This is a genomic window from Nocardioides sp. AX2bis (assembly GCF_902506435.1).
Lineage (GTDB): Bacteria > Actinomycetota > Actinomycetes > Propionibacteriales > Nocardioidaceae > Nocardioides.
Genome location: NZ_LR733215.1, coordinates 3,268,769 through 3,321,612 on the forward strand (window position 1 = coordinate 3,268,769; position 52,844 = coordinate 3,321,612).

The 52,844-nt window shown below is 70.8% G+C and carries 50 protein-coding genes; 22 read left to right on the forward strand and 28 right to left on the reverse strand.

What is annotated here, in order from left to right; translation table 11 throughout:
- Positions 1-73: 73 nt before the first annotated feature.
- The 4 genes from GV155_RS15710 to GV155_RS15725 all read left to right on the forward strand — a co-directional run bounded on the left by GV155_RS15710 (position 74) and on the right by GV155_RS15725 (position 4,479).
- Positions 74-1,003 (forward strand): dioxygenase family protein, encoded by a 930-nt coding sequence (locus GV155_RS15710; protein WP_160009464.1) that lies wholly within the window; start codon positions 74-76, stop codon positions 1,001-1,003.
- The gene (locus GV155_RS15715; RefSeq protein WP_236554359.1) at positions 1,000-2,823 is read left to right on the forward strand and encodes an FAD-dependent oxidoreductase; all 1,824 of its coding nucleotides are present in this window, start codon (positions 1,000-1,002) and stop codon (positions 2,821-2,823) included. Before GV155_RS15710 ends, GV155_RS15715 begins: the two co-directional genes overlap by 4 nt.
- 114 nt (positions 2,824-2,937) lie before the next feature.
- Positions 2,938-3,588, forward strand: a complete 651-nt coding sequence (locus GV155_RS15720) for an SDR family oxidoreductase (protein WP_160009466.1) — start codon at positions 2,938-2,940, stop codon at positions 3,586-3,588.
- A gap of 57 nt (positions 3,589-3,645) precedes the next feature.
- Positions 3,646-4,479, forward strand: coding sequence for a hypothetical protein (locus GV155_RS15725; RefSeq protein ID WP_160009468.1), 834 nt, complete (start codon positions 3,646-3,648; stop codon positions 4,477-4,479).
- On the opposite strand, the gene GV155_RS15730 is transcribed toward GV155_RS15725, so the two are convergent.
- The 4 genes from GV155_RS15730 to GV155_RS15745 all read right to left on the reverse strand — a co-directional run bounded on the left by GV155_RS15730 (position 4,464) and on the right by GV155_RS15745 (position 7,867).
- Positions 4,464-5,636, reverse strand: a complete 1,173-nt coding sequence (locus tag GV155_RS15730) for a serine hydrolase domain-containing protein (protein WP_160009470.1) — start codon at positions 5,634-5,636, stop codon at positions 4,464-4,466. The genes GV155_RS15725 and GV155_RS15730 overlap by 16 nt on opposite strands.
- Positions 5,637-6,290: 654 nt before the next feature.
- The gene (locus tag GV155_RS15735) at positions 6,291-6,866 is read right to left on the reverse strand and encodes a Swt1 family HEPN domain-containing protein (RefSeq protein WP_160009472.1); all 576 of its coding nucleotides are present in this window, start codon (positions 6,864-6,866) and stop codon (positions 6,291-6,293) included.
- Positions 6,866-7,495, reverse strand: a complete 630-nt coding sequence (locus GV155_RS15740; RefSeq protein WP_160009474.1) for a DUF5343 domain-containing protein — start codon at positions 7,493-7,495, stop codon at positions 6,866-6,868. Before GV155_RS15740 ends, GV155_RS15735 begins: the two co-directional genes overlap by 1 nt.
- A 201-nt stretch (positions 7,496-7,696) precedes the next feature.
- Complete coding sequence (locus GV155_RS15745; RefSeq protein ID WP_160009476.1) at positions 7,697-7,867, reverse strand: hypothetical protein; 171 nt, start codon at positions 7,865-7,867, stop codon at positions 7,697-7,699.
- Between the two features lie 315 nt (positions 7,868-8,182).
- On the opposite strand from GV155_RS15745, the gene GV155_RS15750 reads away from it, so the two are divergent.
- Positions 8,183-8,788: a hypothetical protein gene (locus GV155_RS15750; protein ID WP_160009478.1), complete on the forward strand. Its 606-nt coding sequence runs from the start codon at positions 8,183-8,185 to the stop codon at positions 8,786-8,788.
- 204 nt (positions 8,789-8,992) lie between these two features.
- On the opposite strand, the gene GV155_RS15755 is transcribed toward GV155_RS15750, so the two are convergent.
- Entirely contained in the window at positions 8,993-9,793 is an 801-nt protein-coding gene (locus tag GV155_RS15755) for a hypothetical protein (protein ID WP_160009480.1), read from the reverse strand.
- A gap of 1,057 nt (positions 9,794-10,850) precedes the next feature.
- The gene (locus GV155_RS15760; RefSeq protein WP_160009482.1) at positions 10,851-11,300 is read right to left on the reverse strand and encodes a hypothetical protein; all 450 of its coding nucleotides are present in this window, start codon (positions 11,298-11,300) and stop codon (positions 10,851-10,853) included.
- 404 nt (positions 11,301-11,704) lie between these two features.
- On the opposite strand from GV155_RS15760, the gene GV155_RS15765 reads away from it, so the two are divergent.
- The 4 genes from GV155_RS15765 (at position 11,705) to GV155_RS15780 (ending at position 15,672) form a co-directional block, all read left to right on the forward strand.
- Entirely contained in the window at positions 11,705-12,226 is a 522-nt protein-coding gene (locus GV155_RS15765; protein WP_160009484.1) for a DUF1643 domain-containing protein, read from the forward strand.
- A 410-nt stretch (positions 12,227-12,636) separates the two neighbouring features.
- Positions 12,637-13,896 carry a hypothetical protein gene (locus tag GV155_RS15770; protein WP_160009486.1) on the forward strand — a complete coding sequence of 420 codons (1,260 nt, stop codon included), beginning with the start codon at positions 12,637-12,639 and terminating at the stop codon, positions 13,894-13,896.
- Between the two features lie 191 nt (positions 13,897-14,087).
- Positions 14,088-14,999, forward strand: coding sequence for a restriction endonuclease (locus GV155_RS15775; RefSeq protein WP_160009488.1), 912 nt, complete (start codon positions 14,088-14,090; stop codon positions 14,997-14,999).
- 103 nt (positions 15,000-15,102) lie between these two features.
- The gene (locus tag GV155_RS15780) at positions 15,103-15,672 is read left to right on the forward strand and encodes a hypothetical protein (RefSeq protein ID WP_201300198.1); all 570 of its coding nucleotides are present in this window, start codon (positions 15,103-15,105) and stop codon (positions 15,670-15,672) included.
- A 130-nt stretch (positions 15,673-15,802) separates the two neighbouring features.
- Here the strand turns inward: GV155_RS15780 and GV155_RS15785 are convergent, their stop codons facing one another.
- Complete coding sequence (locus GV155_RS15785) at positions 15,803-18,715, reverse strand: vitamin B12-dependent ribonucleotide reductase (protein ID WP_160009490.1); 2,913 nt, start codon at positions 18,713-18,715, stop codon at positions 15,803-15,805.
- A 173-nt stretch (positions 18,716-18,888) separates the two neighbouring features.
- Entirely contained in the window at positions 18,889-19,398 is a 510-nt protein-coding gene (nrdR, locus tag GV155_RS15790) for a transcriptional regulator NrdR (RefSeq protein ID WP_160009492.1), read from the reverse strand.
- A gap of 369 nt (positions 19,399-19,767) precedes the next feature.
- Here nrdR and GV155_RS15795 point away from each other — a divergent pair, with 369 nt between their 5' ends.
- Together GV155_RS15795 and GV155_RS15800 are read left to right on the forward strand one after the other, a co-directional pair.
- Entirely contained in the window at positions 19,768-20,169 is a 402-nt protein-coding gene (locus GV155_RS15795; protein WP_160009494.1) for a hypothetical protein, read from the forward strand.
- Positions 20,170-20,237: 68 nt separating this feature from the next.
- Entirely contained in the window at positions 20,238-21,158 is a 921-nt protein-coding gene (locus GV155_RS15800; protein WP_160009496.1) for a PGN_0703 family putative restriction endonuclease, read from the forward strand.
- A 102-nt stretch (positions 21,159-21,260) separates the two neighbouring features.
- Here GV155_RS15800 and GV155_RS15805 read toward each other — a convergent pair whose 3' ends face one another.
- The 4 genes from GV155_RS15805 to GV155_RS15815 form a co-directional block, all read right to left on the reverse strand.
- Positions 21,261-21,812, reverse strand: coding sequence for a Dps family protein (locus GV155_RS15805; RefSeq protein ID WP_160009498.1), 552 nt, complete (start codon positions 21,810-21,812; stop codon positions 21,261-21,263).
- A 102-nt stretch (positions 21,813-21,914) separates the two neighbouring features.
- Positions 21,915-22,583 carry a hypothetical protein gene (locus tag GV155_RS15810; protein ID WP_160009500.1) on the reverse strand — a complete coding sequence of 223 codons (669 nt, stop codon included), beginning with the start codon at positions 22,581-22,583 and terminating at the stop codon, positions 21,915-21,917.
- Positions 22,584-22,698: 115 nt separating this feature from the next.
- Positions 22,699-22,869 (reverse strand): hypothetical protein, encoded by a 171-nt coding sequence (locus tag GV155_RS20510; RefSeq protein WP_201300199.1) that lies wholly within the window; start codon positions 22,867-22,869, stop codon positions 22,699-22,701.
- Positions 22,870-22,928: 59 nt separating this feature from the next.
- Positions 22,929-23,480 (reverse strand): mismatch-specific DNA-glycosylase, encoded by a 552-nt coding sequence (locus GV155_RS15815; RefSeq protein ID WP_160009502.1) that lies wholly within the window; start codon positions 23,478-23,480, stop codon positions 22,929-22,931.
- A gap of 33 nt (positions 23,481-23,513) precedes the next feature.
- On the opposite strand from GV155_RS15815, the gene GV155_RS15820 reads away from it, so the two are divergent.
- A complete protein-coding gene (locus tag GV155_RS15820; protein ID WP_160009504.1) occupies positions 23,514-23,870 on the forward strand; it encodes a hypothetical protein in 357 nt (118 codons plus the stop codon).
- 296 nt (positions 23,871-24,166) lie between these two features.
- On the opposite strand, the gene GV155_RS15825 is transcribed toward GV155_RS15820, so the two are convergent.
- Positions 24,167-24,499: a LysM peptidoglycan-binding domain-containing protein gene (locus GV155_RS15825; protein ID WP_160009506.1), complete on the reverse strand. Its 333-nt coding sequence runs from the start codon at positions 24,497-24,499 to the stop codon at positions 24,167-24,169.
- Positions 24,500-24,823: 324 nt separating this feature from the next.
- Between GV155_RS15825 and lexA the strand changes: the two genes are divergently transcribed.
- The 4 genes from lexA (at position 24,824) to GV155_RS15845 (ending at position 30,351) form a co-directional block, all read left to right on the forward strand.
- A complete protein-coding gene (gene lexA, locus GV155_RS15830) occupies positions 24,824-25,537 on the forward strand; it encodes a transcriptional repressor LexA (RefSeq protein WP_160009508.1) in 714 nt (237 codons plus the stop codon).
- Between the two features lie 97 nt (positions 25,538-25,634).
- Complete coding sequence (locus GV155_RS15835) at positions 25,635-27,293, forward strand: MXAN_6640 family putative metalloprotease (RefSeq protein WP_160009510.1); 1,659 nt, start codon at positions 25,635-25,637, stop codon at positions 27,291-27,293.
- Positions 27,294-27,379: 86 nt separating this feature from the next.
- The gene (locus GV155_RS15840; protein ID WP_201300200.1) at positions 27,380-29,050 is read left to right on the forward strand and encodes an alkaline phosphatase D family protein; all 1,671 of its coding nucleotides are present in this window, start codon (positions 27,380-27,382) and stop codon (positions 29,048-29,050) included.
- Positions 29,047-30,351: an alkaline phosphatase family protein gene (locus tag GV155_RS15845; RefSeq protein ID WP_160009516.1), complete on the forward strand. Its 1,305-nt coding sequence runs from the start codon at positions 29,047-29,049 to the stop codon at positions 30,349-30,351. The genes GV155_RS15840 and GV155_RS15845 overlap by 4 nt, the downstream gene beginning before the upstream one ends.
- 68 nt (positions 30,352-30,419) lie before the next feature.
- On the opposite strand, the gene GV155_RS15850 is transcribed toward GV155_RS15845, so the two are convergent.
- From GV155_RS15850 to GV155_RS15890, 9 genes are all read right to left on the reverse strand, one after another.
- A complete protein-coding gene (locus GV155_RS15850) occupies positions 30,420-32,444 on the reverse strand; it encodes an ATP-dependent DNA helicase (protein WP_236554360.1) in 2,025 nt (674 codons plus the stop codon).
- 356 nt (positions 32,445-32,800) lie between these two features.
- Positions 32,801-33,766 (reverse strand): sugar phosphate isomerase/epimerase family protein, encoded by a 966-nt coding sequence (locus GV155_RS15855; protein WP_160009518.1) that lies wholly within the window; start codon positions 33,764-33,766, stop codon positions 32,801-32,803.
- A gap of 72 nt (positions 33,767-33,838) precedes the next feature.
- Positions 33,839-34,846 (reverse strand): sugar phosphate isomerase/epimerase family protein, encoded by a 1,008-nt coding sequence (locus GV155_RS15860; protein ID WP_160009520.1) that lies wholly within the window; start codon positions 34,844-34,846, stop codon positions 33,839-33,841.
- Positions 34,843-36,018 (reverse strand): Gfo/Idh/MocA family protein, encoded by a 1,176-nt coding sequence (locus GV155_RS15865; RefSeq protein ID WP_160009522.1) that lies wholly within the window; start codon positions 36,016-36,018, stop codon positions 34,843-34,845. The genes GV155_RS15860 and GV155_RS15865 overlap by 4 nt, the downstream gene beginning before the upstream one ends.
- A 103-nt stretch (positions 36,019-36,121) precedes the next feature.
- Entirely contained in the window at positions 36,122-37,174 is a 1,053-nt protein-coding gene (locus GV155_RS15870; protein ID WP_160009524.1) for a substrate-binding domain-containing protein, read from the reverse strand.
- Between the two features lie 214 nt (positions 37,175-37,388).
- Positions 37,389-38,471 carry an ABC transporter permease gene (locus GV155_RS15875; protein ID WP_160009526.1) on the reverse strand — a complete coding sequence of 361 codons (1,083 nt, stop codon included), beginning with the start codon at positions 38,469-38,471 and terminating at the stop codon, positions 37,389-37,391.
- A complete protein-coding gene (locus GV155_RS15880) occupies positions 38,468-39,991 on the reverse strand; it encodes a sugar ABC transporter ATP-binding protein (protein WP_160009528.1) in 1,524 nt (507 codons plus the stop codon). Before GV155_RS15880 ends, GV155_RS15875 begins: the two co-directional genes overlap by 4 nt.
- Positions 39,992-40,286: 295 nt before the next feature.
- The gene (locus GV155_RS15885) at positions 40,287-41,519 is read right to left on the reverse strand and encodes an ROK family transcriptional regulator (RefSeq protein WP_236554361.1); all 1,233 of its coding nucleotides are present in this window, start codon (positions 41,517-41,519) and stop codon (positions 40,287-40,289) included.
- Positions 41,516-41,977, reverse strand: coding sequence for a VanZ family protein (locus GV155_RS15890; RefSeq protein WP_160009530.1), 462 nt, complete (start codon positions 41,975-41,977; stop codon positions 41,516-41,518). Before GV155_RS15890 ends, GV155_RS15885 begins: the two co-directional genes overlap by 4 nt.
- 62 nt (positions 41,978-42,039) lie before the next feature.
- Here GV155_RS15890 and GV155_RS15895 point away from each other — a divergent pair, with 62 nt between their 5' ends.
- Positions 42,040-42,927, forward strand: coding sequence for an alpha/beta fold hydrolase (locus GV155_RS15895; RefSeq protein ID WP_236554362.1), 888 nt, complete (start codon positions 42,040-42,042; stop codon positions 42,925-42,927).
- 86 nt (positions 42,928-43,013) lie between these two features.
- Here GV155_RS15895 and hflX read toward each other — a convergent pair whose 3' ends face one another.
- Positions 43,014-44,546, reverse strand: coding sequence for a GTPase HflX (hflX, locus tag GV155_RS15900; RefSeq protein WP_160009532.1), 1,533 nt, complete (start codon positions 44,544-44,546; stop codon positions 43,014-43,016).
- A gap of 140 nt (positions 44,547-44,686) precedes the next feature.
- Between hflX and GV155_RS15905 the strand changes: the two genes are divergently transcribed.
- From GV155_RS15905 to GV155_RS15920, 4 genes are all read left to right on the forward strand, one after another.
- Positions 44,687-45,214 carry a SigE family RNA polymerase sigma factor gene (locus GV155_RS15905; protein WP_160009534.1) on the forward strand — a complete coding sequence of 176 codons (528 nt, stop codon included), beginning with the start codon at positions 44,687-44,689 and terminating at the stop codon, positions 45,212-45,214.
- A complete protein-coding gene (locus tag GV155_RS15910; protein WP_160009536.1) occupies positions 45,211-46,392 on the forward strand; it encodes a hypothetical protein in 1,182 nt (393 codons plus the stop codon). Before GV155_RS15905 ends, GV155_RS15910 begins: the two co-directional genes overlap by 4 nt.
- 22 nt (positions 46,393-46,414) lie before the next feature.
- Entirely contained in the window at positions 46,415-47,089 is a 675-nt protein-coding gene (locus tag GV155_RS15915; protein ID WP_236554363.1) for a nucleoside/nucleotide kinase family protein, read from the forward strand.
- Positions 47,090-47,174: 85 nt separating this feature from the next.
- Positions 47,175-47,774 (forward strand): NfeD family protein, encoded by a 600-nt coding sequence (locus tag GV155_RS15920; protein WP_160009538.1) that lies wholly within the window; start codon positions 47,175-47,177, stop codon positions 47,772-47,774.
- Here the strand turns inward: GV155_RS15920 and GV155_RS15925 are convergent.
- A complete protein-coding gene (locus GV155_RS15925; RefSeq protein ID WP_236554364.1) occupies positions 47,771-48,178 on the reverse strand; it encodes a VOC family protein in 408 nt (135 codons plus the stop codon). The two genes, GV155_RS15920 and GV155_RS15925, sit on opposite strands and share 4 nt — an antisense overlap.
- Positions 48,175-48,975, reverse strand: coding sequence for a methyltransferase domain-containing protein (locus GV155_RS15930; RefSeq protein WP_160009540.1), 801 nt, complete (start codon positions 48,973-48,975; stop codon positions 48,175-48,177). The genes GV155_RS15925 and GV155_RS15930 overlap by 4 nt, the downstream gene beginning before the upstream one ends.
- Before the next feature lie 66 nt (positions 48,976-49,041).
- On the opposite strand from GV155_RS15930, the gene GV155_RS15935 reads away from it, so the two are divergent.
- The gene (locus GV155_RS15935) at positions 49,042-49,530 is read left to right on the forward strand and encodes a MarR family winged helix-turn-helix transcriptional regulator (RefSeq protein ID WP_160009542.1); all 489 of its coding nucleotides are present in this window, start codon (positions 49,042-49,044) and stop codon (positions 49,528-49,530) included.
- Between the two features lie 63 nt (positions 49,531-49,593).
- On the opposite strand, the gene GV155_RS15940 is transcribed toward GV155_RS15935, so the two are convergent.
- From GV155_RS15940 to GV155_RS15950, 3 genes are all read right to left on the reverse strand, one after another.
- Positions 49,594-50,073 carry a hypothetical protein gene (locus GV155_RS15940; protein WP_160009544.1) on the reverse strand — a complete coding sequence of 160 codons (480 nt, stop codon included), beginning with the start codon at positions 50,071-50,073 and terminating at the stop codon, positions 49,594-49,596.
- Positions 50,070-51,857 (reverse strand): ABC-F family ATP-binding cassette domain-containing protein, encoded by a 1,788-nt coding sequence (locus tag GV155_RS15945; RefSeq protein WP_201300201.1) that lies wholly within the window; start codon positions 51,855-51,857, stop codon positions 50,070-50,072. The genes GV155_RS15940 and GV155_RS15945 overlap by 4 nt, the downstream gene beginning before the upstream one ends.
- 13 nt (positions 51,858-51,870) lie before the next feature.
- Positions 51,871-52,844, reverse strand: a 974-nt coding sequence (locus GV155_RS15950) for a 4-(cytidine 5'-diphospho)-2-C-methyl-D-erythritol kinase (RefSeq protein WP_328820810.1), incomplete at its 5' end; no start/stop codon positions are given.

Sequence of the window (52,844 nt, forward strand, 5' to 3'; positions counted from 1 at the left end):
CCCCCGCGGCCGTGGGGCGCCTGCTCCGGCGCGCCTGGGCCGGCGAGCAGCCGCTGACCGAGAGGAACGACGCATGAGCGACGCCCCGACCCCCGACCCGACCCCTGACCAGGACGCCCGCGAGCAGCACGTCACCGACCAGGTGCTGGCCAGCTTCGCCGAGGCCGGTGACACCCGCTTCCGCGAGCTGATGGAGGCGCTGGTCCGCCACGCCCACGCCCTGGTCCGCGAGGTCCGCCTCACCGAGCCCGAGTGGGAGCAGGCCATCGGCTTCCTCAAGCGGGCCGGCGACCTCACCGACGACAAGCGCCAGGAGTTCATCCTGCTCTCCGACGTGCTCGGGCTCTCGATGCTCACCGTCGCGGTCAACCAGCCGCCCGACCCCCGCGCCACCGAGGCCACCGTCTTCGGGCCGTTCTTCGTCGACGGCGCGCCCCACGTCGAGATCGGCGGCGACATCTCCGGCGGCGCGGCCGGCCAGCCGTGCTGGGTCTCCGGCACCGTGCGCGGCACCGACGGCGAGGTCGTCCCGGGCGCCCGGCTCGACGTGTGGGAGGCCGACGACGACGGCATGTACGACGTCCAGCACGCCGGCGACCTCACCCAGGGCCGCGGCTGGCTGAGCACCGACGACGAGGGCCGGTACGGCTTCTGGGGCGTCACCCCGACGCCGTACCCGATCCCGCACGACGGCCCGGTCGGCGACCTGCTCAGCGCGGGCGGGCGCGGCCCGATGCGCGCCGCCCACCTGCACTTCATGGTCAGCGCGCCGGGCTACCACCGGCTGGTGACCCACATCTTCGTGCGCGGCGACACCTACCAGGACTCCGACGCGGTCTTCGGCGTCAAGCCGTCCCTCGTCGTCGACTTCGACGAGCAGCCGGCCGGCACGCCGCCGCCCGACGACGACCCCGGCGCCCGGGTCGTCGAGGGCACCTGGACCCGCGCCCACTTCGACGTCCACCTCATCCCCGCCAACAACACCGCCCAGGAGCAGTCATGACCGACGCCGGCCTCGAGCAGGAGACCACGCCCACCCACCCGGGCTCGATGACGCGCCTCGACGACGAGCACGAGGGCGACCTGCACACCGACGTCCTGGTGATCGGCAGCGGGCCGGCCGGCGCCTCGGCCGCGCTGTTCCTCGCGACGTACGGCGTCGACCACCTCGTGATCACCAAGTACCGGTGGACCGCGAACACCCCGCGCGCGCACATCACCAACCAGCGCACCGTCGAGATCATGCGCGACATGGGCATCGAGCAGGACGTCATCGACGAGGCGACGCCCCACGAGATGATGGGCGACACCGTCTTCTGTTCCAGCCTCGCCGGCGACGAGATCGGCCGGATCCGCACCTGGGGCACCCACCCGGTCCGCGAGGCGGAGTACCGGATGGCCAGCCCCTCGATGAACTGCGACCTCCCGCAGACCCTCTTCGAGCCGATCCTGATCGGGCACGCGGCCTCGCGCGGCAGCCGGATCCGCTTCGACACCGAGTACGTCTCGCTGGTCCAGGACGACGCCGGCGTCACCGTCACCGTCCGGGACCGGCTCTCCGGCCACGAGTTCCGGATCCGCGCGCGCTACGTGATCGCCGCCGACGGCGGCCGCAGCCAGGTCGTCGCCGACCTCGGCCTGCCGATGGCCGGGCAGATGGACCTCGCCGGCAGCATGAACATCGTCTTCCACGCCGACCTCACCGAGCTGGTCGGCCACCGCCCCAGCGTCCTGTACTGGGTGCTCCAGCCCGGCGCGACCATCGGCGGCATCGGCCTCGGCCTGATCCGGATGGTCCGCCCGTGGGACGAGTGGCTGATCACCTGGGGCTACGACATCAACCAGCCCCCGCCCGACCTCGACGACGCGATGGCCACCGAGATCGTGCACAACCTGATCGGCGACGACACCGTGCCGGTCACGATCCGCTCGCTGTCGCTGTGGGGCAACAACAAGATGTACGCCGAGCGCTACCGCGAGGGGCGCGTCTTCGGCGTCGGCGACGCCGTCCACCGGCACCCGCCGAGCAACGGGCTCGGCTCGAACACCTCGATCCAGGACTCCTACAACCTGGCCTGGAAGCTCTCGTACGTCCTGCGCGGCCTGGCCGGCGAGGGCCTGCTCGACAGCTTCGACGAGGAGCGGGCCCCGGTCGGGAAGCAGATCGTGCTGCGGGCCAACAAGAGCATCGAGGAGTTCGGCGCCATCCTCGAGGCGCTCGGCCTGGAGGACTCCGGGCAGTCGATCGAGGAGATGCAGCGCGGCATCGACGCGCTGGCCGACGGCACCGAGGAGGGCGTGGGCCGCCGCGAGTCGCTGCGCAAGGCCCTCGAGCTCAAGGACTACGAGTTCAACGCGCTGGGGGTCGAGCTCGGCCAGCGGTACGCCTCGCGGGCCGTGGTCGGCGACGGCACGCCCGAGCCGGCGTACGACCGGGACCCCGAGCTGCACCACCACCCCACGACCTGGCCGGGGGCGCGCCTGCCGCACTGCTGGCTCGGCGACGGCGGCCGGCGCGTGAGCACGCACGACCTCGCCGGCAAGGGCGTCTTCACGGTGCTGACCGGCGTCACCGGCGCCCCCTGGGTGAAGGCCGCGCGCGAGGCCGCCGCCGAGCTCGGGATCGAGGTGCGCGGCTTCGTCATCGGACCGAAGGCCGACTACAGCGACCTCTACGACGACTGGGCCCGGCTGCGTGAGGTCGCCGAGGACGGCTGCGTGCTGGTCCGCCCGGACGCCCACGTGGCCTGGCGCTCGGCCGGCCTCGTCGACGACCCCGCCGGCGCGCTCACCGACACGCTGCGCGCCGTCCTGGCGCGCTGAGTCACGCCCGTCCCACCCCCGCGGTGGGAATGGCTCGCAGCGTCAGCCGTTGGGACTAGACAGCCGCCGCCGGCACGGCAGCGGCCGATCACAGTCCCACCGCAAGGAGTCCCCATGTCGAAGGTCATCATCGTCGGAGCGCACGGCAAGGTCGCCCGTCTCGCCGCCCCCCGCCTCGTCGCCGCAGGTCACGAGGTCACCGGCGTGATCCGCAAGGAGGAGCAGGCCGACGCGATCCGCGAGACCGGCGCCGAGCCGCTGGTCGCCGACGTCGAGTCCGCCTCGACCGACGAGATCACCCGCGTGGTCACCGGCCACGACGTCGTCGTCTGGTCCGCCGGCGCCGGTGGCGGCAGCCCGGAGCGCACCTGGGCGCTCGACCGTGACGCCGCGATCCGCACCATCGACGCGGCCGTCGCCGCCGGTGTCCCGCGCTTCGTGATGGTGTCCTACTTCGGCGCCGGGCCCGACCACGGCGTCGACCCGGAGAAGGACTTCTTCGCCTACGCCGAGTCCAAGACCCAGGCCGACGCGCACCTGTCCGCCTCGGACCTGGCCTGGACGATCCTGCGCCCCTCGGGTCTCACCGAGGAGGCCGGCACCGGCGGCATCGAGACCGGCCCCGGTGTCACCGGCGGCCAGGTGGCCCGCGCGACCGTGGCCGACGTGATCGCCGCGGCCGTCGACGCCCCCGACGCCGCCAAGGGTCTCACGCTGGAGTTCAACGACGGCGAGCAGCAGGTCGCCGACGTCCTCGCCTCCTGAGGACCGCGCCGCCCGGGCGATAGGTTCGGGCGGTGCAGACCGACGCCGTGGCCCCTCGTGGCTGACCCCGACGAGGGCGTCACCGACGACGCACTGATCCGCACCGGCGTCTCCCGCGACCGCGTCCCGGCGGCGTTCGAGCCCCTCCTGGCCGACGCCGTCGGGCTGGTCGGCACCGTCCCCGGCGCGTCCCTGCTGCTGTACGGCTCGGTCGCCACCGGGACGACGGATCCCGCCCGCTCCGACCTCGACCTGCTCTCGATCGGGTTGTCCGCCGAGCGGGCCGAGGTGCTCGGGCAGCGGCTGGGCGCCCGGTACGCCGACCGCTGCCGCAGCGTCGACGTCGTCCCGGTCGAGGCTGGCACGTTCGCCGGCGAGGGCGACGAGGCGTACGGGTGGCGGGTGCTGCTGCGGCACTACTGCCTCCCCCTGGTCGGCCCCACTCCGGACGAGGTCGTCCCCGACCTCGCGCCGGGGTACGCCGCCGACGCCCGCGCGGCCCGCGGCTTCAACGGCGACCTCGCCCAGCACCTCGACCGGTGGCGTACGGAGGTCGACGACCCGACCACGTCGACCGGCCTGCTCGCGGTGAAGGTCGCCCGCAAGACGCTGCTGGCGCTGACCGGGCTGGTCAGCGTGCACGACGGCACCTGGACGACCGACCGCGCGAAGGCGGCCGGTCGGTGGTCCGGGGTGGAGCCGGCGTACGCCGCCGAGCTGGCCCGCCTGCTCGGCTGGAGCGCCAGCGCCCGCCGCCCCACCGGCCGCCGCCCCGAGCAGCGCGACCTGGTGCGCGCGCTCGGTGACGACGGCGTGGTGGGGATGGTGGCGTCGCGGTTCGGGGTACTGGTGGGGATGTGGGACGAGGCCGCCCCTCAGAGCGCGGAGTAGAGCGCCTCCTCGAAGTCGCCGTACACCTTCCAGGCCTCCTCGGTGATGAACGGCAGCGAGTTGGTGTAGATCGACGCGCAGATGCCGGTGGTGCGGTCGACGAAGAAGTGCGTGTTGAAGAGCCCCGCCCACGAACCCGTCCCCGCACGGCGGCGCCCGGGGATGTCGTCGTTGTTAATCATCAGGCCGTATCCCCAGGTCCACCCGGGTCCGGCGCGGAGCGAGTCCGTGGTCCCCGAGTCGGCGGTGAGGATCTCCTCGGGGAAGGTCAACCCGCGCAGCTGGTCGGAGAACGCCTCGTCGACGGTGGCCTGCTGCAGGATGCGGGCGCCGTCGAGCTCGCCGCCGCGAAGCAGCGCCCGCTCGAAGCGAATGTAGTCGCGCGGGGTGGAGAAGAGGCCGTGGCCGCCGGCCCACCAGTCGGGGGTGTCGTTCAGGACGTTGCCGATCGAGCTCCAGGCGCCGTCCTCGCCGCGCACGTGCACCCCGACGACGTTGGCCTTGCGTCCGTCGTCGAGGGCGAACATCGTGTCGTCCATCCCGAGCGGGCCTGTGACGTGCTCCTTGACCACCACGTCGAGCGTGGTCCCGGCCACCGACTCGACGACCTTGCCGAGCCAGTCGGTGTTGATGCCGTAGTTGAAGCGCTCGCCGGGGTGGGCGACCATCGGCGCCCTCAGGGCGGCGGCGTCACCGGGGACGACGTTGGGCAGCCCGGTCGCGGTCTCGTAGCGGGCGAGCTCCTCGTTCCAGAACCAGTAGCCCAGGCCGCTGGTGTGGGTGACGAGGTGGTGCACGGTCGCCTTGCTGCGCGGCTCGACCAGGCGCGGTTCGTCGCCGTCCCAGCCCTCGAGGACCTTGATGTCGGCGAACTCCGGGCAGTACTCCTCGACGGGTGCGTCGAAGTCGAGCTCACCGCGCTCGCGCTGCTGCAGCGCCGCGGTGGTGCACACCATCTTGGTCATCGACATGATCCGGAACTGGGTGCTGGTGGTGACGTCCTCCTCCGCCTCCCCGACGACGCGTGACCCGACGCCGCCCTCGTAGAAGACGCCGTCGGCGTCCGCGGCGATCGCCGCGACGTGGGGTACGGCGCCGTCGTCCACGGCCGACTGCAGCACGCGGTCGATCCCGCTCCCGTCGATGGTCCTGCTCATGGTGGGTGCCTCCCGGTCCGTGGCCCGGCCGTTCCGGACCCGTCCGGCCACCGTGGCACCGACCGCATTCGAGTGGCACCCGTCACATGGGCAGTCTTTCGGCCGGGCTTGGGGGTCGGGGCCCGGTGGGCGAGGAACGAGCGCAGCGAGCGTCTCGAGACCTCAGGCCCGGATGACGGCTATCCGGCGCGCCTCCCCTCCCACACCTGCCACCGCAGCCGCTTCTCCTTACCCCGCCTGACATTTGCCCCACCCAGGTCGGCCCTGGTCGACACCACCAACGGTTGGTCGAGCAAGTTCACCGACCTACGCCGCAGCGGTGGTGTCGACTTGTCGACCTATCTCCACTAACCCGACTCGAACTTCCCGACATCCTCCGCCGCGGCACCCATTCGTGGACTCGCCTGCGCAATGCCAGGCTCAAAAACTCGACCGACGAGGACCACGAGGACCACGAGGACCGGCTGTGAGGGCGGGCATGAGCCCTCGCCGACGTCGGACAGTCCGCCCAGATTGACGCACGCATCCAGCGATGCCGCGGGCGGGCCATTATCGTCTAAGGAGGTCGACGGAGGCGTCTCGATACAGTAAGCGGAGAAGGCTGATCACCCCACATTGGGGCTCCCAAATGTTCACTCGAATGGACGCGACTGCTCAGGAGCCCACCTGTCGCGTCCAGTCCCTAACGTTCATTCCCACGCGCTCCGCGTCCTCGATCGACAACTGCCCACTGTGCATGATCACGTTCCGCGACCTGGCGATCGTTCCGAAAAGCGACGTCGCCCAGTCGATGCGCGGGACATGTGCCTCGAAGAGCGTCCAATTCTGCTGCATGATGTCGGGAAGATGCCCGAGCTCGGTGTAATCGAGTAGGTCGTCGCCGCGATCGCCGTGCCACTTGGTCTTGACCTCGTCCTCGCGCCGACTTTCGGCAAATTTCTGGATCTTTGCGGACACGCCGTTCGTCCACCAGTCGTCACCGAACTCGTCGACGAGCACCCGCCGGACGAACTTTCGCGCCGTCTTTTCAAAGGCTGTGATGGCGACGTAGACGACTGCCATGTTCTGCGCAGCGGCGATGTCGCTCGGGTCCAGCAACTCAAGCGAAACCGCCGCCCGATACTCCTCAAGGCCCTCGGGGGCAGCGAATGGGCTTGCCGCCAATCCCGTCGTCTCGATCGCTTGCTGCGTTAGATCGCCACGGAATACGAACGAGTAGACGTCAGTCATTAGATATCGAGGTGCTTGGCGAGGCTCGCGAACAGTGCGTCGTAGACGGCAGGGTCCCGAGTTGCTGGCAGGTGAAGGTTGATCTCATACACCAGTCGTGCCTTCGTGGACGTCGTGGCGTCCCTGCCCGATTCGATCCGCGGCGTGAGCGGAATATCATCCGCCTCGCCAGGCTCCTCCAGAGGGATGGCTGTCGGCGGAACGCTTTCGAAGTCCGCATTCTTTGCAAACGCCAAGAACGTGTTGGCCATCTTGCCTAGCACTGCGTCCGAGTAGGCGCCTTGCGAAATTGTCTTAAACTTGGCACGAACATCGGCGGCTGTCATCTCATGCGCGTTCTTGTTGATCTGGAACAGGTCGGCGTACGCATCGCGTAGGCCGTTTGCGAGGACTGCGCCTGACAGACTTGGATCCAAGAACTCGTGATAGGCCTGGGTTGGCTCGCCAGACTCACGTAGCAACCCGAGGGTCTTCAACATCTTTATGACTAGGCGGTCGGCTGCACTTGTATAACCAATCTGTTCCAGAAACTTGATTGTGAACCGATCGGGGGCCTGCGCTGCACGAACTGAGTCCAGAATCGCGTCGAGGTTCTTGAAGGAGGTGAGGTAGGAAGACGGCAGTGCCATGGGGTGACTCTCTTCCGTTCCACCTTGAATAGTCAAGCATTGTTGTTTGTCCGCGACGGCCCAGCGCGCGAGCGTCCTGGGCCTCGGCGTGTCCGTCACGGATTCGGAGTCGGCAACCCGTCGATTCGGGCTCGGATGGCAACACCCGCCCGTGGCACGTCCAACGCCGTTCGTCCGTTAGGACCAGCAGGAGCGTGTCATCTAGTCGCCGAGAGCGAGCGGGCCTGAGGGAGTCCCCGATTCGCCTGTGGAGCCTTCGGTCGACGCCGTTGGGTGCGGGAGTAGAACGTTACCGAGCCGCTCGAGGTCGCCCGGATTCATGTCGGCGACGTCGTCGATGGCCTCAACAAAGGTGTCGTCGGCGCCGCTCACGCTGCGGACTTCTCGGCTCCGGTCACTCCCGAGTGTCCCAGCCACCGCAACGGCTTTCTGCGACCCCGGCGTGATTACGCCGTAACCGGCGGGCAATACGTGCCATCCCACCCCCGGTCCCCGGGGACGTGGCAACATTCGGCCGTGAAGCCGATCGCGTACGAGCCGTCGATCATGTCCCTCTACCTGGGCATGCGCGTCCGCGACCAGCTTCTGGCGACTGGCACTGGTTTCGTCGTAGAACACTAGGGCCTTCCATTTCTAGGGACGAACCGGCATAACCTCACCGGACGCCATTCGGACAATAACGAGCTCATGAGCCCGGCGACCGGCGCTGTTCCGGACACAGTCGTCATCACCCATGCGTGCACCGACGGCCTCGGAGTGTGGATCCAGCGTCAAGAGTCTCTCTATGACGATGATGGCCGGCCGCTCTGGCTTGAACATCCCACGTACGGCAGGACCGTGGAAGTTGTCGCGATGCCACTAACAAATCTGCGTGAGGTGGCGCTTCATCCGTACCCGCTCGAAGACCCAAGCCCCGGGGTTCTCGTTGGCGTGACAAGTGAGGTAAACGTCGTTGGGTTCCCGCTGAACATGCATCACGCCGGGTTCCTTGCGATCTGGGCAAGAGGCACCATCGCATCCGAGTACCACGTCGATTACGACGAACTTCCCCTGTTCTTGATTGACAGCCGCACCAGGCCAGGGCAATCGGGATCGCCGGTAATCTTATTCAGCGCCGGCGGGCACTATCAGGTCGAGGGAGAGGTATCGCCGCGCGCGGGACACCTCACTAAACTGCTGGGTATCTACTCCGGGAGAGTCAACAAAGACAGCGACCTCGGCTTCGTCTGGCGGGTCCGCGCCATCCAGGAGGTAGTCCGCGCGGCGGTCAGGCCCTCCGAAAGTGCGCCGTAGTGCACGGCCTTGGCTCTTAGCGGTCCGGGCCTGCCCGTCGAGTCGATCTTTCGGCCGGTTCGAGTCGGCGCCGCTTGGCATTCGGATCTGCCGCGTTCTGCGCGCCTGCCGTCCTGCGTCTATCCGCCGCGAATCCCCTTATTCTCGCAAGCGGGCCCCTACGGCGGGTCGTCTGGGAACCATGATGGACGCGGTCAACTCGCATCAGCTGAGATCAAGCACCTCCAGAATCCCGCGCAACTCGAACATCCGATCAGACGCCGCGGGGAGCTCCTTCCGAAGGTCGCGCAGCCGCCGTGCGCTATTCCGATCAATTTGCTGCGACCCCATCTCTTCCGCTAATCGCGAGATGGCTCGCAAGCCCCAGAACTGACCGAAAGGTTTCTTCTCAACGTCGATGACACTGTCGATAAGCACGATCGTATAGTTGGGGTCGGGCTTCGAGTACAGAACCGCGTAGGCCGCGAGCCGCTGTCCAAGGTCTCCGCCCTTGAGCGCACTCTCAAGTGGAACGGATTCGCCCGCATCTGCGGCCGCAATCATCTCCCCCACGATCTTGGTCATCACCTGGGTGCGCGCAGACCCGCTCGGCATGCCCGTGCGCGGGTCTCGAACGGCGTTGTATTGACTGACCAGACTTGGGAGACGTTCCCTGGATTCCCCGTCAATGGCATCTGTGAGTTGCGCGCGCTCACGAGCCTCATTCGCCTCCTGAACCTGGCGAACTGAGGCGCTTGCCCCCTCAACCTGGTCCATGCGCTGGGCCAACTCGCGGTACTTGACTCCGCCGATCGGGGTGTCGATTGACTCGAAGACAGAGCCGAGCCACGGAACGATGGCAATTCCAAGTAGCACCAGGACGATCGTGTCCATCTGAACGGTCGGCCAGACCAGATGCACAACAACCAGGGCGAGAGCGCCTGCGGTAATCGCGCCCTTAACGAGGCCAGCGCGGCGGTGATGGGCGTCCGTACGTTTCGCACGGGTGTCCTTTGAGGGATCCATCGGGTCACCCCCTACGACTTTCGTCCTGCCAGGCGCGGACGCGCCCCGACAACTGTCCGCATCCTAGACACCGCAAGACGTGGGCCGTGACCTAAAGCAAAGGCGTCTGGATCACGGCAGAGACAGCATGGGATAGGTCTTACCGCCGCGTATCGGCCTGCGTGTCTGATACAGCGATGTCACGTCCCAACGGGCTATGCGTCAGCCTCGTCACAACGGTTCCGGCGTGCCACTCCGCGGCCGTGGGGAACCTCGGCTTGGCCATTGCTCAGGAGCTCCCGACAGGTCTGCGCTCTGCATTCAGATCCCGGCCGGATGACGCCAACGGGGCTAGAACCTGCGCTGCGCTCGCCGCTGAGCCGGTTCCGACCTGGCCCCGAAGGGCCCGTTAGCAAGGGACGAAGGTGTAACCGTCCGGTTCGTAGCAGCGGGGACCGGTGTATCCATGATCGTCATCCGTTGTGTAGACCAAACCTCCTGAGCCCCCGTCGTCATCAGACGATGGGGCGTCAGGAATCGGCTCAGGAGGTGCTGGCGCGGGAGGTGGCGGCGGAGGCGAAGGGCGAGCAAGTCGCGTGCCTTGACCCGCCGGGACCGCCTTGCCGATCCACCGGCCCATGAATCGGACGCGGCTGAAGAAGTGGTTCACATCGGAGTCCCACGCGAGCCCGACGAAGTCGTCGCCCTCGCAGACGACGTTGTAGTACCCCTCGGCGTCGGTTACCTCAAAGGTCCCGTCCTCGCTGCACACAACAACCTCTTGCTCCCCGCACCGGACCGAACCGGTGCGGGTCTCCTCAAGTGCCTGCCGCATGCACTGCTGCTCTGTTTGAGCCTGACGCTGCTCAGACTTCTCGCCTGGATTCATGCTGATTGCGCGCCGGACTTGCCTATCGCTCAGTTGAGTTGGTTCTTCCTGTTCGTCGGTCGCGGCGCACCCGCTGAGAAACAGCGCAGCGACTACCGCAACCGATCCGGACCTGCTGGAGAGCGACATTCGATGAGTATGCCTCGCAATCTGTGCCGTCTCCGTTGTCATGCATCGCACCATGAGGGCTCACTTGGGGCGCTGGAGCACGTCCTGTAGTCGGTAGGCGGCGTCGTTGCCCTCTCCGAGGGCCGCCTCGATCTTGCCCATGGGGCACCCAGCGGTCCCGTTGTCGCACATGGTCCAGTAGGCGTTGCCGAGGGAGTACCGGTAGAGGACGAGGCGGGCGGGTCGCGCCGGGGCCGACGAGCATGCTGTCAGGGCGTCGTCTATGCCCTGCTGGAGCCGGTCGAAACGATCACTGAAGGTCGAGAAGGCCAAGCCGTTGGTGTCGTTGGCCAGCATGACATCGACCAGGGGCGACATCTCGTCCCGGCAGGTCTGACTCTCCGCGAACTCCGGTGATGCCAACGAGCCAGCCGGGTCGGTCGATTCCTGCTGGGCCTCATCGGTTGACCCGCCACAGGCTCCCATGGCGAGAACGGACAGCAGTGCCAGCCAGACGGGAAAACGGCTCATCGCCCCAACCTAGGGGGACCTCCAGGGGCAAGGAGCCTTGTTTCACCCGGACCCATGTGGGGTACCTATCCCGGCTTCTCCCGCGACCGGCTGAGCCAAGGCAAGGTCCATAAGAGTGCTTCGCCGACCGTTGGATGGCCCGACCTGTCGAGTTTACCGGGGTTAGGTCATGTGGTCAGCGGGCCTGCTGGCGAGGCGAAAGAACTCTCAGAGCCGCGCTCGAAGCTCATCCTTTTTCGTTGAGAACTCCTTGTCGTTGAGGATGCCGTCCTTATGGCCCAATCAAAACGAGGTCGCCAAGCGTGTCCTCGGCTCGCGTCTCTCCTCCGCGCACCCGCCGGATGACAAGTCGTCTCTGGGTCATCTACGGCCGAGGGTCCGATGCCTCGCGATACGTTCGGCCCATGCAGCAGTCCAAGTGGATCTACGACCCCAGTCCGGACAACACGGCTCGTACGCTACTTGGCATTGAGGGGCCGCGGCCCCTTGTGTGCGTCGGTATCAACCCTTCGACTGCTACTCCCGGCGACTTAGATCGCACTGTTGCCACCGTGGAACGGGTATCGGTGCAGCAGGGATACGACGGTTTCGTCATGCTCAACGTGTACCCCCAGAGGGCAACTGACCCGGACGATCTGCACGCGACCGTTGACTCAGAACTTCACGAGTGGAACATGCGCTCGATCGCGGCCCTCGCGAATGGGCGCGATCTGACCGTCTGGGCGGCTTGGGGAACGCTCATCCGCAAACGGAAGTATCTGGCGGGCCTTCTAACGGAGATCGTCGGTCTGCCTGAGCTGAGGAGCTGCACATGGGTGAGCCGAGGCGCCCGTAGCAAGGCCGGTCATCCCCACCATCCTCTTTACGTAAGGGCCGACGCGCCGCTCGAGGACTTCGATGCGCTTGGCTACGTGGCGACCCTGTAGCCCATAGATTCGCCGTCGCCTGCCGGGAAGAGCGGAACCACGTCATACCGCCGCGAGCAGGACACCCCAAACCTCCGGCCATGCCGATAAGCGGACGCTTGGGTAGCAAGCCCCGACAACCACACGATGACCACAGTGATCGCGTGTCACGTCGCCATAGCTGAGGAACTGGCGGCAAGTTGCCGCCCAGCGGCTTGGCGAGCCTCATCGTGACGGAGCTACGGCGTCACTTCCACGCGGTCGCGCGCGGTCAACTCGGACTTGTCCCACTCCCCCGCTTGCGTGCGCGTTAGCAGTAGATGCCGTGACGACGGTGGTCAATTCCCCTAAGTCCCACGTTGCGGTCCACAACTTGCTCAAGCTTGCGAAATTTCGACCGCTTTTCGGAGGCCGCAACTACCCTCGACACGATGCTTCCACTGTTGATTGTCTTCGTAGCCCTGATCGCTCTAGCAACCCTGGGTTGGCTTCTGTGGCGGCACGCCGGCACGAACGAGGTTTTATCGCGACACTCGCCCGCCACTAACGGCCCCGGTTCCGAGCCGGTTCCACTGTTCCCGCCCTCGGGGGTGCTGGTCTCAGAGCAGGTACTGCGCTCTCTTGAGCCAGGGTCGCTGTCAGTCTGGGAGGCACTTGAGCAAGCGGCGGTGCCAGTTGCGATCGAGTACTTCCCGGTCAGCGATTCCGAGATCACGCGCTACCGAACTGTTCCAATGAACGCCTCCGCCCAGAGATCGATCGAGCAGATCGTAAAGACGCTTGGTCCGGGCCAACCGACTCTGTACAGAGCTGTTCTGCCGAAGGGCGCAGAACTTGTGAAGGCCGCCGGCCAGTCGGGCTTCCGCGGGTTCTCTCGAACCGGCGGCAAGACCGCACACGCAGTCCTCAAGCCGGTCGCCGCCGGCGGCGCCTTGGCAGCAGGGTGGCCGATCTTCGCTGTTGCCGGAACAGTAATGGCGGTCGACATGGTTGCGCAGCGTGAGATTCGAGCGCATCAGCGTCGAGTGGAGACGATCCTCGGGCGCCAGGAACAGCGTCACTACGCCGAGAGGATTAAGGATCAACGCACGGCGGATGCGCAATTGACTCGTACGATCAGCCTCATTCTTGATGGGCATCAACCAGACCTCGAGCTCACGCTCAAGAGCGCGTACGACGAGTTCCACCGCTCGCAACAGTTCCTTCAGAGGTATTGCCTGACTATTGAGGCGCTCGTCGAGTCGGACGGTAAAGTTGACTATGGACGCCTTGAGGCGGAAATCGGCATCGAGGGTCGGGACCACGATTTCTTCTGGCACCTGCACATGGCCCGAGGAGCGGTCGCCATCCGGCGGAGGGCTCTCGTGACCGAAGCCGCCGCATTGGCCCTTGCGGACCCCAACAACCCATACACGGCAATGCGAAAGTTCCTGGACTCGCAGGTTGATTACCTCGACGAGGCCGAGGAGAACGTCAAGACCATCACGCAGCGTCTTTCCAACGTCGACCTCAAGGGCGGATGGTCCATCGCAAAAGCCGTTCGGAAGCGAGATCGAATCCGCACACTTGCTGCACCGCCCGCAAGTCAGGACGGGGCTGAGCTTCTGTTCCTTCGAACGGTGAGCGGCGAAGTTGTGCAGGTGGTACCTGCAGAAGACGTCGAGCCGCCGCAGATCCCGGCAAGCCAGTAGCCGTCTCGAGGGCTGGCCTTGAGGCCTGCCGCCCGCTCCACGGTAGGTCCTTCCACCGCTTCGGCCCGACTGGCCTAGCCAACTCGTATGCTCACTGTGTGAGCCGTCGGCGGACACCCAGGAACCTAACTGCGAGGCCAAGTCAGGGCCCCGATCGTCCCTCTGATCTCGAACCTTCCCGCGGTCCCGTCGTGGAGACCGAGGTGCTCACAATCGAGGAGCTCGTGAGCGAATACGAAGGTCTGTGGGCGACGGCCTCGATGGCGGACCTGGACTTGAGCTCGATACCCCGCGTTGTCGACGATTATCAGTGGTCACTACTTCGCTCAGCCTTCGCGGGTTACATCTGGGGATCAACTCAGGACGGCATTCCTGCCCTCCTGGCACATTCCGAGGACACCTTCCGCCTAAACGGGTACTTGCAGAAGTTGCAGGTCTTGCTGATCGTCTATGCGGATGGCGTGGCCGAAACGCACTATCTCCGCAATCTCAGCACGGGTTCTGAGACTGCGATGGAGTCTCGACAGCCGGCCCGGGTGGCGGGAGGTAACCATTCACCTGACGCCTCCCTCCTCATTGTCACGGAGCCGTCCTTCGGGATTGACCACATGATCGAGCCGGACCCGGGCTCGCGAGCGCAGGATGTCGTGCGAGTGCTTGCTTGCTTGAGCAAACCGGGTGCACGACGTGCGCTCGCGGGGTTCCAGGGCGGTACGAACGCTGTACCGGAACCACGCTTAGTTCGTGACGCATTCGAGGCTGAAGAACTTGCCGCCGAATGGGTTCGGGCGATGGGTTATCCAGACGCGGTGACCACCGCAAGGGGTGCCGACGGGGGCATCGACATCCATACCCCGAGCAGCAGAAAGGTTGCGGGCCAGGTCAAGTTCGAGGCAGTGAAGACGGGGCGCCAAGTACTTCAGCAGTTGTACGGCGCTGGCCAGGCGACAGGTGCGACCACCTTTGTATTCTTCAGTTCGGCTGGTTACACAAGGGCCGCGTCTGAGTGGGCAAACGCCGTCGGCATTGCACTATTCAGGTTCCAGATCGACGGATCCGTAAGACCCGAGAACGGCTTGGCCGAGTTGCTCCTTCGTTCGTGATGACGGGCCAGCCTCACCGCAGAAAACCTGGATCCAGGTGCGTCATCTCGCCGCGTGACGCCTGTCGTCTCGGCCGAATGTCGAGTTTAGGTACCGTCATCAGATGGCGACCCAGACACAGACCGACCAACTGCGGGACGCACTCCTGGCCCATCAGACGCTCGCATCACCCTTCTACGACGAGGCTGTCGACGAGATTGCGTCCCGGGCTCAGGACAGCGGCTCGCTCGGCAAGGCAGATATCGGCGGGCTTGTCGCATGGAAACGGCTCAACGGCAGCACGCGCTGGATGAGCGAGTTCATGGCTACGCCCAACGACCTCGTCAGGAAAGCAACACTGAACGCTCGCGAAGCGGCCCTTAACGAAGCAGTCGACGTTCCTTCCGCTGCGCGAGCAGCACGATCCGCGCTCTCGCCAATCGCGGGTTTCAAGACGGGCGACGCTCTCGCGTCTGCCGTGATCTACGCACTGGCCCCTTGTCGGATGGCCGTCTACGACAGGCGAGCACAACTTGGACTCGAAAAGCTCGGCCTCTTGCTCACCTCGACGCCGGGCAGGTACGGCAGGTACATGGCGCTCGTGACCGACCTAAGCATCGAGTCCGAGCGCCACGGCACCCCACTGAAGGCACGGGACATCGACCTCGCGTTGTTCGCCCTCGGGGGGACGTGATCGGCTGCGGGAACGCTCCGCGTCTTTACGCCGCATATGTCTTTGCCGAGCGCGTACTGCCCACCAACTCATAGGAGCCCCGAGGAGATGAACTCCTAGGGGCTCCTACGCACTTACTCAGCGCCAAACATCAGCTGCAGCCGGACGTGCTCCCGCAGCCCTCGCACACGTAGCAGGACCCAGCAGGACGCATCTTCGTCCCGCAGGTCATGCACAGCGGGGAGTCGACGGCGGTGCCGGTGAGCTTCTCCATCAGCTCGGCCGAGGTGTGAGCCACCTTGGCCGGCTCCGCGGGGACCGCGCGCTGCGAGGAACCCTCGGAGTCGTGGGTGACCACGGGCTCCTGGTCTCGTGACGCTCGCTTCGCTCGCTCCTCGACCACCAGGTCGTCATCGTCGAGCAGCTCGCTGGCCGAGCCGGTCTCCTCGAGGAGCTCGTAGGAGCCGGTCTCGAGGTGGCGCTGACGCTCGTCGGCGGAGTAGATGCCCAGGGCCGCACGGGAGTCGAAGTCCAGGTAGTCCAGCGCCAGGCGGCGGAAGATGTAGTCCATGATCGACTGGCTCATCCGCACGTCCGGGTCGTCGGTCAGGCCGGCCGGCTCGAAGCGCAGGTTGGTGAACTTGGAGACGTAGGTCTCCAGCGGCACGCCGTACTGCAGGCCGATGCTGACCGCGATCGAGAAGGCGTCCATCACGCCCGCCAGGGTCGAGCCCTGCTTGCCGAGCTTGAGGAAGACCTCGCCGAGCTCACCGTCGTCGTGGGCACCCGAGGTCATGTAGCCCTCGGCACCGCCGACGGTGAACGACGTGGTGCGCGACAGGCGCGACTTGGGCAGGCGCTTGCGGGTCGGGGCGTAGACGACCTTCTCCACGACCTTCGTCTCGACCGGGGCGGTGTCCTCGGACTTGCCGTCGTCGGCCTTGCCCTCGTTCTTGCCCTTGCCGGTGGCCATCGGCTGGCCGACCTTGCAGTTGTCGCGGTAGACCGCGGTCGCCTTGAGGCCGAGCTTCCAGGACTGGAAGTAGACGTCCTCGATCTCCTCGACCGTGGCGGTCTCGGGGAGGTTGACGGTCTTGGAGATGGCGCCGGACAGGAACGGCTGGCAGGCCGCCATCATCCGCACGTGGCCCATCGGGCGCAGCGAGCGCGCGCCCATGGCGGTGTCGAAGATCTCGTAGTGCTCGAGCTTGAGGCTGGGGGCGTCGATGACGTGCCCGTTCTCGCCGATGTAGGCCACGATCGCCTCGACCTGCTCGGGCTGGTAGCCGAGCTTCTTCAGCGCACGCGGGATCGTCTGGTTCACGATCTGCATCGAGCCGCCGCCGACCAGCTTCTTGAACTTGACCAGCGAGAAGTCCGGCTCGATGCCGGTGGTGTCGCAGTCCATCATGAAGCCGATGGTGCCGGTCGGTGCGAGCACCGAGGCCTGGGCGTTGCGGAAGCCGTGCTCGGCACCCTGCGCCTGCACGTCGGACCACGCCTGGGTGGCCAGGGCGTGCACCGAGCGGTCGTGGGAGTGGACCGTGCGGACCGCGTCGTTGGCGGCCTGGTGCTTGCGCATCACGCGCTGGTGGGCCTCGGCGTTGCGGGCGTACCCGGCGTAGGGGCCGACGACGCCGGCGAGCTCGGCGGAGCGCTTGTAGGAGACACCGGTCATCAGCGAGGTGATGGTCGCAGCCATCGCGCGGCCGCCGTCGGAGTCGTAGCCCAGACCCATCGCCATCAGCAGGGCGCCGAGGTTGGCGTAGCCGATGCCGAGCTGGCGGTAGTCGCGGGTGGTGTCGCCGATCGGGTCGGTCGGGAAGTCGGCGAAACAGATCGAGATGTCCATCGCGGTGATGATCAGCTCGACGGCCTTGCTGAACAGCGGGGCGTCGAAGGTGTCGTCGTCCTTGAGGAACTTCATCAGGTTCAGCGAGGCGAGGTTGCACGAGGAGTTGTCCAGCGACATGTACTCCGAGCAGGGGTTGGACGCGGTGATCCGGCCCGTCTCGGGGTTGGTGTGCCAGTCGTTGATCGTGTCGTCGTACTGCAGCCCCGGGTCGGCGCAGGCCCACGCGGCCTGGCTGATCTTGGTGAAGAGCTCGCGGGCGTCGACGCGCTCGATCTCCTCGCCGTGCTTGCGACCGCGCAGCGCGAAGTCGGTGCCGTCCTCGACCGCACGCATGAACTCGTCGCTGACACGGACGGAGTTGTTGGCGTTCTGGTACTGCACGGAGGTGATGTCGGCGCCGCCGAGGTCCATGTCGAAGCCGGCGTCGCGCAGCGCGCGGATCTTGTCCTCCTCCTTGGCCTTGGTCTCGACGAACTCGACGATGTCGGGGTGGTCGACGTCCAGGACGACCATCTTGGCCGCGCGACGCGTGGCGCCGCCGGACTTGATGGTGCCGGCGGAGGCGTCCGCGCCGCGCATGAAGGAGACGGGGCCCGAGGCGGTGCCGCCCGAGGAGAGCAGCTCCTTCGACGAGCGGATCCGCGAGAGGTTGAGGCCGGCGCCGGAGCCGCCCTTGAAGATGAAGCCCTCTTCTTTGTACCAGTTCAGGATGGAGTCCATCGAGTCGTCGACCGAGAGGATGAAGCAGGCGCTGACCTGCTGCGGGCTCTGGGTGCCGACGTTGAACCAGACCGGGGAGTTGAACGAGAAGTACTGGTTGAGCAGCAGCCAGGTGAGCTCGTGCTCGAAGACCTCGGCGTCGCCGGCGGAGGCGAAGTAACCGTGGTCCTTGCCGGCCTTGACGTAGGTCAGCACGACCCGGTCGATGAGCTGGCGCAGGCTGGTCTCGCGGGCGTCGGTGCCGACGGCGCCGCGGAAGTACTTGGTGGTGACGATGGTGGAGGCGTTCAGCGACCAGGTCGTGGGGTACTCCACGTTGCGCTGCTCGAAGACGGTGGCGCCGGTCTTCCAGTTCGTCTGGACGACGTCGCGACGCTCCCAGGTGACCTCGTCGTAGGGGTGCACGTCGCGGGTGGAGAAGACGCGCTCGATGTGGAGCCCCTCTCCGCGGGCCTGCTGAGCGTCGGCGCGGTTCACCGTCTCGGTCATCTGGTGTCTCCTCGTGTGGTGCTGGTGTCGGTCATCAGTCTTGCGGGGGCCACCGACAGGGGTCGGAGCTCCAGGTGGAGCGGGGGGCGTACGGGTCACGCGGTCGTGCACATGGGGATGAGGTGGTGCACCCCGGCAGGCAGCTTCCCCACTCCCTGCCGGGGTGGTCTGGGTCAGCCCGTGGGGGCTGGTGCGCGCCCGTCGAGGCCGTCGAGGGCCGCGGGCGAATCAGGCGTACGCCGCTCGGCGCGCAGGGAGGCGATCTCGTCCTCGAAGTCGTCGGCGGACTCGAAGGCCCGGTAGACGGAGGCGAAGCGCAGGTAGGCGACCTCGTCGAGCTCGCGGAGCGGCCCGAGGATCGCCAGGCCGACCTCGTGCGCGGGGACCTCGGCGGCGCCGGCGCCGCGCAGGGCGTCCTCCACGGCCTGGCCGAGGCGGTCGAGCTGGTCCTCGGTGACCGGGCGGCCCTTGCAGGCCTTGCGGACGCCGGCGACGGCCTTGTCGCGCTGGAAGGGCTCGGTGGCGCCGGAGCGCTTGAGCACCGTGACCTGCATCAGCTCGACGGTCGTGAACCGCTTGCCGCACTCCGAGCAGGTACGCCGGCGGCGGATAGAGCCGCCGTCCTCGGCGACCCGGGAGTCGACGACCCGGGTGTCGGTGTGCCGGCAGTAGGGGCAGTGCATCGCGGGTGGCTCCTCTCGGGTCTGCGGATGTGAGGCGGGGATGTCAGAGTGGGCGGGCGCGCTCGTAGCACCGCCCTGCGGCGGTGGATGAACCTGTGGAGAACGGCGTTTCCCTGGGGATAACACGCGCCGGCCTGTGGGCCATCCGCATCTATCTGTGAACTAGATGTGGATAACTACATCCGTGTAAGTACTAGATGTAGTGGAACCGTACGCCCGGGACCACCAGCCGCGCAACCTGTTGCGGGATCTCGGCGTGACTGATTTCGGCGGCCCGCGTCGTCGCAGGTCAGGGCGGGTCCCACCCCGCTTCTCGACTGGTCGGGGGCGCGGCTTGCGTCGGCACCGGCGACCGGTCACGGTGGGGACATGGACCAGATCGAGCTCGTCATCGAGGACCTCCCGCCGGCGAAGAGCGAGGGCAAGTCGATGCTGGCCGCCGCGCACCGCCACCACTCCCGGGTGGTCGCGTTGCTCCAGGCCGCGCGGGACCACATGAAGTCCACCGGTCACAAGGGGTTCGGCAAGACCCCGATGACCCTCGACGTCACCCTGACCTCGCCGGAGCCGCCGGCCTCGGACGCCACGAACTACCTCGGCGGCATCACCGACGTGCTCGAGGCCAAGGGCCAGCGCGGCCCGCTGGGGCACCTGGGCGAGCTGGCGAAGGTCGCGCTCTACGACGACGACCGGCAGTTCCAGGACGTGCACTTCCGCTGGCAGCAGGGCAAGCCGACCGGGTACCGGGTGCGGATCCGCCCGCGCGCCTGAGCCCACCCCGCGAGCCCGTCTTCCACCAAACCGCTACCTGCCGGGGTTACCCGTTCTAGCCTCCCCAGATGGAGCACGAAGCGAACCTCGGACCGCTGAAGCCTGAGTGGGACCGTGTCCCTCACGACTCGGACATGACCGAATTTAGACGCGCCACACGCCGCCAGCAGGCGCGTTGGCGCTCTTCTGAGGGCCACTCGTATGGGGAGCACCCTCCGGGAAACCCGAACGGCTCCACCCTCGATGAGACCTCGGCTGCGGCGAACGCGAACTTCCTAAGTCCTAAGGTCGTCCAGGCAGTTGAGAGCCGGCTCCGCCATCCTCAGAAGCACCAGACGCTCGACTCAAAGCGGCTGCGCGCCAACCTGCTTTCGTCCATGCCGATGTGCTTCAACCTCTTCGGGGAGCTGCACGCAGACCTAGCCAGACTGACAGCGACCGGGCAAGCACTCTGGGAGATCGAGACCCCCGGCCGCGAAGTCCTCTTTGAGTGGTCACCGGGTCGCATCGAGCCTGGGTACACCAAGGATCGCACCGCTTTCGACGCAGCACTCTTCTTTGAAGGCCCCGGAGAGGCGAAGGTTGCGATCGGGATTGAGACAAAGTTCCACGAGCGTGCCGCGGCCGAGAAGCGGCCCGACGAGTCGACTCGGATGCCGCGGTATCGCGAGATCACCGAAACCTCCGGCATCTTCGAACCCGGATGGGAGGCCATGATTCTTGGGACACCGCTCCAGCAGATCTGGCGTGACCATCTGCTGATCCTGTCGATGCTCCAGCACCCCAGCGGTCACTGGGCGACGGGTTCGAAGTACATCCTGGTCTATCCGGAGGGCAATACAGACTTCGCGCGCCTTGCTCGGGAGTACACCGCGGTCCTGACCGATGCCGAGACCTTCCGAAGCGTGACGGTCGAGGAACTGATGGCAGTCGACGTCCTTCACGACCCAGGAATGCGCCATCGCTTTCAGGCGCGGTACATGCCCTAGTCCTTCAGCCCAAGAACCGTCGAACGCACGAACGGCCGCCCCCGCGCGATGCGGGAGCGGCCGTACGTCGGTGGCGGCGCTGGTATCAGCGCCGCCGGGTGATCACGGGGTGATCGACTGCGGCGAGGACGCGTTCGCGACGCGGTTCTCGGCGTCAATCATCCAGGCGAGCTGCTCGAGGCGCTCGAGGATGCCGTGCAGGATGTCGGCCGAGGTGGGGTCCTCGGCGTCGACCTCGTCGTGGATGCGGCGGGCGGTGCCGGCGGTGGCGTAGATCGCGGAGACGATGCGGTCCACGGTGTCGGCGGTGTCGACCTCGGTGGAGGGGAACTCCGGCAGGCTGGTCTGCGCGCCGACGGTCGCCGCGCGGGCGTCCGGGACGACGTAGAGGGCGCGCATGCGCTCGGCCACGGTGTCGGAGAAGGTGCGGGCGTCGTCGACGACCTCGTCGAGCTGCAGGTGCAGGTCGCGGAAGTTCTTGCCGACCACGTTCCAGTGCGCCTGCTTGCCCTGGAGGTGCAGGTCGGTCAGGTCGACGAGGAGCTGCTGGAGGTGGGCCCCGAGGGTCTCGGAGGCACGGTACGGCGGGTGGGCGACGTGGGCGCCGGCGCTCGAGGAGGTGGTCAGGTCGGTGCTCTGCATGGTGTCGCTCATGGTGAGGCGGTCCTTCCGATCGGGGATGTCCCTACTGTCGCACCTTTTCTGGATCGATTCCAGAGAGGGAAGGCTTGCCTGCGTAGGCGGTCGGAGGACCGGTCAGACGCGGTCGGGGCAGGTGCACTCGACCGGGAGCCGGACCGTGCGGAGGTCGGCGCCGGCGGCCGAGACGCAGCCCTCGAACGGCACGCGCCAGCGGTCGACGCCCTCGAGGGTCAGGACGGCGAGCTCGACGCCGTCGCGGTCAACGACGAGCGGCACCACGGACGCGGCGTCGTACCCCTGGGCGCGGGCGCCGGCGAGGAGGTCCTCACCGTGGACGGCGGCGAGGTGGCGCAGGACGGCGGCGGCCTGGTGGCCGAAGGTGTCGGGCTCGGAGCGCCAGAAGGCGTCGACCGGGACCACGACGTCGTCGCGGCCGGGCTCGACGAGGCGGACCGAGAGCAGCGTCGGCGTGTAGGAGCGCACCCCGGACTCGTCGGGGCGGTCCATCGTGAAGGAGCCGGTCAGCCGGACCACCCGCGAGCCGGGGCCCGGGACGGTCAGGGTCGCGACGCGGCAGGCGGCCAGGGCCGGCACGGCGGGCGAGGAGCCGGAGAGCAGCACGCGTACGCGCCCGTCGTCGGCCACCTCGACCGACACCAGCGTCTCGGTGGAGGGCGTACGGCAGCTGCGGGTGCGCAGCGTGCCGGTCCGCGCGCCAGCGACCGACGTCCGGGCCTGGTCGGCCCAGGTCGAGGCGGGGTTCCGCAGCAGCTCGCCGGTCATGAGGTAAGGCTACCCTCACCCCCCGCCTCGGCGGTAGGTGTCATCGGTCTCAGGTGATGCGGCCCTGGAAGGCGCCACCCGCGGGGGCGACTGCGGCGCCGGCATCGGTTCCTGCTCAGTCGTCGCGCAAAGCTCGGTGCTGGTCCACGTTCCGCCCAGCTCCGGGGTCCGGCACCGGCTCGGCCTCGACGCTGGCGATGGTGTCGTCGAGCCGCACGTCCGGCGGGAGGCTGCTGTAGTACTTGGTGATCTTGGCTCCGCCCGGGCGGTCGTCGTCAGCGTCCATCCTTCGACCCTAGTGACGCAGTCCGGTCCGGATCGCATGCTCCGGCGCCGTCGGGCCGGTCATGCGCCGGATGGTTCCAGGTCCGGACCTGCGAAGTCAGCGAGGTCGGCCATCTCCGCAAGCTCGCGCCACCACGAGACCCGCGTGGGGCGACCGTCGTAGTCGCGGCGGCGGTTGGCGCCACTGGGTCCCGGGAGCACGAACACCTGGGTGCGCCCGACGTACCACTCGGTGGCGCCAAGCAGCTTCGGCGGCCTGCGGCCCAGCGCCCGCGCCGCCTGCTGCGCCGCGCCCTTGCCGGTGAAGGCGAGCCAGTCCGGCTCCCACCGCTCGACCTTGGCGACGAGGTCGTCGATGTCGGCCACGTAGCGCACCCCGTCGGGACCGGGGCGTCCGACGAGGTCGGTCAGGCCCAGCCCCAGCTCGGGGAGGCGCCGGTCGTCCTCGGGACTGAGCAGCGTGGGCGACATGCCGGCGAGGTGGAGGCACTCCCAGAAGGAGTTGCCCGGGGTCGCGTAGTAGTGGTCGCGGGTCTTCGGACTGTCCTGGCCGGCCTGGCCGCAGAAGACCACAGCGGGGTCCGGGCCGACGATGTCTGGCAACTCCTCCACGCCCCCACCATGCCGTCCGACACAATGACCCTCATGGGCGGAAAGCGAGCCGGGTCGCGACGAGGTCCCCGGCCCAAGCAACGGATCTCTCCTGCCCTTCTCGGGCTGGCGCTGGGTGTCACGCTGCTGGTCGTGGCGTGGGGCTACCTGGTCTTCGCAGCCATCGACTTCGGCGCGGAGGCTCGTGGTGGGCGGGGCGAGGCGTGGTGGTTCCTCGCGCTGGCGTCGATGGGGGCGGTGGCCTGCCTGTTCGCCGGGCTGATGATGGTCGCGCGGATCTTGCGACTGCTGGCCTCTGCGCCGGTGGCGGGGACGACTCCGGGAGCGGACGACGGTGCTGGTGACAGCGTCTCGACGCCGGAGGGGTACGTGGGGCGGCGCGTGCGCTGAGCAGCTGGGTCTCGTGACGCTCGCTTCGCTCGCTCCTCGACCACCGTGGGTCTTGGTCTCGTGACGCTCGCTTCGCTCGCTCCTCGACCACCGTGGGTCTTGGTCTCGTGACGCTCGCTTCGCTCGCTCCTCGACCACCGGGGTCACCCTCGACCACCGATGAATGCGTGAGGGGCGGGGCGGCCGTGGCCACCCCGCCCCTCAGCGTTCCCCTGCTCATCGACGGGGTCGAGTCGTCGACGAGCCTCTAGCCCACCAGCGGCGCGGGTCGATGCGCCTGCGTGGTGGCCGACACGTCACCCGAGCGGGACGCGCAGCTCCTGACCGGTCTGCAGTGCACCGGAGTCGAGGTCGTTCAGCTCTTGGATGTCAGTGACGACCGAGGCGACGTCGCCCTCGCCGGTCGCAGCCACCGTCTCCTGCGCCAGGCCCCACAGGGTCTCGCCCGGGGCGACCACGACGACGCGGGTCGGGTCCGGGGTGTCCTCACCGTCGGCCATCGAGGCCTGCGCCAGCCAGAGGCCGGCGGAGAGCAGGATGCCCAGCGCGAGGAGGAGCACGACCAGCCGGCCCCGGCGCGTCAGGCGCACGGTGGTGGTGGGGCGGGCGGACTGCAGGGTGGCGCTCATGGTGACCTCCTGGGGAAGGTGGCGGTCAGCGGTGCCGGATGCGGTGCTGACCACCGGGGTCGGTGGTGGACGAGGGAATGTCTAGAGGCCGGCGCCGACAGCCCTCGGTGACGAGGTGGTCGGACCCGGTCGATCAGACGTTCGATCGAACACCTGAGCGAGAGTAGATCACCTGTTCGAACGCGCGCAAGACCCCAGCTCGATCAATTGTTCGAACCCTTGTCGGCGCCGTCCGCGACACGCGGGTTCGAACAGGTGTTTGAAGTGGGGGTGCTCGACGGTCTAGCGTCACTCCTGTCACACCGACCCCGGAGAGGTGCACGTATGCCCAAGAAGAACGTCAGCGAGCTGCCCGACGGCCCGGCGGACGCCACCGGGCTGACGCCGCGCCAGCAGCGCGTGCTCACGCACATCAAGGAGTGCCTGGAGGCGCGCGGCTACCCGCCGAGCATGCGCGAGATCGGCGAGGCCGTCGGTCTGACCAGCACCTCGAGCGTCTCCCACCAGCTGCGCGTGCTGCAGGAGAAGGGCTACCTCAAGCGCGACCCCAACCGTCCGCGCGCCCTCGAGGTCTTCCTCCCCGAGCACATGGCCTCGCGCCGCTCGCTGGGCAGCGGCGAGGAGTCCAGCGTCGACGAGACCGGCGTCGGCGACGTCGTCCCGCAGGCCACCAACGTGCCCGTGGTCGGCCGGATCGCGGCCGGTGGTCCGATCCTGGCCGAGGAGCGGATCGAGGAGATCTTCCCGCTGCCGCGCCGCATCGTCGGCGACGGCCAGCTCTTCCTGCTCGAGGTCAGCGGCGAGTCGATGATCGACGCCGCCATCTGCAACGGCGACTTCGTGGTCATCCGCCAGCAGCCGACGGCCGAGAACGGCGACATCGTGGCCGCGATGATCGACGGCGAGGCCACCGTGAAGACCTTCCAGCGCAAGGACGGGCAGGTGTGGCTGATGCCGCACAACGCCGCCTACTCCCCCATCGACGGCACCCACGCCACGATCCTGGGCAAGGTCACCGCGGTCCTGCGCAGCCTGTAGGAACACCCCCCGGGGTCGGGCGAGGGATCCCGGGGGTGTCGGGGGCGGCCCGTACGCTGCGGATGCCCGCCCACCGACCCCCTCGGGAGCTCCCCCCATGCGTCGACCTGCCACCACCGCCCTGCTCGGCGGTGTGCTGAGCGTGCTGCTCCTGGCCCCGCTCACCGCGGTGCCGGCCAGCGCCGACCCCGACGTGGGGCCGGGCGGGACTCCCGGAGCCGTCCCGGTCCTGCCCGACGTGGTCCTCGGCGAGCGCCCCCCGCTGCCCGAGGAGTCCCTGGAGGAGGTCCAGGAGCTCTTCGCCGACGGGGTCGGCGGTCCGGCCGCTGAGCCCGACGAGGCCCAGCCCGGTGCCTCGGTCACCGACGAGCGTGACGTGACCCTGGCGCTGCGCGACCTCCTGGCCGCCCGCAGCGACCTGTCGCCGCAGGACCGCGCCGCCGCCGACGGCTACCTCGCGCGACCCACGGACGAGAACGGCTCGCCGTACAGCGTGAAGTACCGCACCCGGGAGGCCGCGCCGACCTGCGGCACGACCGTGTGCGTCCACCGGGTCGACACGACCACGGACGCCGCCACGCCGCGCTTCGCCCGGCGTGTGCTCGCCTCGGTGACCGGGGTGCACGACACGTACGTCTCCGCCGGCTTCCGCGCGCCCCGGAAGGACGGCGCGGCCCGCAACGACGGCGGCAGCGGCAAGACCGACATCTACCTCGCCGACATCGGCGACAAGGGCATCTACGGCTACTGCACCAGCGACCCCGAGGGCCCGTACGACGGCGGCTCCCCCCGCTTCAGCACCTGGGCCTACTGCGTGCTCGACAACGACTACGCCCAGCGGCAGTACCCCCGCAACACGCCGCAGCAGAACCTCGACGTCACCGTGGCCCACGAGTACTTCCACGCGGTGCAGTTCGCCTACGACCTCTTCGAGGACGCCTGGCTGATGGAGGGCACCGCCACCTGGATGGAGGACGAGACCTTCGACAGCGTCGACGACAACGTCTCCTACCTGCGGAGCGGCCCCATGCGGACGCCCGGACGGGCCATGGACCTCGACAAGGGTGGCCTCGAGGTCTACGGCGCGTGGTCGTTCTGGCGGTTCCTCACCGAGCGGTACCCCGCCGACCAGGCCGGCGTCCCGACCCTGGTGCGCGATGTCTGGGAGGAGGCCGACTTCCTCGCCGACGACGAGACCTACTCCTTGCGCGCCCTGCAGCGGGTGCTGGCCGACCGGGGCACCTCGGTCCGCGCGGAGTTCGCCGACTACGTCGCGGCGAACCGCTTCCCCGCGCAGCGCTACGAGGAGGGCGCGGCCAACGGCTACCCCCGCGCCCGCCTGGCCGACGATCGGGCGCTGACCCGCACGAAGCCGCGCTACTCCACGACCCGTCGGCTCGAGCACCTCTCCGCGGCCACCGTGCGCCTCGAGCACGGAGCCGGTCTCAAGCAGGCGAGGTGGAGCCTGAAGCTGAAGGCCGACCTGCCGACGACGAAGCGAGGCTCCGAGCTGCGGGTCACGGTCGTCGCACCGGGCGGCACCGCGACGACTAGGACCGTCACGCTGGACAAGGATGGCGACGCGTCGCTGCGGCGCCCGTTCTCCTCGAGGAAGGTCGAGGCCGTCGAGGTGCACCTGGTCAACGCCAGCACGCGGATGCGCAACTGCTTCAGCCTCGGGGCGGTCTCCTGCCAGGGCTTCGCCCAGGACGACAACCTGCCCTTCAAGCTGACGGCCGCCGTCCGGTCCCGCTGACGCACCTGCGTGGCCGGTCGGTGAACAGTTGTCGCCGATCCTCGCCATGCAGTGACCCCGGGGCCGGGGTGCCGTTGGATCAGGCTGTGACCACCCCGACCCGCCGTACCGTCCTGAGGACCGGCGCCGCCGGTGCCCTCGGCACCGCCGCCCTCGCTCCCGGCGTCCTGTCCCCGGGAGCCGTCGCCGCCCCCGGCGCCCGCGCCGACCGGCGCACCTTCGCCCACGGCGTCGCCTCGGGCGACCCGCTCCCCCGACGCGTCGTCATCTGGACCCGCGTCACCCCGACGCCGGCCTCGACCCCCGGGTCCGGGAAGGGCCCCCAGGTGACCGTGCGGTGGGAGGTCGCCCGCGACGCCGCGTTCACCCGCGTCGTGCGCCGCGGCAACGCCGTCACCGGCCCGTCGCGCGACCACACGGTCAAGGTCGACGTCGACGGCCTCGACGCCGACCGCTGGTACCACTACCGCTTCGTCCTCGACGGCCGCCGCAGCCCCGTCGGGCGGCTGCGCACCGCCCCGCGGGCGCGGGCCGCCGTACGTCGCCTGCGCCTCGGCGTGGTGTCCTGCGCCAACTGGCAGGCCGGGATGTTCGCGGCCTACCGCGGGATCGCGGCGCGCGACGACCTCGACGCGGTGCTCTGCCTGGGCGACTACCTCTACGAGTACGCCCCCGGCGAGTACGGCTACGGCAACGGCAACGTCGACGTGCGTCCCCACGACCCGGCGCGCGAGATGGTCTCGCTGGAGGACTACCGCCGCCGGCACGCGCAGTACAAGACCGACCCGGACCTCCAGGCCGCGCACGCGCGCTACCCCTGGATCGTCACCTGGGACGACCACGAGACCACCAACGACGCCTGGCGCAACGGCGCCGAGAACCACCAGCCCGACACCGAGGGCGACTTCAAGGCCCGCCGCGCCCGCGCGCACCGGGCCTACGACGAGTGGATGCCGGTGCGGATGGACGGCACCGCGCGCCTCGGCGACGGCACCCGGCTCTACCGCCGCCTGACCTGGGGCAAGCTCGCCGAGATCAGCATGCTCGACCTGCGCACCTACCGCTCGGAGCAGAGCTCGGACCCGCAGGCCATCTCCGACCCGGCCCGCACCATCACCGGCAAGCGCCAGCTGGCCTGGCTGCTCGACTCGCTGGGCCGCCGCGCCTCGCAGTGGAAGGTCGTCGGCAACCCGGTGATGATCGCGCCGGTCACGCTCGGCGCCCTGCCCACGGCCAAGGCGCAGGCCGTCACCGAGGTCACCGGTCTGGCGCCCGACGAGGGCGTCCCGATCAACGTCGACCAGTGGGACGGCTACACCGCCGACCGCCGCCAGGTCTTCGACCACCTGCGCGACCTCAACATCGACGACGCCCTCTTCGTCACCGGTGACATCCACTCCGCGTGGGCCGCCGAGCTGCCCTTCGAGAAGGGGACCTACCCGCTCTCGGGCACCGTCGGCGTCGAGTTCGTGTGCTCCTCGGTCACCTCCAACAACCTCGACGACATCACCGGCGGCCCCGAGGGCTCCAGCGCCGCCGTGGAGGCGACCATCAAGGGCGCCAACCCGCACATCAAGTACCTCGACTTCGACCGGCACGGCTTCTCGGTCCTCGACATCACCCCAGTCCGGGCGCAGATGGACTGGTTCGTGCTCGGCGACCGGCGCGAGGCCGACACCACGATCACCCACTCGGCCTCCTGGCTGACCCGGGCCAGCAGCGGCACGGTCGAGCAGGCCGAGGGGCCGGCCCGATGACCGCCGGGCACGTCGACCAGCGGGTCGCGGGGCTCGCCGAGGCGCGGGCGGGACGCCGTACCCTCCTCGGCGCCGCCGGCGGGGCCGGCGTGCTGTTCTCCACCGCCCTCGGCGCCGGTACGGCGGGCGCCGCGGTCCCGGCCGCGCGGACCCGCAAGCGCGCCTACGTGGTCGTGATCGACGGGTGCCTGCCCGAGGAGATCGACAGCGGGCTCACGCCGAACCTGCAGCGGCTGCGCGACGAGGGGCTGCGCCACCCGCGCGCCGCGTCGTTGCCGGTGATGGAGACCATCCCGAACCACACGATGATGATGAGCGGGATGCGGCCCGACCGCACCGGTGTGCCCGCGAACTCCGTGTTCGACCGCGAGCTGGGCGAGGTCCGCACCCTGGACCGGCCCAGCGACCTGCGCGCCCCGACCCTGCTCGAGCGGCTGGACCGGCGCGGGCTGCGCACCGGCACCGTGCTGAGCAAGGAGTACCTCTACGGGATCTTCGGCACCCGCGCGACCTACCGGTGGGAGCCGGCGCCGATCGTGCCGGTCGCGGAGTACGCGCCCGACGAGTTCACGATGACCGCCGCGCGCGAGATGGTCACCGCGCACGACCCGCACCTGATGTTCGTGAACCTCGGCGACATCGACCGGTTCGGGCACTCCGACCTCAGCGGCCCCGGCGGCCTCGAGCTGCTGCGGCGGACCGCGCTGGCGAACACCGACCGCCTGGTCGGCGGGTTCGTCGACCTGCTCCGGGAGGAGGGGCACTGGGAGCACGCGATCATGGTCGTGCTGGCCGACCACTCGATGGACTTCTCCTTCCCCGACCGCGTCATCAGCCTCACTGCGCCGCTGGAGGCCGACCCGATGCTGGCCGGGCAGGTCGCGATCGCCGACAACGGCGGCGCCGACCTCCTGTACTGGCTCGGCCCGGCGCGGCGCCGCGACGAGGCGGTCCGGCGGATGCGCGCGATCGCCGAGGAGACCGACGGCGTGCTCGAGGCGCTCGACCGGAGGAAGGCCTCGCTGCGGCTCGGCCCGGAGGCCGGCGACGTCGTCGTCCACTGCCGCGACGGCTGGCGCTTCTCCGACCCGGACCCGGTCACCAGCAACCCGATCCCGGGCAACCACGGGCACCCGGCGACCCGGCCGATCCCGTTCTTCATCAGCGGCGGGCACCCGTCCGTACCCCGGCGGACCGCACGGCCCGGCCTCGCGACGACCGCCGACGTGGCACCGACGGTCGGACAGTTCTTCGGGCTGCCGGCCCCGCGCGGCGGGTACGACGGGCGCAGCCGGCTGTAGGCGCCGCAACCGTCACCTCGACGCGCCGCGAGCGTCATCTCGGCTGTCCGCGAGCGTCATCTCGGCGGTCAGGTGGGGGTGCTGGCCGTGGCGGAGAGGCGCTTCAGGGCCTGGCGGACCAGGGCGGGGTCGGTGGTGGGCCACATCGGCGGGAGGCTGGCCTTGAGGAACGAGCCGTAGCGAGCGGTGGCCAGGCGGGGGTCGAGGACCGCGACCACGCCCCGGTCCTCGCCGCTGCGGATCAGCCGGCCGGCGCCCTGCGCCAGCAGCAGCGCGGCGTGGGTGGCCGCGACCTGCATGAACCCGTTGCCGCCGGCCTTGTCGGCCGCCTTCTGCCGCGCGCTCATCAGGGGGTCGTCGGGGCGCGGGAACGGGATCCGGTCGATGATCACCAGCTGGCAGGTGTCGCCGGGGACGTCGAGGCCCTGCCAGAGGCTGAGCGTGCCGAACAGGCAGGTGTGCGGGTCCTCGACGAACTGCTTGGCCAGCTCCGGCAGCTGCGCGTCGCCCTGGGCCAGCGTGGTCAGGTGCGGCAGCCGCTCCCGGATCGCCTCCGCGGCGGCCTCGGCCGCGCGCCGGCTGGAGAAGAGCCCGAGCGTACGGCCCTCGGCGGCGTCGACCAGCCCGGCGATCTCGTCGAGCTGGGCCGGCCCGAGGCCGTCGCGGCCCGGGGGCGGCAGGTGCCGGGCGACGTACATGATCCCCTGCCGGCCGTAGTCGAACGGCGAGCCGACGTCGAGGCCCACCCAGGGCAGCACGTCCTCGGTGCGCTCGGCGCCGGCGCCCGGCTCGGTGCGCTCGCCCGGCTTGAGGCCGAGGCTGCCGGCGACCGGGCCGAAGTCGCCGCCCAGCATCAGGGTGGCCGAGGTGAGCACGACGGACTTGTCGGCCAGCAGCTTGTCGCGCATCGGGCCCCACACCTGCAGCGGGGCGACGCACAGCCGCGGCGGGACCCGCTCGGTGCCCTCGTTCATCCACAGCACGTCGGCCTGCGAGGCCGCGGCCATCCGCTCGGCGGTGTCGAAGACGTCCTGGACCATGCCCCGCGACTGCTGGAGGCCGGGGTCGGCCTCCTCGCCACCGCCCCCGCCGGCGGGCTTCTGCTTGGGGTAGGCCGACAGGCAGGTCCGGGCGGTGTCCCGGACCCGCGCCAGCGCCTCGGCGAGCTGGTCGGGCAGCGTCTCGAACCGGCCCGGGGAGGCGGCCTGCATCGCGTCGCGCAGGTCGGCGGCGGCCTCGTCCAGGCTGTCGGCCTCCTCGCCGTCGACGTGGCGCTGGCTGCGACGCGCGGCCCGCTCGACGTCCATCGGGGTCAGCTCGTCGGTCGCGGCCTGGGTCACCCGGGCCACGAGCTCGTGGGCCTCGTCGACGACCACGGCGTCGTACTCCGGGATCATCGGCACGCCCTCGATGGCGTCGATCGCCAGCAGCGAGTGGTTGGTGACGATCAGGTGGGAGGCGTGCGCGCGCTCCTTGGCGACCTCGGCGAAGCACTCCTCGCCGAAGGGGCAGCGGGCGGCGCCGAGGCAGTCGCGGTGGCTGACCGAGACCTGGCGCCACTCCTTCTCGGTGTGGCGCGGGGCGTTGTCGCGCTCGCCCGTGCCGCTGTGCTCGGCCTCCTTCTCGGCCCAGCTGCGCAGCTCGAGGACCTTGCCGGCCATCGAGCCCTGGGGCACGTCGACCAGCGCGCCCTGGTCGTCGGGCACGCCCTCGCGGATGCGGTGCAGGCAGGCGTAGTTCGAGCGGCCCTTGAGGACCGCGAACGACGCGTCGACGCCGCGCATGCCCTTGACCGCCTCGACCAGGCGGGGCAGGTCCCGCTCGACGAGCTGGTGCTGGAGCGCCAGGGTCGCGGTGGCGACCACGACGCGGCGCCGGTGCAGCAGCGCCGGCACCAGGTAGGCCAGCGACTTCCCGGTGCCGGTGCCGGCCTGGACGAGCAGGTGGTGCTCGTCCTCCATCGCCTCCGCCACGGCCTCGGCCATCTGGACCTGGCCGGTGCGCTCGACGCCGCCGAGGGCCTCGACCGCGGCGTGCAGGACCGTGCGTACGGCTCCCGGCGTGGACGGGGCGGCGCTGGTCGGGTCGGGCACCGCAGAACCCTAGCCGCGCGCGGGCGTACGCCGCGGGGCCGGGCGGGAGGCCTGTGGACAGGCCGCGCCCGGACCTGCGTCGGCTGACCGCGGGACGTCATACCTGCGACCGCCCAGCCCCGGCACGGGTCGTATGACGTCCCGGGCCCCGCCCTGGCCGCTCCCGGCGGGCCGAGGACCCACAATGCCGCGGGTCGGTGTCAATAGTTCGCACCGATCCGCGGCAATGTGACGTGGAGCGTTGGAATCGAGCATCCGGCGGCGGCTGACCGCGGCACGTCATACCTGCGACCGCCTAGCCCCGGCACGGGTCGTATGACGTCCCGGGCCCCGCCCGGACCGCGAGTCGTCGAGCCTCAGTAGCGGAGGTGCTCCAGGTAGAGGTGCCCCACCGCGGCGCTGGTCAGCGGCGAGACGTCCGGGGTGTCGTTCTCGACGATGTACTGCTCCGCACGGTGCTTGCTGAAGATCCGCTCGAAGTCCACGACGCCGGCGCCGAGGTCGCACATGTCGCCGGTGGCCGCGTCGCGGTCCTTGACGTGGAACTGGCGGACCTCCTGCGGCGCCGCTCGGAGCGTGTCGATGACGAACTTGTCCGGGTCGGCCTGGTTCGTGTTCACGCCGCCGGTGTAGGCCCAGTAGAGGTCCGCCTCGAGGTGCACCAGCTTCGGGTCCAGCCGCTCGGTCAGGACCTGCCACGGCGTGACCCCGCCGCCGAGGTCGATCGTGAACTCGTGGGCGTGGTTGTGGTAGCCGTAGCGCAGCCCGTACCGCTTGGCGATGCGCGCCTCGGCGTTCATCGCGTCGGCCCACCCCTGCCACTCCTCCAGCGAGTCGGAGTTGAGGTAGGGCACGTTGACGTAGGACTGCCCGAGCAGGGCGGCGTTCTCCATCTTGGTACGCGCGGCTGCGCGGTCGGCGCTGATCCCGTCGTGGCTCGAGGTGGCCGTCAGGCCACGCTCGTCGAGCAGCGTCTTCATCTCGGCCGCGGTACGGCCGTAGTAGCCGGCCAGCTCGACCTGCTTGTAGCCGTACTGGGCGAGGCGGTCCAGGACCGTCTCGAGGCCGGGCTCCCCCGAGACCGCGGCCCGCAGCGTGTACATCTGCAGGCTGATCGCGCGGTGCGGCACGCGCCGCTGGCCCTTGCCGGGCTTGGGCTTGCCGGGCGCTGCGGGCGCTGCCGTGGCGGCGCCCGTGCCGACGCTCGCGACCGCGAGGCCGGCGGCGCCGACCGCGGCACCGCGGAACAGCGCGCGGCGGCTGGCGCCCTTGGCGGCCAACGAGTCGTCGAGCGCCTTGTCTCCGTCGAATCCGAAACACATGTGCTGGTCCTCTCCGAGATGGTGCCGAGATGGTGCCTGGGTGGTGCTGTGGGTCGGTGGGTCAGTCGCGGGTCAGTCGCGGGTGGCGAAGGCCGCGTCGAAGGCGGCGTCGGGGGCGTCGAAGGCCAGGCGGCGGACGAACTCGAGCGCCTCGGGGGCACCGATCAGCCGGTCCATCCCGGCGTCCTCCCACTCGATCGAGATCGGGCCGTCGTAACCGATGGCGTTGAGCATCCGGAAGCACTGCTCCCAGGGCACGTCGCCGTGGCCGGTCGAGACGAAGTCCCAGCCGCGCCGCGGGTCGGCCCACGGCAGGTGGGAGCCGAGCCGGCCGTTGCGGCCGTTGCCGGTCTGGCGCTTCGCGTCCTTGCAGTCCACGTGGTAGATCCGGTCGCGGAAGTCCCACAGGAAGCCGACCGGGTCGAGGTCCTGCCACACGAAGTGGCTGGGGTCCCAGTTCAGCCCGAACGCCTCGCGGTGCCCGATCGCCTCCATCGCCGCGACCGTGGTCCAGTAGTCGTAGGCGATCTCGGAGGGGTGCACCTCGTGGGCGAACCGCACGCCGCACTCGTCGAAGACGTCGAGGATCGGGTTCCAGCGGTCGGCGAAGTCGGTGTAGCCCGCGGCGACCATCTCGGCCGAGGCCGGCGGGAACATCGCGACGTACTTCCAGATCGAGGACCCGGTGAAGCCGATGACGGTGTCCACGCCGAGGCGCTGGGCCGTGCGCGCGGTCAGCTTCATCTCCTCGGCCGCCCGCTGGCGTACGCCCTCGGGGTCGCCGTCGCCCCAGACCTGCGCCGGCAGGATCGCCTGGTGCCGGGCGTCGATCGGGTCGTCGCAGACGGCCTGGCCCTTGAGGTGGTTGGAGATGGCGTGCACGGCGAGGCCGTGCTTCTCGAGCAGGTCGAGCTTGCCCTTGACGTAGCCGTCGTCCTCGGCGGCGCGCCACGGGTCGAGGTGGTCGCCCCAGCAGGCGATCTCGAGGCCGTCGTAGCCCCAGCCGGAGGCCAGCTCGCAGACCTTCTCGAAGGGGAGGTCGGCCCACTGGCCGGTGAAGAGAGTGATCGGTCGGGTCACGGGTGGATCTCCTGCCAGGTACGGGTGTCGGAGCTGGTCTCCACGGCGTCGAGCACGCGCTGGACCTGGAGCCCGTCGCGGAAGCCGGGTGCCGGGTCGGTGCCGGTGGCGACGGCGTGCACCAGGTCGACGACCTGGTGGGTGAAGCCGTGCTCGTAGCCGAGGCCGTGGCCGGGCGGCCACCAGGCGGCGACGTACGGGTGCTCGGCCTCGGTGGCCAGGATCCGACGGAAGCCGGCGGTCTCGGCGGGCTCGGTGGCGTCGTAGTACTCCAGGACGTTCATGTCCTCGAAGTCGAAGGCCAGGCTGCCGCGGGAGCCGTTGACCTCGATCCGGATCGCGTTCTTGCGGCCGGTGGCGAAGCGGGTGGCCTCGAAGACGCCCAGCGCGCCGCCGCCGAACCGGGCGATGAAGACGGCCGCGTCGTCGACGGTGACCGCGCCCCGCTCGGTGCTGGCGGTGGCGCTGAGGCCGGACTGCTCGGTGGCCAGCGGCCGCTCCTTGACGAAGGTCTCCAGGCGGGCGGAGACCTCCTGGACCCGGTCGCCGGTGATGTACTGCGTGAGGTCGACGATGTGCGCGCCGATGTCGCCGAGCGCGCCGGACCCGGCCCGGTCCTTCTGCAGCCGCCACGACAGCGGCGCCTCGGGGTCGACCAGCCAGTCCTGGAGGTACTGCGCCCGGACGTGGCGCACCTCGCCGATCCGGCCCTGCTCGACCAGCCGGCGGGCCAGCGCGACGGCCGGCACCCGCCGGTAGGTGAAGCCGACCATGGCGCGGACGCCGTGCTCGGCCGCCTCGTCGGCGGCGGCGACCATCGCCTCGGCCTCAGCCACGGAGTTGGCCAGCGGCTTCTCGCAGAGCACGTGCTTGCCGGCCCGCAGCGCGGCGATCGCGATCTCGGCGTGGGTGTCGCCCGGCGTGCAGACGTCGACCAGGTCGACGTCGTCGCGCTCGAGGGTCCGCTCCCAGCTGGTCTCGGTCGCGGCCCAGCCGAGCCGGGCGGCGGCGGCCGTCGTACGCCCCTCGTCGCGGCCGCAGAGCACGGCGGTGACGGGGTCGAGGGGCAGGTCGAAGAACCGGGGCGCGGTGTGCCAGGCCTGGGAGTGCGCGGCCCCCATGAAGGAGTGGCCGATCATCGCCACCCCGAGGCGGGGCGTGGGGCTGGTCATGGGTGGTGCTCCCTTCGAGCGGGTCCGGGCAGGACCCGGTGGGCGGCCCGCCCCACCTGCAGAGGAGGTGGTGGGGCGGGCGCGCCGGTCTGGGTGGGTCGGCTCAGGACTCGAAGGCGGTGTCGATGAACTGGTCGACGTTGTCGGCGGTCACGACGGGGGCGTAGAGCTGCACCTCGCGGGGCACCTCGACCTCGACCAGGTCGCCCATGGCCTTCTGCTGGACCAGCAGGCGGGCCATCATGATGCCGTCGGCGCCCTGGGTGGAGGGGTAGACGACGGTCGCCTTCAGGACGCTGTCGTCGGCCTGGATGGAACGCATCGCGTTGGCCGAGCCGGCGCCGCCGACCATCATGAACTCGTCGCGACCGGCGTTCTCGAACGCGGCCAGGACGCCGACGCCCTGGTCGTCGTCGTGGTTCCACACGGCGTCGATCTGCGGCGCGGCCTGGAGCAGGTTGGAGGCGGCGCGCTCGCCGCCCTCGACGGTGAAGTCGGCCGCGACGCGGTTGTCGACGTCGAGGCCGCACTCACCGAGCGCGTCCTCGAAGCCCTGGCTGCGGTCCTGGGTCAGCGGCAGCGAGTCGATGCCGGCGATCTCGGCGACCACCGCGTCCGGGTTGTCGCCCAGCTCGGAGCAGATGTAGGAGCCGGCCGAGACGCCCATGCCGTAGTTGTCGCCGAGGACGGTGACGCGGGCGGCGTTCGGGTCCTCGAACTCGCGGTCGACGTTGATGACCGGGATGCCGGCCTCCATCGCCTGCAGCGCGACCGGGGTCATCGCGGCACCGTCGAAGGGCAGCAGCACGATCGCGTCGACACCGTCGTTGATGAAGGTCTCCACCTGGCTGATCTGGAGGTTGACGTCGTTGGTGCCCTCGGCGACGCGCAGGTCGACGTCCTCGTAGGCGTCGGCGGCCTCCCGGGCCGACTCGGTGATCGAGGCCATCCAGCCGTGGTCGGCGGCGGGGGCGGAGAAGCCGATGACGACGGTGTCGCCGGCCTCGTCGTTCGAGCCCTGCTCGGCCTCGGACGTGCCGCCGGCCTGGGTGCCGCCGTCGTCGGCGGCGGTGTTGCCGGTGCAGGCGGCGAGGGAGAGCACGGCGACGCCGGCGACGAGGCCGGTGCCGAGCTTGTGGGCGGACCGCAGGGACATGAGGTGCTCCTTGGAGAGGTGGGGCGACGGGGCGGTGCGGGAGTGGTGCGGGGCGGTGCGGGGATCGGTGGTCGAGGAGGGAGCGCCAGCGACCGTCACGAGACGGTGGTCGAGGAGGGAGCGCCAGCGACCGTCGAGACGGTGGTCGAGGAGGGAGCGCCAGCGACCGTCGAGACGGTGGTCGAGGAGGGAGCGCCAGCGACCGTCACGAGACCTACGGACTCTTGCTGCGCGCGGCGAAGCGCTGCTGGAGCAGCACGGCGGCGACGATGATGGCCCCCTTGAGCAGCGCCTGCTCGGAGGTCGAGCGGTTGTTGAGCGTGAAGACGTTCGTCAGCGTGGTGAAGATCAGCACGCCGATGACGGTGCCGACGATGGTGCCGCGACCACCGGCGAGCAGGGTGCCGCCGATGACGACCGCGGCGATCACGTCGAGCTCGATCAGCGTGCCGTGGGTGGAGGTCCCGGTGGTGGTGCGAGAGATGATCATCAGCGCGGCGACGCCGCAGAGCAGGCCGAGCTGCACGTAGAGCAGCACGGTGTGGCGCTGGACGTTGATCCCGGCCAGCCGGGCGGCCTCGGGGTTGCCCCCGACGGCGAGGGTGCGGCGCCCGAAGGTGGTCCGGTTGAAGACGACCCAGCCGATGGCGGCGACCAGGGCGAACATGATCACGATGACCGGGACGCCCACGACCTCGGCGCCGAAGAAGTCGGTGAACCCGGGCACGTCGACGATCTGGGTGCGGCGCTGGGAGATGATCTCGGCCAGTCCGCGGGCGCTGGCCAGCATCGCCAGGGTGGCGATGAACGGCACGACCTTGCCGTACGAGACGAGCAGCCCGTTGATCAACCCGCAGGCAGCGCCGACGGCCAGGGCCGCGCCCACCATCACGATCCAGTGCGTGTCGCGGGCCATCGCCTGCGTGGCCAACGTGGTGCACCACACCGAGGACAGCGCCATCACCGCGCCGACCGACAGGTCGATGCCGCCGCCGGTGATCACGAAGGTCATCCCGATGCTGATCACCCCGGTCACCGCGGCGAGCCGCAGGATGGTGAGCAGGTTGGCGGTCGAGCCGAACCGCTCGCCGGTGGTGACCAGGCCGACCACGCACAGGATCACCAGGGCCAGGACGAGACCGAGGTTGCGCACCAGCCCGGACCCGGACAGCCCGCCGAGGCGTCCGCGCGCGGGGCGCTCGCCCCCGGCCGTACCGGTGGTGGGGTCGGTCGGCGAGACGGGCACGGCGGTGGCCGGCAGGCCGCGGCCCGGGCTCACCTCGGTGTCGTCGCTCATGCGGGTGCTCCTTCCATGACGAGGTCCAGGACCCTCGACTCGTCGATCTCGTCGGCAGCGGACTCGTGGACCACGGCGCCTTCTCGGACCACCAGCACCCGGTCGGCGAGCCCGAGCACCTCCTCGACCTCGCTGGACACGACGACCACGGCCACGCCGGAGTCGGCGAGGCGGCGGACGAGGGCGTAGATCTCGCTGCGGGCGCCGACGTCGACGCCGCGGGTGGGCTCGTCGAGCAGCAGCACCCGGCACTCGCGCAGCAGCCAGCGGGCCAGGACGACCTTCTGCTGGTTGCCCCCGGACAGGGTGCGTACGGCGCGGTCGACGCCGGCCGGGCGGACGTCGAGGGAGGTGGTGAGCTCGGTGGCCGTACGGCGCTCGGCCCGCTCGTCGAGGAAGCCGACCCGCGCGAAGCGGTCCATCACCGACACGGTGATGTTGCGGTAGACCGCCTGGTCGAGCAGCAGGCCCTGGCTCTTGCGCTCCTCGGGGCACAGCCCGACACCGGCCTTGACGGCGGCGGGCACGGAACCGCGGCGCAGCTTCTTCCCGTCGACGGTGACCGTGCCGGCCGAGGCGCGGCGGGCGCCGTACAGGGTCTCGATGATCTCGGAGCGCCCGGCGCCGACCAGGCCGGCCAGCCCGACGATCTCGCCGGCGTGGACGGTGAGGTCGACGTCGGAGAACACCCCGGCCAGGGCGAGGCCGCGCACCTCGAGCACCGGCTCGGTCCGCGTGCGCCGCGTGGCGGTGCGGGGCGGGAAGACGTACTCGATGGAGCGGCCGGTCATCAGCTTGATCAGGTCCGCGGTCGGGGTGGTGGCGGCGTCGAGGCCGGTGGCCACGGTCGCGCCGTCCTTGAGCACGGTGATCCGGTCGCCGATCTCGCGGATCTCCTCGAGGCGGTGGGAGATGTAGACGACCGCGACGCCCTCGGCGGTGAGGCTGCGGATGACCCGGAACAGGTTGGCGACGCCGTCCTGGTCGAGGACCGCGGACGGCTCGTCGAGGATCAGCATCCGGGTGTCGTGCGAGAGCGCGCGGGCCATGGAGACGATCTGCTGCTCCGCGGGCGACAGCGTGCCGACCGCGCGGGTCGGCGAGACGTGGGCGTGGCCGAGGCGGGTGAGCAGCTCGCGGGTGGTCCGGTGCGCGCGCTGGCGCTGCGAGAACCCGCCGCGGCTCAGCTCGTGGCCGAGGAAGATGTTCTCGGCGACGCTGAGGTCGGCGACGAGGTCGAGCTCCTGGTAGATCGTGGAGATGCCGTGCTTCATCGCCACGGCCGGCGTGCTGAGCGTGGTCTCGGTGCCGTCGATGGCGATCGTGCCGGCGTCGGGCCGGTAGGAGGCCGACAGCACCTTGATCAGCGTCGACTTCCCGGCGCCGTTCTGGCCGAGCAGGCAGTGCACCTCGCCGGCGCGGACGTCGAGGTCGACGCCGTCGAGCGCGCGGACGCCGGGGAACTCCTTGACGATGCCGCTCATCTGCAGCAGCGGTGCGCCGTGGGGAGTCGCGGCCATCGGTGTGCTCCTACGTCTGTGACGGGCGTCACCAAAGGGGTGACGTCGCTCAAACTAGGGGTGTGGTGCGGCGGAAGGCAAGCACCTCGCGCGCTTCTTTTGAAATTGTTCGGATGAGTAACGCAGGTTGGTGGACAAAGTCTCAGGCGGGACCGGTCCGGGAATCCCCGCTCGAGCGGGGATTCCCCGGGTTGTTGTCCCTTGCAAGGCGCGCGAACCCGGGGAACCCCCGCCTGAGCGGGGATTCCTGGGGCCGGTGTGGCGCATGGGGCGGGCCCGCCGCGCCCCCCGCCGGTCAGCCCGCGGCGTACACCGAGCTGCTGATCAGGCGCGCGGCGCCGACCACGCCGCCCTCGTCGCCCAGCTCGCTGAGCACGATCGGCAGGTTGCCGGTGGCCAGGGGCAGCGAGCGGCGGTAGGTGACGCTGCGGATCTCGGCGAGCAGGGAGTGCCCGACGCCGGTCAGCCCTCCCCCGATCACGATCAGGCCGGGGTTGACGAAGGAGACCAGGCTGGCCAGCACCTGCCCGACGCGCCGGCCGCTCTCGCGGACCAGCTCCAGGGCGACCGCGTCGCCGTGGGTGGCGGCCTGGCCGACGTCGGCGGCGGTCAGCACCCCGCGCTCGGCGAGCAGCGCCGCCAGGCCGGGAGATCGCCCGGCCCGGGCGGCCACGGTGGCGTCGCGGGCGATCGCCGCGCCGCCGGCGAAGGACTCCAGGCAGCCGGTGTTGCCGCAGGCGCAGGTCGGGCCGGACTCCTCGACGCGGATGTGGCCGATGTCGCCGGCGCAGCCGTCGACCCCGCGGTAGACCCGACCGTCGACGACGAGCCCGCAGCCGATGCCCGTACCGATCTTGACGAACAGGAAGTCCTTCGAGCTGCGGGCGACCCCGGCGTGCAGCTCGCCGGCGGCGAGCACGTTCACGTCGTTGTCGAGCAGCGCCGGGCAGCCCAGCGCGCGGCTGACGACGTCGCGCACCGGGTAGCCGTCCCAGCCGGGCATGATCGGCGGCGACACCGAGACGCCGCGGTCGAAGTCGACCGGTCCGGGCACCCCGATCCCGGCCCCGACCGGGCGGTCGACGCCGATCTCGGCCAGCAGCTCCCGGGCCAGCGCGACCGCGCTCTCCAGCACGCCCTCCGGCCCCTCGCGGACGTCGGTGGGGCAGGAGCGCTGGGCGCGGACGGCCAGCCGGCCGTCGGTCAGCCCGACCGTCATCCCGGTGGCGCCGATCGAGATGCCGACGAAGACGAGGTCGGGGTGCAGGTCGACGATCGTCGAGCGGCGCCCGCCGCGGGAGGCAGCGGGCCCCACCTCGTGGACCAGCCCGAGGTCGCCGAGCCGGCCGACCTCGACGGCCACCGTGGTCCGCGAGACCTTGAGGGCGTCGGCGAGCTGGGTGCGCGAGAGCGGGCCGTCGTCGCGCAGGATGGTCAGCAGCCGCGCCTGGATCGCGCTCTCCGCGCGCCCGGTCAGCGGGTGCCGCGGCCGCCCCTCGTCCTGCCGGTCCTGCCCGTCCTCGGTCACGGGCGCGATCCTCGCACGGGGGCCTCGCGCCGGCGCCGCGCCCGGCGTACGGCCGCCGGGGCCGTCAGCACCACCCCGACCACGACGCCGATCACCGTCCCCGCGGTGTTGGTCAGCAGGTCACGCGGGTCGGGCACCCGGCCGGGGATGGAGCGCTGCGCGGTCTCGATCGCCACCGTCATCGCGATCCCGAGCCCGAAGGCCACCCACCAGAACCGGGTCCCGACCAGCAGCAGGAAGAACAGGCCCACCGGCACGAACAGCGCCACGTTGGCCAGCGCCTCGGCGCGGTCGTAGGTCAGCCAGGACAGCTCGTCGTAGCGCTGCAGCCGGTCGACCACCCGCAGCACCAGGCCCCACTCGTCGCGCTGCGCGAGGTCGGGGGTCAGCGTCAGCCAGGCCACGAAGCCGAGGTAGGCGAAGGTGACCAGGGACAGGAAGGGGTGGCGGTGGAACACTCGCCCATCCTGCCGCCCGCCGGTGCTTGCGGCGGCCCGGGCCGCGGAGGAGCATCCCCGGGGTGACCGCGACCACCCGCCTGCTCGCCCTGCCCGACGGCCGCGACCTCGAGGTCCTCGAGGACGGCGACCCGGACGGCCGGGTGCTGGTGGTCCACGGCGGCCAGCCGTCGGCGGCCGTACGCTCCCCGCTCCTCGACGACGCCGCCCGCGACGCCGGGCTGCGGATGCTGACGACGTCGAGGCCGGGGTACGGCGCCTCGTCGCCGCGCCCGGGCACCTACCGCGTCCGCGACGACGTGGACGACGTGGCCGCGCTGCTCGACGACGTCGGGGCCACCGAGTTCGTGACCCTGGGCTGGTCCGGCGGAGGTCCCCGGGCGCTGGCCTGCGCCGCCCTGCTGCCCGAGCGCTGCCGGGCCGCGACGTCGCTGGCCGGGGTCGCGCCGCACGACGCCGCCGGGCTCGACTGGTCGGCCGGGATGGCGCCGGAGAACGTGGCGGAGTTCGGTGCCGCCGAGCAGGGGCGCGAGGCGTACGAGGCGTACCTCGTCGCCGAGCTCCTGCCGGTGCTGCGGACCGGAACCGACGAGCTCGCCGCCGCCCTCGGCGGGCTGGTCCCGCCGGTCGACCGGCAGGCGATGGCCGACGGGCTGGCGCCCTGGGTGGCCGAGACGTTCCACCGGGCCGGCGCACAGGGCGTGCGCGGGGTCCGCGACGACGGCCTCGCGATCGTCTCGCCGTGGGGCTTCGACCCGGGCCGGATCACGGTGCCGACCGCGGTCTGGCAGGGCACCGAGGACGCGATGGTCCCGCTCGCCCGCGGCCGCTGGCTGGCCGCGCACGTGCCCGGCACCACCGCCCACCTGCTCGACGGCGAGGGTCACCTCAGCATCGTGACCCGGTTCGCGGAGATGCTGGCCGAGCTGAAGGACCTGGCCGGCTGGTGAGGCGCCAGCCGGGATAGTCCCTGACGAAATCGCTGCGAATCGGCAGGATCCACGACGATCTCGTCAGGGACTATCTCCCGCGGCGGCTATCCCGCGGTGGTGACGGCGTACTCCGCCAGCTCGCCGGCCAGCCCGCCGTGCGCCCGCCCGCGCAGCAGGGTGCCGTCGGCGGTGTGCTCGAGCTCGTCGATCTCGCCGTTCTGGTGGATCTTGTTGAGCAGGTCGCCGCGCTCGTACGGCAGCAGGACCTCGAACGGCTCGGTCGGGTGCGGCAGCTCGGCCTCGACGGCCGCGCGGACGGCGTCGATGCCCTCGCCGGTGTGGGCGCTGACGACGACGGCGTGCGGCTCGCGCTGCAGCAGCCGGGCCAGGACCATCGGGTCGGCCAGGTCGGCCTTGTTGATGACGACCAGCTCGGGCACCTTGTCGGCGTCGATCTCGGCGAACACCTCGCGGACCGCGGTGAGCTGGCCCTCGGGGTCGGGGTGCGATCCGTCGACGACGTGGAGCACGAGGTCGGCGTCGGCGACCTCCTCGAGCGTCGAGCGGAACGCCTCCACGAGCTGGTGCGGCAGGTGGCGCACGAAGCCGACCGTGTCGCTCATCGTGTAGACGCGACCGTCGGTCGTGGTCGTCTTGCGGGTGGTCGGGTCCAGCGTCGCGAACAGGGCGTCCTCGACCAGGACGCCTGCGTCGGTGAGCCGGTTCAGCAGCGACGACTTGCCGGCGTTGGTGTAGCCGGCGATCACCACGGCCGGCACCTGCCGGTCGCTGCGCTGGGAGCGCTTGGTGTCGCGGGTCCCCCGCATGTCGGCGAGCTCGCGGCGCAGCTTGGCGATCTTGGTGTTGATCCGGCGCCGGTCGGTCTCGATCTTGGTCTCACCGGGACCACGGCTGCCGATCCCCGCACCGGCGGCGACCCGTCCACCGGCCTGGCGGGACAGGTTGCCACCCCAGCCGCGCAGGCGCTGCTTCATGTAGCTCAGCTGCGCCAGCTCGACCTGGGCCTTGCCCTCACGGCTCTTGGCGTGCTGGCTGAAGATGTCGAGGATCAGCGCCGTCCGGTCGACGACCTTGACCTTGAGCTTGTCCTCCAGGTTGCGCAGCTGGCTCGGCGCCAGGTCCCCGTCGCACACCACGGTGTCCGCGCCGGTGGCCAGCACGATCTCGGCCAGGCCCTCGACCTTGCCGCGCCCGATGTAGGTCGCGGGGTCCGGGTTCTGCCGGCGCTGGTAGATCGCCTCGAGCACCTCGGAGCCGGCCGTCTCGGCCAGCAGCGCGAGCTCGGCCATCGAGTTCTCGGCGTCCTCGACGCGACCGCCGGTCCACACCCCGACCAGCACGACGCGCTCCAGACGCAGCTGGCGGTACTCGACCTCGGAGATGTCCTCGAGCTCGGTGCGCAGGCTCGCCACACGGCGCAGCTCGTGGCGCTCGACCAGGTCGAGGTCCCCGGTGGAGTAGCCCGGCCTGCTCCGGTCCGCCTTCGGGATGGCGGTCTTGGCTTCGGTGCCGTCGGTGTCGTCGGCGTAGCCCGACTCGAAGTCGCCGTCCTGGTCGTCCCAGGTGGTGGTGGCGTCGAGCTCGGCGTCGAGGGTGAAGTCGTGAGCGTGGGTCATATACCTCCAGGTTAGTTCTCACAGAGCGCCGGGACCAGCGGGTTTACTCCCGCGCGGCTTCAACCCCCGGCGGCCCCCGTGCGTTCGGATGGGTGTGAGCACGCAGCGGACGACCCGGACCCCGGAGGCGGTGGTGAGCCGTGAAGGAGCAGGGACGTGAGTCCTTCGAGCAGTGGGCCCGCACCCGCCAGCAGGCGCTGGTGCGCACGGCGTACCTCGTGACCGGCGACTTCCACCGCGCCGAGGACCTGGTCCAGGAGGCCCTGGTCACCGTCGCGACGCGCTGGGACGTGCTGCGCGACGGCAACCCGGACGCCTGGGTCCGCACGGTCGTCTACCGCGGCAACGTCTCGTGGTGGCGCAAGCACCGCCGCGAGGTGACGCGAGCGGAGACCCCGGAGCGCCCGGAGCGCCCGGGCGGGGCCGGTACGCCGGACGGCCAGGCCGCGGCCCTGGTCCGCGGCGGGCTCGCCGACGCGCTCCTGCTGCTGACGCAGAAGCAGCGTGCGGTGCTGATGCTGCGCTTCGCCGAGGACCTCTCGGTGGCCGAGGCCGCCGACGTCCTCGGCGTGAGCACCGGGACCGTCAAGAAGCAGACCTCGGTCGCGCTGGCGCGGCTGCGCGAGGTCGCCCCCGAGCTGCGCGACCTGCTGGAGGAGGTTCGATGAACGAGCGACTGGACCTGGCCGCCCTGCGCGACGGGGTCGACCTGCCGCCGACGCAGGTCGCGGAGGGTGCGTGGGAGCGCGGTCGACGACGCGTACGCCGCCGCCGGGCCGCCGCCGCGGTCGGCGTGGCCGCCCTCGTGGCGGCCGTGGCGGTGGTGCCGACGCTGGTCGGGCCGTCGGTCACCGGGATGCTGCAGCCTGCCGAGGCGCCCACCGGGCTGCCCGACCCCACCCGCACCGTCACCTCGGACGTCGCGGTGCAGGACCTGCTGGGGCCCCTGATCGGTCGCGAGACCAGGCCCCGGGCCGGCGACGACGTCGTGGACGTCGGGTCCGCGCCGCAGGTGCCGCTCGCCGACGCCCCTCTGCCCTTCGCGCGCTGGGCGGTCGCCACCGAGACCGGCGCCCTGGTGCTGGGACCGGACGGCACCTTCCGCAGCGTCGACGTCCCGGGCGGCGAGGCCGCCACCGACGTCCTGCAGGCGACCTCGTTCAACCCCGACGCGACGAGGCTCGTGCTGGGCATGTCCGACGGCGTGGTGGTCGCCGACCTCACCCGGGGCACCACCGTGACCGTGCCGCTCTCCCCGGGCGGGAAGGTCGACGAGGCGGTCGTGATCGAGGGCTGGGCCGGAGACGAGGTGCTCGTCTCGAACGGCGACCGCGGCAGCGTCCTGGTCGAGGCCGTCACCGGCCGGGTCCGGGAGACCACCTACCCCGCCGGCCCCGGGTTCACCGGAAACGGCACGCCCTTCGTCTGGTCCGGCACGGAGGCCGTGGTGGGCGACGCCCGCGTGCGGACCGCGGTGGACCGCGACCCCACGGACCCGCTGCTGATCGACGGCGACCGGGCCCTGCTCGCCACGGGGCTGACCCTGGACGAGGCCGACCTCGGTACCGGCGGCCCCCTGGGCGACTCCGACCTCCCCTACGTCCCCTCGGTCGTCGTGGTCGACCTGCCGACCGGGGACCCCGTGGCCAGGCTGGTCCGTGACCCCTCCGGCCCGGTGCTGCTCGAGGCCCTGGCGCTCGACGGTGGATCCGCCGTCATCCGGGTCGAGAGCGTCCGGGCGGAGGTCGTGGTGCTCGACTGGTCCTGGGAGACCGACGAGGTCACTCACGTCGCCGCGATCGACCCGCCCGACGGGTCGGGCTTCGTCGCCTGGGGACGTGGCTGACCGGCTCGGGCACGATGACCCCGTGACCGCGCCCCCCGTCGTACGCCTCTCCCCCGACGGCCGCGAGCTTGACAGCCTGCTCGGTCCGCAGGTGCGCCTGCTCGGCGTCAGCGGGTCGCCCGGCGCCGGCAAGTCGACCCTCGCCGCGGCGCTCGCGCTGCGGCTCGGCGGGCGGGTGGTGCCGATGGACGGATTCCACTACGCCGACGTCGAGCTGCGCCGACGCGGCCTGCTGGCCCGCAAGGGGGCGCCGGAGACCTTCGACGCCGAGGGGTACGCCGCCCTGCTCGCCCGGGTGCGCGAGCGCCGGGCCGGCGAGGCGCCGGTCGTGGCGCCGGCGTTCGAGCGCGACCTGGAGCAGCCGCTGGCCGGGGCGGTCGCGGTGCCGGACGAGGCGCATGAGGAGACCGGGCTGGTCGTCACGGAGGGCAACTACCTGCTGCTCGACGAGCCCCGCTGGGCGGCCGTCCGCACCCCGCTCGACGCGGTCTGGCACGTCGTCGTGGACGAGCCGCTGCGGCGGGGCAGGCTGCTGGCACGGCACGAGGCGTACGGGAAGTCGGCGGCCGACGCGGCCGCCTGGGTGGCCTCCGTCGACGACCCGAACGCCGTCCTGGTCGAGGGCGTACGCCACCGCGCCGACCTGGTCCTCGACCTGACCGCGTGGAGTCCCGCCGGCGGGAGCGGTCTCCCGTGAACCGCCCCAGCCGGGACGAAAGACCCGTTAGGGTCGCGGGGACCTGGACAGTCCGGGTGCCGTACCGCTCCGGAGGGACCGCGCCGTGACCGTCCTCCTCGTGCTCGGCGGCCTCGGCCTGGCGCTGATCCTCGTCTCGCTGGTCCTCGGGGACGTGCTCGACGGCGCCCTCGACGCGCTCGCCGGTGACGTGTTCTCGACCGCCGTGATCGGCGCGTTCGTGTCCGCCTTCGGCTTCGGCGGCGCCATCGCCGACGGCGTCGGCCTGCCGCTGCCGCTCAGCCTGGGCGCCGGTGCCGTCGCCGGCGTGCTGTTCGGCTGGATGGCGGTGTGGCTGACCCGGCTGGTCAAGGACGGCGGCAGCGACGGCACGCCGAGCGCCGACGACCTGGTCGGCCGCGACGGCACGGTGACCAGCGCGATCCCCGCCGACGGCTTCGGCTCGGTACGCGTCCTGCTCGGGGGCCACGTCGTGCGGGTCAACGCCCGCGCCGAGGCCCCGCTCGAGGCCGGCACCGAGGTGCACGTGACCTCGATCCTGTCCCCCACCGCCGTCACGGTGGCCCCCACCTGGGGCGACCTCACATGGGGCCTCCGAGGGGCGTGCCCGCACCCGAGGGGGACGGGTGCTCACCGGTCAACGAGGCACACCCCCGGGGGTTCCGCACCGTCCGCCGCGGTCTAGGCCGGGTCGGCGGCCAGCAGCTCGACCCGGTTGCCGTGCGCGTCGCGGGCGTGCAGCCGCTGGTAGCCCGGGAACGTCTCCCGCTCCCGGTCGTCGACGTCGAACCCCAGCCCACGCAAGCGCTCCCCCGCAGCCGTGAGCGCGACCTCGTCGTCGAGCAGCAGCGCCGGGTGCGCCCGCCGCGGCGGGGCGCAGGGATCCTCGACGCCCACGTGCACCTCGCCCGTGACGCGCCCGTCGGCGGCGGGGCCGTCGTACGCCCGGAACCAGACACCGCCGCGGCCGGCCAGCGGCGCCGGCTTGGCGACCTCGGTCATCCCCAGGCCGTCGACCCAGAAGCGTCGGGCGTCGTCCTCGCCGCCGGTCGGGCAGCCGACCTGGACGTGGTGCAGCAGCAGGCTCACAGCTCGGTCCCGACGTGGGCGACGGCGAAGACGCGGCGGAACGGCATCAGCACGACGGGGTCCCCGTCGGGCCCGGGCACGGGCGGGTACGCCTCCGCGAGCCGGCGGCCCAGCTCGGCACTGAACCGCTCCCGCAGGTCGGGCGGCAGCGCCTCGAGGGTGGGCCGGGCGCCGGTCGCGCTGACCCAGGTCAGGACCGGGTCCGGTCCGCGCAGCAGGTGGACGTACGTCGTCTCCCAGGCGTCGACCTCGCAGCCGAGCGCTGTCAGCGCGGTCAGGTAGGTGGTGGCGTCGTGGGCCGCGGGACGGGCGACGCCGGCGGTGAACATCGCGTACGCCGCCTCGGCCGCGAGCTCGTCGCGCAGCACGTGGCTGGGCTGGTCGAAGTTCCCGGGCACCTGCATCGCGAACCAGCCGCCCGGGCGCACCTGCGCCACGAGCCGCCCGAGGAGGTCGAGGTGGTCCGGCACCCACTGCAGCGCGGCGTTGGTGACGACCACGTCGACCGGCCCGGCGGGCGACCACTCCCGGACGTCGCCGACCTCGTACTCGACCGGCCCGTCCGGCTGGTCGGCGCGGGCCCGCTCGACCATCGCCTCGCTGGAGTCGAGGCCGACCACGTGGGCATCGGGCCATCGCTCGGCGAGCAGCGCGGTGAGGTTCCCGGGCCCGCAGCCCAGGTCGACGACGTCGCGCGGCTGTTCGTGCCCGACCCGCGAGACCAGCTCGACGAAGGGCCGGCCGCGCTCGTCGGCGTAGGTCAGGTAGCGGTCGGGGTCCCAGGTGTGGAGAGGCACAGACCCACCCTGCGACCGATTTGTCTTGATGTCAAGATTCTCGATGCATGGCGTACGCTCGGCCGGGTGAGGGACGAGGTCGACGAGCTGGTGGAGGCGTGGGCGCGCGAGCGCGGCGACCTCGACCTGAGCCCGGTCGCCGTCTTCAGCCGGATCAGCCGCCTGTCCCGCCACCTCGACCTGGCCCGCCGCCGCGCCTTCAGCGCCCGCGGCATCGAGCCGTGGGAGTTCGACGTGCTCGCCGCGCTGCGCCGTGCGGGCGAGCCGTACGAGCTCTCCCCCGGGCGGCTGCTGCGCGAGACGCTGGTGACCAGCGGGACGATGACCAACCGCGTCGACCGGCTGACGGCACGCGGCTACGTCGAGCGGCTGCCCGATCCCGCCGACCGCCGCGGCGTGCTGGTGCGGCTGACCGCGGAGGGACGGACGGCCGTCGACGGCGCGTTCACCGCCCTGCTCGAGGCCGAGCGGGCGCTGCTGGCCGACCTCGGTGACGCCGACCGCGACGACCTGGCCGCGATGCTCCGCCGGCTGCTGGCCCCCTTCGACGCCTGAACGGGGATAGTCCCTGACGAGATCGTCGCGATCCGGCCGGTCCCACGACGATCTCGTCAGGGACTATCGACCGCCGCGCTCCAGCCACTCACGGTGCTCCTTCGAGGCCGGTGACGGGCCCGGGCTCTCACGCACCTGCCGGTCCAGGACGAAGCTGTGCAGCAGCATCAGCGCCGCGACCACCGTCCCCACACGCCCCGACCCCATCGCCCCGTAGATCCCGATGAAGAAGGTCGCGAGCCGGTAGTAGGCACGGTCGACCTGGAACAGCGGCCGCCGGCGCCGGTAGTCGTGCAGGAGGCGCATCAGCACCACGACCACGACTCCGGAGAACACCCACCCGACCAGGACGTCGTACCGGGTCTCCTGCACGCCCGTCGTGGAGGTCAGCAGGACACCCCCGCCCACCACGACCACCAGGAAGGTCAGGCTCAGGCCGACGAAGACCACCAGGACAGGCACGACGACCCACCGGGGCGCGTCACCGATCCGGCCCCGGCGGCCGTCGAGCGGGTCGGCGACGGGCTTCTTCGGGTGGCTCATCCGAGGGCTTCGGCAGCCTCGAGCCACTCCTCCTCGACGGCGTCCTTCTCGGCCGCGAGCTGCTGCTGGCGACGGCTGATGTCGCCGAGGCCGGTGTAGTCGTCGGGGTTGGCCTCGGCGAAGGCGGCCAGCTCGGCCGACAGCGTGGTCTCCTGCACGGTGAGCTTCTCCAGCCGCCGCTCGAGGCGCTCCAGGTTCTTGCGGACCACCCGCTCCTCCGCGCCCCCGAGGGCCCGGACGGGGGCACCGGCCGAGGCCAGGGCCGACGCGGCGGCGGACTCACGGCGTACGTCGGCCGCCCTCCGCTCGAGGTACTCCTCGACGCCGCGCGGCAGCATCGCGATCGTGCCGTCGCCCATCAGGGCGTGCACGTTGTCGGTGACCCGCTCGAGGAAGTACCGGTCGTGCGAGACGACCACCAGGGTGCCCGGCCAGCTGTCGAGGAAGTCCTCGACCACGTTCAGGGTCTCGATGTCGAGGTCGTTGGTGGGCTCGTCGAGCAGCAGCACGTTCGGCTCGCTGAGCAGCAGCCGCAGCAGCTGGAAGCGGCGCCGCTCGCCACCGGACAGGTCGCCGATGCGGGCGGTGAGCTTGTCGCCGGTGAAGCCGAACCGCTCGAGCATCGACGAGGCGGTGATCTCGCCGTCCGCCGTCCTGGTCACGCGGGCGGTGGCCTCGATCGTGTCGAGCACCCGGTCGGCGGCCGGGAGGTCGTCGACGTGCTGGGTGAGGTGCTGCAGGGAGACGGTGCGGCCGTGACGGACCGTGCCCTGCTGGGGCGGCAGCGAGCCGGCGATCAGGTGCAGCACCGAGGTCTTGCCGGCGCCGTTCACGCCGACCACCCCGATCCGCTCCCCCGGGCCGATCCGCCAGGTGGCGCCGCGCAGCAGCTGCTTCTCGCCGCGGGCGAGGTCGACGTCCTCGACGTCGATCACGTCCTTGCCGAGGCGCTGGGTGGCGAAGCGCTGCAGGGCCAGGGTGTCGCGCGGCGGCGGCTCGTCCTCGATCAGCACGGTGGCCGCGTCGATGCGGAACTTCGGCTTGGAGGTGCGGGCCGGGGCGCCGCGGCGCAGCCACGCCAGCTCCTTGCGGACCAGGTTCTGGCGGCGCTGCTCGGCCGAGGCGGCCTGGCGCGAGCGCTCGGCCTTGGCCAGCACGAACGCGGCGTACCCGCCCTCGTAGACGTCGATGACGCCGTCGTGGACCTCCCAGGTCCACTGGCAGACCTCGTCGAGGAACCAGCGGTCGTGGGTGACCACGACGAGGGCGGAGCTGCGACGGGCCAGGTGCGCGGCCAGCCAGGCCACGGCCTCGACGTCGAGGTGGTTGGTGGGCTCGTCCAGGACCAGCAGGTCGTGCTCGTCGAGCAGCAGCGCGGCCAGCGCGCAGCGGCGGCGCTCGCCGCCGGACAGGCCCTGGACCACGCGGTCCAGCGACACCCCGGCCAGCAGCACCTCGACGACCTCGCGGGTGCGGGAGTCGGCGGCCCACTCGTGGTCGGCGCGGCCGCCGAGGACGACCTCGCGGACGGTGGCGCCCTCGTCGAGCTCGTCACCCTGGTGCAGGTAGCCCGTGTGCAGGCCGCGGCGGCGCGAGACCCGGCCCTCGTCGGGCTCCTCGCGGGCCGTCATCACCTCGAGCAAGGTGGTCTTGCCGTCGCCGTTGCGCCCGACGATGCCGATCCGCTCGCCGGCCAGCACCCCGAGGGAGACGTCGGCCAGCAGCGGCCGCACGCCGTAGGACTTCGAGACGCGTTCCAGGTTGAGCAGGTTGTCAGAGGCCATCAGGGGCATTCCATCAGGCGTACTCGAGCAGGTGGGTGCCGGCCACCGGGCCGTTGGCGACCAGGACGACGGGGTGGTCCGCGGCCAGGGTCGCCGCGACGTCGCGCGCGTGGTCGCCGGAGGTGCAGAGGAAGACGCAGGTCGGCCCGGATCCGGACAGGATGCCGCGCACCGCGCCGGCGGCCTCGCCGGCCGCGATCACGTCGCCGAGCTCGGGGCGCAGGTCGCAGGCGGCCTCCTGCAGGTCGTTGTGCAGCGCCGCCCCGAGCCGTACGGCGTCCCGCGCGGCGAGCGCGGCCAGCAGCTCGGTCGGGTACGCCGGCTCGGCCGGCGCGTCGGGGTGGAGCCGGTCGAAGTGGGCGTAGACGTCGGGCGTGGACAGGCCCTCCTCGCTCGGCACGACCACCCACCACCAGGGCCCCTCGTCGGGGACCGGGTCGACGACCTCGCCGCGGCCGGTGCCCAGCGCGGTGCCGCCGAAGAGCGCGAACGGGACGTCGCTGCCGAGCTCACCGGCGAGCGCGACCATGTCGTCGTCGCTGGTGTGCAGGCCCCAGAGCCGGTCCAGGGCCACCAGGGCGGCGGCGGCGTCGGCGGAGCCGCCGGCCATCCCCCCGGCGACCGGGATCTCCTTGGTGATGTGGACGTGCGCCGACCGGCCGCGGACACGCTCGGGGGCGCGCTCGGCGAACAGCGCGGCCGCGCGGGCCACGATGTTGTCGTCGCCCCCGGGCACCTGGTCGGTGTCGACGTGGCCGGCCGCGGTCAGGGTCAGCTTCCACTCCTGGGCCGGCGTCACCACCAGGTCGTCGTAGAGCCCGACGGCGTGGAAGACGGTGGCCAGAGGGTGGTACCCGTCGGCGCGCCGGGCCCCCACGCCGAGGTGGAGGTTGATCTTGGCGGGAGAACGCACGGTGATCGCGCCCTCGACGTGGTCGGGGACGTGGCGCGTCACGGGGCGGGTCACGGGGCGGCTCCAGCGGGCAG

What these genes read in the sequence shown, in the direction of transcription:
- GV155_RS15710 (WP_160009464.1), top strand. Translation starts at nt 74, where the DNA reads ATGAGCGACGCCCCGACCCCCGACCCGACCCCTGACCAGGACGCCCGC.
- GV155_RS15715 (WP_236554359.1), top strand. Translation starts at nt 1,000, where the DNA reads ATGACCGACGCCGGCCTCGAGCAGGAGACCACGCCCACCCACCCGGGC.
- GV155_RS15720 (WP_160009466.1), top strand. Translation starts at nt 2,938, where the DNA reads ATGTCGAAGGTCATCATCGTCGGAGCGCACGGCAAGGTCGCCCGTCTC.
- GV155_RS15730 (WP_160009470.1), bottom strand. Translation starts at nt 5,636, where the DNA reads ATGAGCAGGACCATCGACGGGAGCGGGATCGACCGCGTGCTGCAGTCG.
- GV155_RS15735 (WP_160009472.1), bottom strand. Translation starts at nt 6,866, where the DNA reads ATGACTGACGTCTACTCGTTCGTATTCCGTGGCGATCTAACGCAGCAA.
- GV155_RS15740 (WP_160009474.1), bottom strand. Translation starts at nt 7,495, where the DNA reads ATGGCACTGCCGTCTTCCTACCTCACCTCCTTCAAGAACCTCGACGCG.
- GV155_RS15750 (WP_160009478.1), top strand. Translation starts at nt 8,183, where the DNA reads ATGAGCCCGGCGACCGGCGCTGTTCCGGACACAGTCGTCATCACCCAT.
- GV155_RS15755 (WP_160009480.1), bottom strand. Translation starts at nt 9,793, where the DNA reads ATGGATCCCTCAAAGGACACCCGTGCGAAACGTACGGACGCCCATCAC.
- GV155_RS15760 (WP_160009482.1), bottom strand. Translation starts at nt 11,300, where the DNA reads ATGAGCCGTTTTCCCGTCTGGCTGGCACTGCTGTCCGTTCTCGCCATG.
- GV155_RS15765 (WP_160009484.1), top strand. Translation starts at nt 11,705, where the DNA reads ATGCAGCAGTCCAAGTGGATCTACGACCCCAGTCCGGACAACACGGCT.
- GV155_RS15770 (WP_160009486.1), top strand. Translation starts at nt 12,637, where the DNA reads ATGCTTCCACTGTTGATTGTCTTCGTAGCCCTGATCGCTCTAGCAACC.
- GV155_RS15780 (WP_201300198.1), top strand. Translation starts at nt 15,103, where the DNA reads ATGGCGACCCAGACACAGACCGACCAACTGCGGGACGCACTCCTGGCC.
- GV155_RS15785 (WP_160009490.1), bottom strand. Translation starts at nt 18,715, where the DNA reads ATGACCGAGACGGTGAACCGCGCCGACGCTCAGCAGGCCCGCGGAGAG.
- nrdR (WP_160009492.1), bottom strand. Translation starts at nt 19,398, where the DNA reads ATGCACTGCCCCTACTGCCGGCACACCGACACCCGGGTCGTCGACTCC.
- GV155_RS15795 (WP_160009494.1), top strand. Translation starts at nt 19,768, where the DNA reads ATGGACCAGATCGAGCTCGTCATCGAGGACCTCCCGCCGGCGAAGAGC.
- GV155_RS15800 (WP_160009496.1), top strand. Translation starts at nt 20,238, where the DNA reads ATGGAGCACGAAGCGAACCTCGGACCGCTGAAGCCTGAGTGGGACCGT.
- GV155_RS15805 (WP_160009498.1), bottom strand. Translation starts at nt 21,812, where the DNA reads ATGAGCGACACCATGCAGAGCACCGACCTGACCACCTCCTCGAGCGCC.
- GV155_RS15810 (WP_160009500.1), bottom strand. Translation starts at nt 22,583, where the DNA reads ATGACCGGCGAGCTGCTGCGGAACCCCGCCTCGACCTGGGCCGACCAG.
- GV155_RS20510 (WP_201300199.1), bottom strand. Translation starts at nt 22,869, where the DNA reads ATGGACGCTGACGACGACCGCCCGGGCGGAGCCAAGATCACCAAGTAC.
- GV155_RS15820 (WP_160009504.1), top strand. Translation starts at nt 23,514, where the DNA reads ATGGGCGGAAAGCGAGCCGGGTCGCGACGAGGTCCCCGGCCCAAGCAA.
- GV155_RS15825 (WP_160009506.1), bottom strand. Translation starts at nt 24,499, where the DNA reads ATGAGCGCCACCCTGCAGTCCGCCCGCCCCACCACCACCGTGCGCCTG.
- lexA (WP_160009508.1), top strand. Translation starts at nt 24,824, where the DNA reads ATGCCCAAGAAGAACGTCAGCGAGCTGCCCGACGGCCCGGCGGACGCC.
- GV155_RS15835 (WP_160009510.1), top strand. Translation starts at nt 25,635, where the DNA reads ATGCGTCGACCTGCCACCACCGCCCTGCTCGGCGGTGTGCTGAGCGTG.
- GV155_RS15845 (WP_160009516.1), top strand. Translation starts at nt 29,047, where the DNA reads ATGACCGCCGGGCACGTCGACCAGCGGGTCGCGGGGCTCGCCGAGGCG.
- GV155_RS15855 (WP_160009518.1), bottom strand. Translation starts at nt 33,766, where the DNA reads ATGTGTTTCGGATTCGACGGAGACAAGGCGCTCGACGACTCGTTGGCC.
- GV155_RS15865 (WP_160009522.1), bottom strand. Translation starts at nt 36,018, where the DNA reads ATGACCAGCCCCACGCCCCGCCTCGGGGTGGCGATGATCGGCCACTCC.
- GV155_RS15870 (WP_160009524.1), bottom strand. Translation starts at nt 37,174, where the DNA reads ATGTCCCTGCGGTCCGCCCACAAGCTCGGCACCGGCCTCGTCGCCGGC.
- GV155_RS15875 (WP_160009526.1), bottom strand. Translation starts at nt 38,471, where the DNA reads ATGAGCGACGACACCGAGGTGAGCCCGGGCCGCGGCCTGCCGGCCACC.
- GV155_RS15880 (WP_160009528.1), bottom strand. Translation starts at nt 39,991, where the DNA reads ATGGCCGCGACTCCCCACGGCGCACCGCTGCTGCAGATGAGCGGCATC.
- hflX (WP_160009532.1), bottom strand. Translation starts at nt 44,546, where the DNA reads ATGACCCACGCTCACGACTTCACCCTCGACGCCGAGCTCGACGCCACC.
- GV155_RS15910 (WP_160009536.1), top strand. Translation starts at nt 45,211, where the DNA reads ATGAACGAGCGACTGGACCTGGCCGCCCTGCGCGACGGGGTCGACCTG.
- GV155_RS15940 (WP_160009544.1), bottom strand. Translation starts at nt 50,073, where the DNA reads ATGAGCCACCCGAAGAAGCCCGTCGCCGACCCGCTCGACGGCCGCCGG.
- GV155_RS15945 (WP_201300201.1), bottom strand. Translation starts at nt 51,857, where the DNA reads ATGGCCTCTGACAACCTGCTCAACCTGGAACGCGTCTCGAAGTCCTAC.